Annotated in this window: 59 protein-coding genes, 3 tRNA genes and 2 riboswitches (2 of these 64 only partly in view); of the genes, 35 read left to right on the top strand and 27 right to left on the bottom strand. The window is 65.1% G+C overall.

Features of this window, described 5'->3' with window-relative positions:
• On the top strand, positions 1 to 456 hold the 3' portion of the coding sequence (locus J1M87_RS04185; RefSeq protein ID WP_206488077.1) for a carbon-nitrogen hydrolase family protein. Its footprint begins 348 nt before the window's first position; the window shows 456 of its 804 coding nt (coding positions 349-804); its start codon lies off the left edge, out of view; it ends in the stop codon at positions 454 to 456.
• A 260-nt stretch (positions 457 to 716) separates the two neighbouring features.
• Here the strand turns inward: J1M87_RS04185 and J1M87_RS04180 are convergent, their stop codons facing one another.
• From J1M87_RS04180 to pdxH, 5 genes are all read right to left on the bottom strand, one after another.
• Positions 717 to 2,015 carry a citrate synthase gene (locus tag J1M87_RS04180; RefSeq protein WP_206488075.1) on the bottom strand — a complete coding sequence of 433 codons (1,299 nt, stop codon included), beginning with the start codon at positions 2,013 to 2,015 and terminating at the stop codon, positions 717 to 719.
• Positions 2,016 to 2,085: 70 nt separating this feature from the next.
• Complete coding sequence (locus J1M87_RS04175) at positions 2,086 to 3,024, bottom strand: carbohydrate kinase (protein WP_206488073.1); 939 nt, start codon at positions 3,022 to 3,024, stop codon at positions 2,086 to 2,088.
• The gene (locus tag J1M87_RS04170; protein WP_206488071.1) at positions 3,021 to 3,950 is read right to left on the bottom strand and encodes an aldose 1-epimerase family protein; all 930 of its coding nucleotides are present in this window, start codon (positions 3,948 to 3,950) and stop codon (positions 3,021 to 3,023) included. Before J1M87_RS04170 ends, J1M87_RS04175 begins: the two co-directional genes overlap by 4 nt.
• Positions 3,934 to 5,226, bottom strand: coding sequence for an MFS transporter (locus J1M87_RS04165; RefSeq protein ID WP_206488069.1), 1,293 nt, complete (start codon positions 5,224 to 5,226; stop codon positions 3,934 to 3,936). Before J1M87_RS04165 ends, J1M87_RS04170 begins: the two co-directional genes overlap by 17 nt.
• Complete coding sequence (gene pdxH / locus J1M87_RS04160) at positions 5,223 to 5,840, bottom strand: pyridoxamine 5'-phosphate oxidase (RefSeq protein ID WP_206488763.1); 618 nt, start codon at positions 5,838 to 5,840, stop codon at positions 5,223 to 5,225. The genes J1M87_RS04165 and pdxH overlap by 4 nt, the downstream gene beginning before the upstream one ends.
• A gap of 135 nt (positions 5,841 to 5,975) precedes the next feature.
• Here pdxH and J1M87_RS04155 point away from each other — a divergent pair, with 135 nt between their 5' ends.
• The 5 genes from J1M87_RS04155 to J1M87_RS04135 all read left to right on the top strand — a co-directional run bounded on the left by J1M87_RS04155 (position 5,976) and on the right by J1M87_RS04135 (position 10,912).
• On the top strand, positions 5,976 to 7,094 hold the full coding sequence (locus tag J1M87_RS04155) for a citrate synthase 2 (protein WP_206488067.1): 1,119 nt from the start codon (positions 5,976 to 5,978) through the stop codon (positions 7,092 to 7,094).
• Between the two features lie 86 nt (positions 7,095 to 7,180).
• Positions 7,181 to 8,302 carry a phosphoserine transaminase gene (gene serC / locus J1M87_RS04150; RefSeq protein ID WP_206488064.1) on the top strand — a complete coding sequence of 374 codons (1,122 nt, stop codon included), beginning with the start codon at positions 7,181 to 7,183 and terminating at the stop codon, positions 8,300 to 8,302.
• Positions 8,303 to 8,393: 91 nt separating this feature from the next.
• A complete protein-coding gene (locus tag J1M87_RS04145) occupies positions 8,394 to 9,068 on the top strand; it encodes a rhomboid-like protein (RefSeq protein WP_206488062.1) in 675 nt (224 codons plus the stop codon).
• Positions 9,069 to 9,177: 109 nt separating this feature from the next.
• On the top strand, positions 9,178 to 10,074 hold the full coding sequence (gene sepH / locus J1M87_RS04140; RefSeq protein ID WP_206488060.1) for a septation protein SepH: 897 nt from the start codon (positions 9,178 to 9,180) through the stop codon (positions 10,072 to 10,074).
• 94 nt (positions 10,075 to 10,168) lie between these two features.
• Positions 10,169 to 10,912, top strand: coding sequence for a hypothetical protein (locus J1M87_RS04135; RefSeq protein WP_307830726.1), 744 nt, complete (start codon positions 10,169 to 10,171; stop codon positions 10,910 to 10,912).
• A 56-nt stretch (positions 10,913 to 10,968) separates the two neighbouring features.
• On the opposite strand, the gene J1M87_RS04130 is transcribed toward J1M87_RS04135, so the two are convergent.
• Complete coding sequence (locus J1M87_RS04130; RefSeq protein ID WP_206488056.1) at positions 10,969 to 11,238, bottom strand: DUF2537 domain-containing protein; 270 nt, start codon at positions 11,236 to 11,238, stop codon at positions 10,969 to 10,971.
• Positions 11,235 to 12,038, bottom strand: a complete 804-nt coding sequence (locus tag J1M87_RS04125; protein WP_206488054.1) for an RNA methyltransferase — start codon at positions 12,036 to 12,038, stop codon at positions 11,235 to 11,237. The genes J1M87_RS04130 and J1M87_RS04125 overlap by 4 nt, the downstream gene beginning before the upstream one ends.
• A 76-nt stretch (positions 12,039 to 12,114) precedes the next feature.
• Here J1M87_RS04125 and J1M87_RS04120 point away from each other — a divergent pair, with 76 nt between their 5' ends.
• Positions 12,115 to 13,314 carry a GNAT family N-acetyltransferase gene (locus tag J1M87_RS04120; RefSeq protein WP_206488052.1) on the top strand — a complete coding sequence of 400 codons (1,200 nt, stop codon included), beginning with the start codon at positions 12,115 to 12,117 and terminating at the stop codon, positions 13,312 to 13,314.
• Here J1M87_RS04120 and J1M87_RS04115 read toward each other — a convergent pair.
• Genes J1M87_RS04115 through J1M87_RS04105 form a run of 3 tightly spaced genes read right to left on the bottom strand, consistent with a single transcriptional unit; the run spans position 13,311 to position 15,654 of the window.
• Positions 13,311 to 13,967 carry a response regulator gene (locus J1M87_RS04115; protein WP_206488050.1) on the bottom strand — a complete coding sequence of 219 codons (657 nt, stop codon included), beginning with the start codon at positions 13,965 to 13,967 and terminating at the stop codon, positions 13,311 to 13,313. The genes J1M87_RS04120 and J1M87_RS04115 overlap by 4 nt on opposite strands.
• The gene (locus J1M87_RS04110; protein ID WP_206488049.1) at positions 13,964 to 15,103 is read right to left on the bottom strand and encodes a sensor histidine kinase; all 1,140 of its coding nucleotides are present in this window, start codon (positions 15,101 to 15,103) and stop codon (positions 13,964 to 13,966) included. Before J1M87_RS04110 ends, J1M87_RS04115 begins: the two co-directional genes overlap by 4 nt.
• Positions 15,100 to 15,654, bottom strand: coding sequence for a DUF1453 family protein (locus J1M87_RS04105; protein ID WP_206488047.1), 555 nt, complete (start codon positions 15,652 to 15,654; stop codon positions 15,100 to 15,102). Before J1M87_RS04105 ends, J1M87_RS04110 begins: the two co-directional genes overlap by 4 nt.
• Before the next feature lie 167 nt (positions 15,655 to 15,821).
• On the opposite strand from J1M87_RS04105, the gene J1M87_RS04100 reads away from it, so the two are divergent.
• The 5 genes from J1M87_RS04100 to J1M87_RS04080 are packed head-to-tail and all read left to right on the top strand — an operon-like array spanning position 15,822 to position 19,572.
• On the top strand, positions 15,822 to 16,046 hold the full coding sequence (locus J1M87_RS04100) for a hypothetical protein (protein WP_206488045.1): 225 nt from the start codon (positions 15,822 to 15,824) through the stop codon (positions 16,044 to 16,046).
• Positions 16,046 to 16,996, top strand: coding sequence for an ABC transporter ATP-binding protein (locus J1M87_RS04095; RefSeq protein WP_206488043.1), 951 nt, complete (start codon positions 16,046 to 16,048; stop codon positions 16,994 to 16,996). The genes J1M87_RS04100 and J1M87_RS04095 overlap by 1 nt, the downstream gene beginning before the upstream one ends.
• Positions 16,993 to 17,766 (top strand): ABC transporter permease, encoded by a 774-nt coding sequence (locus J1M87_RS04090; protein ID WP_206488041.1) that lies wholly within the window; start codon positions 16,993 to 16,995, stop codon positions 17,764 to 17,766. Before J1M87_RS04095 ends, J1M87_RS04090 begins: the two co-directional genes overlap by 4 nt.
• Positions 17,767 to 17,806: 40 nt before the next feature.
• Entirely contained in the window at positions 17,807 to 18,934 is a 1,128-nt protein-coding gene (locus J1M87_RS04085) for a sensor histidine kinase (protein WP_206488038.1), read from the top strand.
• Positions 18,934 to 19,572 carry a response regulator transcription factor gene (locus J1M87_RS04080; RefSeq protein ID WP_241256314.1) on the top strand — a complete coding sequence of 213 codons (639 nt, stop codon included), beginning with the start codon at positions 18,934 to 18,936 and terminating at the stop codon, positions 19,570 to 19,572. Before J1M87_RS04085 ends, J1M87_RS04080 begins: the two co-directional genes overlap by 1 nt.
• Before the next feature lie 5 nt (positions 19,573 to 19,577).
• Here the strand turns inward: J1M87_RS04080 and J1M87_RS04075 are convergent, their stop codons facing one another.
• Genes J1M87_RS04075 through J1M87_RS04065 form a run of 3 tightly spaced genes read right to left on the bottom strand, consistent with a single transcriptional unit; the run spans position 19,578 to position 22,839 of the window.
• A complete protein-coding gene (locus J1M87_RS04075; RefSeq protein WP_206488036.1) occupies positions 19,578 to 20,849 on the bottom strand; it encodes an MFS transporter in 1,272 nt (423 codons plus the stop codon).
• A gap of 57 nt (positions 20,850 to 20,906) precedes the next feature.
• Positions 20,907 to 21,335, bottom strand: coding sequence for a MarR family winged helix-turn-helix transcriptional regulator (locus J1M87_RS04070; RefSeq protein ID WP_206488761.1), 429 nt, complete (start codon positions 21,333 to 21,335; stop codon positions 20,907 to 20,909).
• Positions 21,336 to 21,387: 52 nt separating this feature from the next.
• Positions 21,388 to 22,839 carry an NCS2 family permease gene (locus tag J1M87_RS04065; protein ID WP_206488034.1) on the bottom strand — a complete coding sequence of 484 codons (1,452 nt, stop codon included), beginning with the start codon at positions 22,837 to 22,839 and terminating at the stop codon, positions 21,388 to 21,390.
• 81 nt (positions 22,840 to 22,920) lie between these two features.
• Between J1M87_RS04065 and J1M87_RS04060 the strand changes: the two genes are divergently transcribed.
• Both J1M87_RS04060 and J1M87_RS04055 read left to right on the top strand, forming a co-directional pair.
• Positions 22,921 to 23,160 carry a DUF2530 domain-containing protein gene (locus tag J1M87_RS04060; RefSeq protein WP_206488032.1) on the top strand — a complete coding sequence of 80 codons (240 nt, stop codon included), beginning with the start codon at positions 22,921 to 22,923 and terminating at the stop codon, positions 23,158 to 23,160.
• 141 nt (positions 23,161 to 23,301) lie between these two features.
• Positions 23,302 to 23,445 (top strand): hypothetical protein, encoded by a 144-nt coding sequence (locus J1M87_RS04055; protein WP_198289516.1) that lies wholly within the window; start codon positions 23,302 to 23,304, stop codon positions 23,443 to 23,445.
• Here the strand turns inward: J1M87_RS04055 and J1M87_RS04050 are convergent.
• The 3 genes from J1M87_RS04050 to J1M87_RS04040 all read right to left on the bottom strand — a co-directional run bounded on the left by J1M87_RS04050 (position 23,414) and on the right by J1M87_RS04040 (position 27,748).
• The gene (locus J1M87_RS04050) at positions 23,414 to 23,965 is read right to left on the bottom strand and encodes a phosphatase PAP2 family protein (RefSeq protein WP_307830725.1); all 552 of its coding nucleotides are present in this window, start codon (positions 23,963 to 23,965) and stop codon (positions 23,414 to 23,416) included. The two genes, J1M87_RS04055 and J1M87_RS04050, sit on opposite strands and share 32 nt — an antisense overlap.
• Positions 23,955 to 26,612, bottom strand: a complete 2,658-nt coding sequence (locus J1M87_RS04045) for a sacsin N-terminal ATP-binding-like domain-containing protein (RefSeq protein WP_374222348.1) — start codon at positions 26,610 to 26,612, stop codon at positions 23,955 to 23,957. Before J1M87_RS04045 ends, J1M87_RS04050 begins: the two co-directional genes overlap by 11 nt.
• Positions 26,613 to 26,680: 68 nt before the next feature.
• Positions 26,681 to 27,748 carry a DUF3027 domain-containing protein gene (locus tag J1M87_RS04040; RefSeq protein WP_206488031.1) on the bottom strand — a complete coding sequence of 356 codons (1,068 nt, stop codon included), beginning with the start codon at positions 27,746 to 27,748 and terminating at the stop codon, positions 26,681 to 26,683.
• A 41-nt stretch (positions 27,749 to 27,789) separates the two neighbouring features.
• Here J1M87_RS04040 and J1M87_RS04035 point away from each other — a divergent pair, with 41 nt between their 5' ends.
• From J1M87_RS04035 to J1M87_RS04025, 3 genes are read left to right on the top strand one after another with little or no spacing between them, the layout of a single operon-like run.
• Positions 27,790 to 28,656, top strand: a complete 867-nt coding sequence (locus tag J1M87_RS04035; protein ID WP_374222347.1) for a glutaminyl-peptide cyclotransferase — start codon at positions 27,790 to 27,792, stop codon at positions 28,654 to 28,656.
• A 4-nt stretch (positions 28,657 to 28,660) separates the two neighbouring features.
• On the top strand, positions 28,661 to 30,334 hold the full coding sequence (locus tag J1M87_RS04030) for an MFS transporter (RefSeq protein ID WP_206488028.1): 1,674 nt from the start codon (positions 28,661 to 28,663) through the stop codon (positions 30,332 to 30,334).
• The gene (locus J1M87_RS04025) at positions 30,331 to 30,843 is read left to right on the top strand and encodes a DUF2771 domain-containing protein (protein WP_206488026.1); all 513 of its coding nucleotides are present in this window, start codon (positions 30,331 to 30,333) and stop codon (positions 30,841 to 30,843) included. The genes J1M87_RS04030 and J1M87_RS04025 overlap by 4 nt, the downstream gene beginning before the upstream one ends.
• 18 nt (positions 30,844 to 30,861) lie before the next feature.
• Here J1M87_RS04025 and J1M87_RS04020 read toward each other — a convergent pair whose 3' ends face one another.
• Positions 30,862 to 31,278, bottom strand: coding sequence for a cold-shock protein (locus J1M87_RS04020; protein WP_206488758.1), 417 nt, complete (start codon positions 31,276 to 31,278; stop codon positions 30,862 to 30,864).
• Between the two features lie 238 nt (positions 31,279 to 31,516).
• On the opposite strand from J1M87_RS04020, the gene J1M87_RS04015 reads away from it, so the two are divergent.
• The 3 genes from J1M87_RS04015 to J1M87_RS04005 all read left to right on the top strand — a co-directional run bounded on the left by J1M87_RS04015 (position 31,517) and on the right by J1M87_RS04005 (position 33,211).
• Positions 31,517 to 31,735 (top strand): hypothetical protein, encoded by a 219-nt coding sequence (locus J1M87_RS04015; RefSeq protein WP_206488024.1) that lies wholly within the window; start codon positions 31,517 to 31,519, stop codon positions 31,733 to 31,735.
• A gap of 2 nt (positions 31,736 to 31,737) precedes the next feature.
• Complete coding sequence (locus tag J1M87_RS04010; protein ID WP_206488022.1) at positions 31,738 to 32,112, top strand: YccF domain-containing protein; 375 nt, start codon at positions 31,738 to 31,740, stop codon at positions 32,110 to 32,112.
• A 276-nt stretch (positions 32,113 to 32,388) separates the two neighbouring features.
• Positions 32,389 to 32,591, top strand: a riboswitch (cyclic di-AMP (ydaO/yuaA leader).
• Positions 32,592 to 32,599: 8 nt separating this feature from the next.
• Positions 32,600 to 33,211: a resuscitation-promoting factor Rpf1 domain-containing protein gene (locus J1M87_RS04005; protein ID WP_206488020.1), complete on the top strand. Its 612-nt coding sequence runs from the start codon at positions 32,600 to 32,602 to the stop codon at positions 33,209 to 33,211.
• An 87-nt stretch (positions 33,212 to 33,298) separates the two neighbouring features.
• Here the strand turns inward: J1M87_RS04005 and J1M87_RS04000 are convergent, their stop codons facing one another.
• Positions 33,299 to 33,487 carry a hypothetical protein gene (locus tag J1M87_RS04000; RefSeq protein WP_008719333.1) on the bottom strand — a complete coding sequence of 63 codons (189 nt, stop codon included), beginning with the start codon at positions 33,485 to 33,487 and terminating at the stop codon, positions 33,299 to 33,301.
• A 61-nt stretch (positions 33,488 to 33,548) separates the two neighbouring features.
• On the opposite strand from J1M87_RS04000, the gene J1M87_RS03995 reads away from it, so the two are divergent.
• The 3 genes from J1M87_RS03995 to J1M87_RS03985 all read left to right on the top strand — a co-directional run bounded on the left by J1M87_RS03995 (position 33,549) and on the right by J1M87_RS03985 (position 38,318).
• Positions 33,549 to 35,840, top strand: coding sequence for a helicase-associated domain-containing protein (locus J1M87_RS03995; RefSeq protein ID WP_206488019.1), 2,292 nt, complete (start codon positions 33,549 to 33,551; stop codon positions 35,838 to 35,840).
• An 88-nt stretch (positions 35,841 to 35,928) separates the two neighbouring features.
• Entirely contained in the window at positions 35,929 to 37,584 is a 1,656-nt protein-coding gene (locus tag J1M87_RS03990; protein ID WP_206488017.1) for a DNA repair helicase XPB, read from the top strand.
• A gap of 65 nt (positions 37,585 to 37,649) precedes the next feature.
• Positions 37,650 to 38,318, top strand: a complete 669-nt coding sequence (locus J1M87_RS03985; protein ID WP_206488015.1) for a DUF3239 domain-containing protein — start codon at positions 37,650 to 37,652, stop codon at positions 38,316 to 38,318.
• A gap of 1 nt (position 38,319) precedes the next feature.
• Here J1M87_RS03985 and J1M87_RS03980 read toward each other — a convergent pair whose 3' ends face one another.
• Positions 38,320 to 39,306 carry an LLM class F420-dependent oxidoreductase gene (locus J1M87_RS03980; RefSeq protein WP_206488013.1) on the bottom strand — a complete coding sequence of 329 codons (987 nt, stop codon included), beginning with the start codon at positions 39,304 to 39,306 and terminating at the stop codon, positions 38,320 to 38,322.
• A gap of 61 nt (positions 39,307 to 39,367) precedes the next feature.
• Between J1M87_RS03980 and J1M87_RS03975 the strand changes: the two genes are divergently transcribed.
• Both J1M87_RS03975 and J1M87_RS03970 read left to right on the top strand, forming a co-directional pair.
• Positions 39,368 to 40,540 (top strand): pyridoxal phosphate-dependent aminotransferase, encoded by a 1,173-nt coding sequence (locus J1M87_RS03975; RefSeq protein ID WP_206488012.1) that lies wholly within the window; start codon positions 39,368 to 39,370, stop codon positions 40,538 to 40,540.
• Entirely contained in the window at positions 40,537 to 41,556 is a 1,020-nt protein-coding gene (locus J1M87_RS03970) for an AraC family transcriptional regulator (protein ID WP_206488010.1), read from the top strand. The genes J1M87_RS03975 and J1M87_RS03970 overlap by 4 nt, the downstream gene beginning before the upstream one ends.
• A gap of 17 nt (positions 41,557 to 41,573) precedes the next feature.
• Here the strand turns inward: J1M87_RS03970 and J1M87_RS03965 are convergent, their stop codons facing one another.
• A complete protein-coding gene (locus tag J1M87_RS03965) occupies positions 41,574 to 41,999 on the bottom strand; it encodes a VOC family protein (protein WP_206488008.1) in 426 nt (141 codons plus the stop codon).
• 60 nt (positions 42,000 to 42,059) lie between these two features.
• On the opposite strand from J1M87_RS03965, the gene J1M87_RS03960 reads away from it, so the two are divergent.
• On the top strand, positions 42,060 to 42,680 hold the full coding sequence (locus J1M87_RS03960) for an alpha-ketoglutarate-dependent dioxygenase AlkB (protein WP_206488006.1): 621 nt from the start codon (positions 42,060 to 42,062) through the stop codon (positions 42,678 to 42,680).
• A 46-nt stretch (positions 42,681 to 42,726) separates the two neighbouring features.
• Here J1M87_RS03960 and J1M87_RS03955 read toward each other — a convergent pair whose 3' ends face one another.
• Positions 42,727 to 43,815, bottom strand: a complete 1,089-nt coding sequence (locus J1M87_RS03955) for a 3-deoxy-7-phosphoheptulonate synthase (RefSeq protein WP_206488005.1) — start codon at positions 43,813 to 43,815, stop codon at positions 42,727 to 42,729.
• Positions 43,816 to 44,051: 236 nt separating this feature from the next.
• Positions 44,052 to 44,262: riboswitch (cobalamin riboswitch) on the top strand.
• A gap of 137 nt (positions 44,263 to 44,399) precedes the next feature.
• Between J1M87_RS03955 and metE the strand changes: the two genes are divergently transcribed.
• The 8 genes from metE (at position 44,400) to J1M87_RS03915 (ending at position 51,786) form a co-directional block, all read left to right on the top strand.
• Positions 44,400 to 46,655 (top strand): 5-methyltetrahydropteroyltriglutamate--homocysteine S-methyltransferase, encoded by a 2,256-nt coding sequence (metE, locus tag J1M87_RS03950; RefSeq protein WP_307830723.1) that lies wholly within the window; start codon positions 44,400 to 44,402, stop codon positions 46,653 to 46,655.
• Positions 46,656 to 46,764: 109 nt separating this feature from the next.
• A complete protein-coding gene (locus tag J1M87_RS03945; protein WP_206488001.1) occupies positions 46,765 to 47,805 on the top strand; it encodes an iron-siderophore ABC transporter substrate-binding protein in 1,041 nt (346 codons plus the stop codon).
• 53 nt (positions 47,806 to 47,858) lie between these two features.
• The gene (locus J1M87_RS03940) at positions 47,859 to 48,317 is read left to right on the top strand and encodes a MarR family winged helix-turn-helix transcriptional regulator (protein WP_206487999.1); all 459 of its coding nucleotides are present in this window, start codon (positions 47,859 to 47,861) and stop codon (positions 48,315 to 48,317) included.
• Positions 48,314 to 48,739 (top strand): organic hydroperoxide resistance protein, encoded by a 426-nt coding sequence (locus J1M87_RS03935; protein ID WP_206487997.1) that lies wholly within the window; start codon positions 48,314 to 48,316, stop codon positions 48,737 to 48,739. The genes J1M87_RS03940 and J1M87_RS03935 overlap by 4 nt, the downstream gene beginning before the upstream one ends.
• Before the next feature lie 11 nt (positions 48,740 to 48,750).
• A complete protein-coding gene (locus J1M87_RS03930) occupies positions 48,751 to 49,746 on the top strand; it encodes an NADP-dependent oxidoreductase (RefSeq protein WP_206487995.1) in 996 nt (331 codons plus the stop codon).
• Between the two features lie 90 nt (positions 49,747 to 49,836).
• Positions 49,837 to 50,757 (top strand): pseudouridine synthase, encoded by a 921-nt coding sequence (locus tag J1M87_RS03925; protein ID WP_206487994.1) that lies wholly within the window; start codon positions 49,837 to 49,839, stop codon positions 50,755 to 50,757.
• 54 nt (positions 50,758 to 50,811) lie between these two features.
• Positions 50,812 to 51,396 (top strand): helix-turn-helix domain-containing protein, encoded by a 585-nt coding sequence (locus J1M87_RS03920; protein ID WP_206487992.1) that lies wholly within the window; start codon positions 50,812 to 50,814, stop codon positions 51,394 to 51,396.
• Between the two features lie 90 nt (positions 51,397 to 51,486).
• Entirely contained in the window at positions 51,487 to 51,786 is a 300-nt protein-coding gene (locus J1M87_RS03915; protein ID WP_206487990.1) for an ANTAR domain-containing protein, read from the top strand.
• 13 nt (positions 51,787 to 51,799) lie between these two features.
• Here the strand turns inward: J1M87_RS03915 and J1M87_RS03910 are convergent, their stop codons facing one another.
• From J1M87_RS03910 to J1M87_RS03885, 6 genes are all read right to left on the bottom strand, one after another.
• Positions 51,800 to 52,102: a hypothetical protein gene (locus tag J1M87_RS03910; protein WP_206487988.1), complete on the bottom strand. Its 303-nt coding sequence runs from the start codon at positions 52,100 to 52,102 to the stop codon at positions 51,800 to 51,802.
• Between the two features lie 81 nt (positions 52,103 to 52,183).
• A complete protein-coding gene (locus tag J1M87_RS03905; RefSeq protein WP_206487986.1) occupies positions 52,184 to 52,750 on the bottom strand; it encodes a DUF6584 family protein in 567 nt (188 codons plus the stop codon).
• A gap of 138 nt (positions 52,751 to 52,888) precedes the next feature.
• Positions 52,889 to 52,965: transfer RNA gene (locus J1M87_RS03900), tRNA-Phe, on the bottom strand.
• Positions 52,966 to 53,021: 56 nt separating this feature from the next.
• A tRNA-Asp gene (locus tag J1M87_RS03895) sits at positions 53,022 to 53,095 on the bottom strand.
• A 124-nt stretch (positions 53,096 to 53,219) separates the two neighbouring features.
• Positions 53,220 to 53,292 (bottom strand) — tRNA-Glu (locus tag J1M87_RS03890).
• Positions 53,293 to 53,371: 79 nt separating this feature from the next.
• Positions 53,372 to 54,040: a TetR/AcrR family transcriptional regulator gene (locus J1M87_RS03885; protein WP_206487984.1), complete on the bottom strand. Its 669-nt coding sequence runs from the start codon at positions 54,038 to 54,040 to the stop codon at positions 53,372 to 53,374.
• A 654-nt stretch (positions 54,041 to 54,694) separates the two neighbouring features.
• Between J1M87_RS03885 and J1M87_RS03880 the strand changes: the two genes are divergently transcribed.
• On the top strand, positions 54,695 to 55,916 hold the 5' portion of the coding sequence (locus J1M87_RS03880; protein ID WP_206488757.1) for a lipase family protein. Its footprint extends 32 nt past the window's final position; the window shows 1,222 of its 1,254 coding nt (coding positions 1-1,222); its start codon is at positions 54,695 to 54,697; its stop codon lies off the right edge, out of view.

Raw genomic sequence — 55,916 nt, 5'->3', positions numbered from 1 at the left:
TTCGGTTTCGCCGAATCCGATACTGTCGCACCAGGTTCGGACCCCACCCTGGTGGAGATCGCAGGGGTGAAGGTGGGCTTTGCCACGTGCTACGACATCCGCTTTCCCGCGCTGTTCCAGAAGCTCGGCGATCTCGGTGCCGAGGTGATCGTCGTGCCTGCTTCCTGGGGTGCGGGCGAGGGCAAGGTGGAGCAGTGGACCCTGCTTGCCCGTGCCAGAGCACTGGATTCGACGACCTTCGTCGCGGCGTGCGATCAGGCCGAACCCGTTGCCGCCGAAGGCAATGCCCCTTTGGGCGTGGGGCACAGCATCGTCAGTTCCCCCACCGGCGAGATTCTCGGTCAACTCGACGCGACGCCCGGCATGTTGACCATCGACATCGATACCGCAATGGTCGACGCCGTACGTAAAACGCTGCCGGTACTGAAGAACCGCAAGCACTTCGACAAGAACTGATGCCGCGAACGACCATGCGGTTGCCCAGATCCCTGTCGAGAACGAGTACGTAGGTGCCCAGGCGCGCGTCGACGTCGCGTACAGATCCAGCCCGACCGTCGCTCTGACCCACACCATGATGGAATGGCAACGAACGCCGAAATCGCAGTTGTGCCTGATAACGCTGCACTATCGCCTGCACAACTGCGAACTCGAGGCCGCAAGAAACAACGATGCCGCCGAACCCTGATGGATTCGGCGGCATCGTTGTGCAGTATCAGCTAGCGGGAGCTGACGTCCTGGTAATCGCGCTCGGTGTAGCCGGTGTAGATCTGGCGCGGACGGCCGATCTTGCCGGTCGTGTCCTCGTTCTGCTCGCGCCAGTGCGCGATCCAACCGGGCAGACGACCCATCGCGAACAGCACCGTGAACATGCGCGGCGGGAAGCCCATCGCGCGGTAGATCAGCCCCGTGTAGAAATCGACGTTGGGGTAGAGCTTGCGCTCGACGAAGTAGTCGTCCGTGAGCGCGGTTTCCTCGAGCTTGAGGGCGATGTCGAGCAGTTCGTCGCCGTTGCCCAGCTTGCCGAGGATCGTGTGCGCAGTCTCCTTCACCAGCGTCGCGCGCGGATCGAAGTTCTTGTACACCCGGTGCCCGAAGCCCATGAGCTTGACGCCGGCCTCCTTGTTCTTCACTCGATTCAGGAAGTCCGTGGCGTCACCGCCCTCGGCCTTGATCTTGTCGAGCATCTCGAGCACCGCCTGGTTGGCACCACCGTGGAGCGGGCCCCACAGTGCATTGATGCCACCGGAGATCGAGGTGAACAGGTTGGCCTGCGAGGATCCGACCAGCCGGACCGTCGAGGTGGAGCAGTTCTGCTCGTGATCGGCGTGCAGGATGAGCAGCATGTCGAGTGCTTTGACGATCTCGGGATCGACCTCGTACGGCTCGGCCGGAAAGCCGAACGTCAGGCGCAGGAAGTTCTCTACCAGGCTCTTCGAGTTGTCCGGGTACAGGAACGGCTGCCCGACGGACTTCTTGTAGGCGTACGCGGCGATGGTCGGCAGCTTGGCCAACAAGCGGATGGTCGACAGTTCGACCTGCTGCGGATCGTTCGGTTCCAGCGAATCCTGGTAGTACGCCGACAGCGCGTTGACCGCACTCGACAGCACCGGCATCGGGTGCGCGTTACGCGGGAATCCGTCGAAGAATCGCTTGAGATCCTCGTGCAGCAGCGTGTGCCTGCGGATCTTGTCGGTGAACTTCTCGAGCTGATCTGCGGACGGCAGCTCCCCGTAGATCAGCAGGTAGCTGACCTCGATGAACGACGACTTGCCCGCGAGCTGTTCGATCGGGTAACCGCGGTAGCGCAGGATGCCTGCATCGCCGTCGATGTAGGTGATGGCCGACTTGGTCGATGCGGTGTTGACGAACCCGCCATCGAGTGTCGTGTAACCGGTGGTGGCCAGCAACTTACCCAGCTCGATGCCGTTGTTGCCCTCGGAGGACTCGGCAATCGACATGGAGTACTCGCCACCGGGGTAGGTGAGGGTGGCTTTGGCATCATTATCAGCGGGCACGAATGGTCCCTCTCGAACTCGTGTAACGGACACGTACTTAAAACGGACAGTTCTTACGTCGATAGTGAAACTAGCCTCTCGACGCCTCGGACGCCCAGGGAGGGTCGGCACCGGGTCGGGAAACTGTGATCGACGCTGCCTTCGCGGCGAACGCAAGGGCTCGTTGCCAGTCTTGCTTGCTCATCGCCCTCACCGCGTTCGATGTGATAATGGTCTCCTTCTGCAGAAAACTGAGCAGGGCACCGTGCACGGTGTCACCAGCGCCGATCGTGTCGACCACGTCGACGGCGACACCCGGGACAGAGGTCTCGCCCTCCGCGGTGAAGACCGACAGACCGTCCCCGCCGCGCGTCATGACCACTGCGGTGACCCCTGCCGCGAGCCAATCGTCGACGGTGGTCCCCTGCGTTCCCAGTCCCAGCCAGTACGAGTCGTCCTCGGAGACCTTGAGAATGTCGATGCTGGGCAACCATGAGCGGAAGCGGTCACGGAAGCCGTCGGCGGTGATGTCGCCGCTGGTGCTGTCGATGGCGGCCGGTCGGATATTGGGGTCGACCATCGTGAGCTTGCCCGCGGCCCGAGCCCGATGCAGCAGACCCGCATACATCGACGCACCGGGCTCGTAGAGCAGCGACAACGTGCCGAAGGAGAGCACGCTGATCGAATCGGGCAGGTCGCCGGGATCGGCTACGAGGCGGTCTGCGGTGCCGTCCGCGTAGAACGAATACTCGGCGCTCCCGTCCTCGGCCAGTGTGGTCATCGCCAACGTCGTCGGCTCGTCGCCGCGCTGCACCCACGAGATGTCGACGCCTGCATCACGCAGGCGCGCCAGGATCTGCTCACCGAACGGGTCACGAGAGATCCGCGACAGATACGCCACCGGCGAGCCCAGTCGACCGATCGAGACGGCGACGTTGAACGGTCCCCCGCCGAGTTTCGGCGAGAGCAACGGCCCGTCGTGCACGGGAACCAGGTCGACCAATGCCTCACCACACACCAGAATCGTCATTTCTCGTACCTCATTCCCCAGGTACCCGACCAGGTTTGCCCCGGCTCGAGCACGATCAGATCGATCTCGGAGTTCAACGCGTTCGGCGGGCACGTCATCGGCTCGATCGCCAGGGCTCGCCCCCGATCGGGATACGCCTGATCGTTGGCGGGATCGGCGGTGAACACCTGAACCCAACCGAAGTTGCTGTCGGTCCACAACACGGTCGCCGTGCCATCGGGACCGCGCAGAACATGATTTGCTCGGCCGTCGAGATCGGGTAGCGAGGCACTGAACGGCGTATCGAGCTGCACGCCCTGCAGGGATCGGGGCCGACCGAAGTCGTATTCGGTATCGGCGGTCGGCACCGAGTTGCCCACGGGCAGATTGCGTACCGGGTCGAGCGGCAACCGAGTCCCGGCCGAGAACTCGAGCGTGCACTCGTCGAGTGGCACGTCCCCCACCCGGACATAGGTGTGAAAGCCCATCCCGTACGGCGCATCCGCATCGCCGGTGTTCTTCGCCGTCGAGGTCACGGTGAGACCGTCCGAGGACAGCTCGTGCACCACGGTGACCGTCAACGAGAACGGCCAACCCGGATGCGTCCCGACATCGACGCTCTGCTCGACGCGTGCGTCGGTGTGCTCGACGAGCGTCCACGCAGTGCGACGGACGAATCCGTGACTGGCGTTGTTCCGAGACGGCTCGGTGATCTCCATCGAATGTTCGACGCCATCGAAGACGAACGTTCCGTCGGCCGTTCGGTTGGGCCACGGGGCCAACACCAGCCCCGCCGACAGCGGCGGCTTGGTGCCCGCCTCCCATGTTTCGGTGAGCGGTGCGCCGTCGTACTCGAGGACCCGCAGGCCCGCTCCGACGGCCGCGATGTCGGCCCGATACTTGCCGCTGATCAACGAATAGGTCTGTGCGTCAGCCATGGGAGCCATTGTCCACGACCGCGCCCACTCGGTAGCGAATGAACGCAGGAAGGGCCAGCGCGGCGATCGAGACACCGATGACCACCAGCACTCCGCCGCCTGCCGCTGCGGCCGCGGTCCCCACGGACGCGGCCGCGGCCCCGTGCAGCACGTCGCCGACTCGCGGTCCACCGGCGACCACGACGATGAAGACGCCCTGCAAACGGCCACGCATCTCGTCGGTCGCCACCTGCTGCAACATCGTGCTGCGGAACGCCGCCGAGACCATGTCGGCTCCGCCGCCGAGCGCCAGGAAGGCCAGCGCGAACCACAGCGCGACGGCGGTGGCCCCGTCGGTGGCGGCCCCGACTGCGAGCCCGAAACCGATCATCGCCACTCCCCACACCCCGATGCACACCAGTACCGCCAGCCCTTGCCTGCGCACTCGTGGCAACCATCCGGAGAACACGCCGCCCAGCACCGCGCCCGCAGACATCGCCGCGAACAGCATGCCCAGTACCGGCCCGCCCGACGCGGGATCGCCGAAGCTCTCGGTGGCGATCTGCGGAAACAGTGCTCGGGGCATACCGAACACCATCGCGATGATGTCGACGACGAACGATGCCAGCAACACCTTCTGCGTCGCGAGGTAGGCGAAACCGTCTATCACCGAGCGCAATCCAGCTCGCTGGCCGGACGTCGACGGCGGGATCGCGGGCAGCCGGATCACCGCCCACAACGTCACGAACAGCGCGAGGGTGTCGATCAGATAGAGGGTCTCGAGCCCGATGTAGTAGATCAGGATGCCTGCACTGAGCGGGCCCGCGATGGCGCCGAAATTGAACACCGTCATGTTCAGGGAGTTCGCGGCCGGAAGTTGCTCGGCCGGCAGGATTCTGGGGAGGATGGCACTGCGGGTCGGTTGATTCACCGCGAAGAAAGCCTGCTGAACTGCCAACAGCACCAAGATTATCCACACGTTGTCCAGGCCGAGGAACGCCTGTAGCCAGAACAGTGCGGAGGTTCCGATCAGGCCGCAGGTGGTGATCGTCAACAGTGTGCGCCGGTCCATCACATCGGCCAGCGCGCCGCCCCACAACCCGAACACGATGAGCGGGACCAGCGCGAAGACACCGGTCAGCCCCACGTAGGCGGAGCTGGACGTGATCTGGAAAACCTGTTGCGGCACAGCGACGATGGACAGCTGTGCGCCGATGACGGTGACGATATTGGCCAACCACAGCCGCCGATAGGTCCGAGTCCTCAACGGTGTCGTGTCGGCGAAGATGCCGCGCAACCCGCTCACGGTTGCAGTCGCTCGATCACACCATTTGCCACGGTCAGGCGAATTCGGTTGTGCATCCGGTTGGTTCGGCCCTGCCAGAACTCGACCGTCTCCGGTACCACGCGCAAGCCTCCCCAGTTCGGCGGAACCGGCACCGCGGCCGCGTCGAACCTCGCGGTGACCTCGGCCAGTCGAGCGGCCAGATCCTCCCGCGAGCCGATGGGTCGTGACTGCTCGGATGCCCATGCACCCAACTGAGAACCCCGCGGCCTGGTGTGCCAGTAGCGTTCGGTGGTCTCGTCGTCGACTTCGACGACCGGGCCCCGAACGGTCAGCTGCCGGGCCAGTCCGATCCAGGGGAAAGTCATCGACGCGTACGGGTGAGCGGCCAGTGCACGACCTTTGTCCGAGTCGTAGTTGGTGTAGAACACCAGACCGTCCTCGTCCAGGCCCTTGCACAGCACGGTGCGCGTTGCCGGCCTTCCGGCGTCGTCGACGGTTCCCAGCACGACGGCATTGGGCTCGGGCAGGTTCGCCGCTATCGCGTCGGACAACCACTGCTGCGCCAGCGCGAGCCAGCCGGCATCGAGAGAACCGACCTCGAGGTCCTCTGGCTCGCCGTAGTCCACGCGCATATTCGCCAGGCGCTGTTCGTCTGCAGACACAAGCCCGAACGCTACTCCCGCCCATATCCCGGCTATGGTTCTGGCACAGTACGCCCGGATCCGGCGCAGAACCGGGTGCCAACGCGACGAGGGAGTCCACAGGCCATGGCTGTCCAACACGTTCCCGAGGATTTCGTCCCCGGTCTCGAAGGTGTCCTAGCATTCACCACCGATATCGCCGAACCCGACAAGGACGGCGGTGCGCTGCGCTACCGCGGAGTCGACATCGAGGAACTCGTCGCGAGGAACGTCACCTTCGGCGATGTCTGGGCGCTGCTCGTCGACGGCGAGTTCGGGCGTGGGCTGCCCCCGGCCGAGCCCTTTCCGCTGCCGATCCACACCGGTGATGTCCGTGTCGACGTCCAGGCCGGTCTGGCGATGCTCGCTCCCATCTGGGGCTATCTACCCGTGCTCGACATCGACGACACCACCGCCCGCGACAATCTCGCCCGGGCCTCGGTGATGGCACTGTCGTACGTCGCGCAATCCGCCCGAGGCATCTATCAGCCCGCGGTACCGCAGAGTCGCATCGATCAGGCTGCCACGGTCACCGAGCGGTTCATGGTGCGTTGGAAGGGCGAACCCGATCCCGCGCACGTCGAAGCCATCGACGCCTACTGGGTCTCGGCCGCCGAGCACGGTATGAATGCGTCGACGTTCACCGCACGCGTGATCGCCTCCACCGGTGCCGATGTCGCGGCGTGCCTCTCCGGAGCCATCGGAGCGATGTCCGGACCTCTGCACGGCGGCGCACCCGCCCGCGTACTGCCGATGATCGAAGAGGTCGAGAGGACCGGCGACGCCCGTGCCCTGATCACCGGCATCCTGGACCGCAAGGAAAAGTTGATGGGATTCGGGCACCGCGTCTACCGCGCCGAGGACCCTCGCGCCCGAGTCCTGCGCGCCACGGCGAAGAGGTTGAACGCACCGCGCTACGAGGTCGCCGCAGCTCTCGAGCAGGCGGCGCTGACCGAACTGCGCGAACGCAGGCCCGATCGCGCCATCGAAACCAACGTCGAGTTCTGGGCCGCGGTGATTCTCGACTTCGCCGAGGTACCGGCGCACATGATGCCCGCGATGTTCACCTGTGGCCGGACAGCAGGCTGGTGTGCGCACATCCTGGAGCAGAAGCGTCTGGGCAAGCTCGTTCGGCCCGCCGCGATCTACACCGGTCCCGAACCCCGCACCCCCGAGTCCGTCGACGGCTGGGACCTGATCCGGTAGTCGAAGGTGGCCGGGCACCCGACTAGGCTGTGTGTTCGACTAACCTCCGAGTGCCATATTCCATCGACGCTAGGACGCGCTACTCCATGGCCGATTTGCCGATCATTCCCGCCGATCTCCTGCCCGCCGACGGACGCTTCGGTTGCGGCCCGTCCAAGGTTCGCCCCGAGCAGCTGCAATCCCTCGTCGACGTCGGCGCGTCCGTGTTCGGCACCAGCCATCGCCAGAAGCCCGTCAAAGATGTCGTCGGGCGTGTACGCAGTGGGCTGAAGGATCTGTTCTCGCTCCCCGAGGGCTACGAGGTCGTACTCGGCAACGGCGGCACCACCGCGTTCTGGGATGCGGCCGCATTCGGCCTCATCCGGGAGAAGTCCCTGCACCTGACCAATGGTGAATTCAGCTCGAAGTTCGCCTCGGTGGCCAAGAACAATCCCTTCATCGGCGATCCGATCGTCGTCAAGGCAGAGCCGGGCAGTGCACCCGAGCCCACCTCCGACCCGTCGGTCGACCTCATCGGTTGGGCGCACAACGAGACCTCGACGGGCGTGGCGATTCCGGTCAGCAGGCCGGCCGGCTCCGAGAACGCCCTCATCGCGATCGACGCCACGTCCGGTGCCGGCGGTCTGCCGGTGAACGTCGCCGACTCGGACGTCTACTACTTCGCGCCGCAGAAGTGCTTCGCAGCCGACGGTGGACTGTGGGTCGCGCTGATGAGCCCCGCTGCACTCGCTCGGGTCGAGGAGATCGCGTCGGGCGGCCGCTGGGTTCCGGACTTCCTGTCGCTGCCGATCGCCATCGACAACAGCAGCAAGGACCAGACGTACAACACCCCGGCGGTGGCGACACTGCTGCTGTTCGCAGATCAGATCGAGTGGCTGAACTCCCAGGGTGGCCTGGACTGGGCCACTGCGCGCACCGCCGACTCGTCCTCGCGCCTGTACGACTGGGCAGGCAAGAGCGAGTTCGCGACGCCGTTCGTGACCAACCCCGATCACCGCAGCCAGGTCGTCGGCACGATCGACTTCGACGAGAGCGTCGACGCAGCCCAGGTCGCCAAGATCCTGCGCGCCAACGGCATCGTCGATACCGAGCCGTACCGCAAGCTCGGGCGTAACCAGTTGCGTGTCGGTATGTTCCCCGCCATCGAGCCGGACGACATCACCGCGCTGACCAAGAGCATCGACTGGGTCGTCTCCACGCTGAGCTAGTTCGCAGCCAGCTCACAGCCACAGCGCTCCCTTCGCGGCCTACACTTGCATTGAAGTAAGCAAGCGTAACGATCTCGGAGGGAGCGCTCGCATGTTCAAGCTCCTGCAACTGGCGCTACGAATTCGCGTGACGATCACGTACTGCGTCCTGGCCACGGCAGGCACCATCGCGCTCGGACAGGTCGACAGGCACGACCGCTGGCACGTACTGCACGAGGCGAGCACCAATCTGCACAATCTGAGCGACGGCCACCTCGCCACACTCGTCACCAGCGTGTTCCTCACCGAGGGCCGGGTGAACTGGCTGTGGCTGGCCTCGGTCGCTCTCCTGTTCGCCGTTGCCGAATGGCTTTCCGGTTGGCGACGCTTCCTGCTCACCTTCAGCGCAGGCCACCTCGGTGCGACCGCTCTGGTTGCCGCCGGACTGTTGGTCGGCATTCACGCAGACTGGCTCGCCGATTCGCTGGAAATGGCCGTGGACGTCGGCGTCAGCTATGCAGCCGCTGCCGTGGCCGGGTCGATGATCCGATATCTGCCCAAGCCTGCCCGGTCGCTCTGGGCGGCGCTGTGGATCGGCGTTGTCTTCGTCGGTGCGGTATCGGACCCCTCGTTCACCGCCGCCGGGCACGCGATCGCCCTGACCATCGGCTTCGGACTCGGCGCGATGTATCTCCGCAAGGATGCATCGGCGTTGTCTCACAAGAGAATCGGTGCAACCTCCACCGATCGGGTGCAGCCGAGCCCGCAGCTGTCTACTCTCGTCTGAGAGAAACGATCACCGGCGACGAGATGCGTGTCGAACACCCACCGAGTACAGCGGGTGAACTAGGGTCGAAGTCGACGGTATCGCGAGCCGGCGCGATGAGGAGGTCACAGTGCGAGACTTACGAGTGGTGGGTCTCGAGGCCGACGGAAAGTTCGTCGTCTGCGCAGATCCCAAGACCGGCGACAGATTCCGGCTTCCGGCCGACGACAAACTCCGCGCGGCCTCACGCGGCGACATCGCTCGACTAGGACAGATTGAGATCGAAATGGACAGCTTGCTCCGGCCGAAAGAAATCCAGGCTCGCATTCGTGGTGGCGCGACCATCGAACAGGTCGCTGCAGATTCCGGAATGGCCGTCAGTCGTGTCGAGGTGTTCGCCCACCCCGTTCTGCTCGAACGCTCACAGGCAGCGTCGATGGCTCAGGCCGGCCATCCACTCCGGCACGACGGACCCGCCGTGCAGACCCTGCTCGAGATCGTCACCCTCGCATTCCGCGCTCGCGGTCAGCACCTCGACGACGCATCATGGGATGCCTGGCGCGACGAGGACAACAAGTGGGTCGCCCAGTTGAAGTGGCAGGCCGGGCGCACCACCAACAAGGCGCACTGGCAGTTCTTGCCCGACGGTCACGGTGGCACCATCTCGCCGCTCGACGACACGGCCCACGAACTGATCGATCCCGATTTCGGGCGTCAACTCCGCGGCCTGGCCCCTGTACGCGCTCTCGCGTCCGCGCAGGACTCCACCGACGAGGACGTCTCGCAGCAGAGCTTCGACGAGTACTACGGAACCACCGCCGACAGCGAGATCGTTGCCGAGACCGTCGAGGTCGACGAGGCACCCGACGCCGAATCCGAGCACCCACGCGAGCCGGTTGCACGGGATCCCAAGCCCATGCCCAAGCCTGCCCCCGGCCACACCGGAGGCAAGGACAAGCGCGGCAAGCCCGCGATGCCGTCGTGGGAAGACGTGCTGCTCGGCGTTCGCAGCAGCGGTCACAACTGAACTCACCGGTAACCTTTTTTGCCGCTCGGTGGTCGATGACCGACGCTCACACCGTAGGCTTCGGACGGAGGTTACGGAGAAAGAGGTGCGGTCAGTGGGGGCCAAGGTATCGACGATCTGGTACGTAGACGCACCGGATCCCATTTCTGTACTCCGAGCTACTCCCGACTCGGACTGGAATGCCGCGACGGCCTTGGTCGGCCGTCTGTACCCCCACCTGACAGCGGTGCCCCTCGGCCAGGGTCCGATATCGGCATCGGCTGGCGTGGACGACGACCACGTCTTCATCGGGTGCTATCCCGGAGTCACCGTGGTCTGCGGATCCAATCTTTCGGTACCCACGCCCTCGACGCTGCCCGAGTCCTTCACTCGCCCTCTGGCATCCGAGCGCACGTACCTCGTCGCCTCCGACCCACAACATGCCTGGGGTGCGTTCGCGTACTGGGAGCGCGGCGAATTTCGCCGATCCTTCAGCGCCACACCGGTGTACATCTACGAGGACGCGGGCCTTCCGCTGATCTGGGAGCGATCGTTCTGGGCCGGTGAGCACCCGTTGATCTATCCCCCTGGTGTGATGCCGGATCCACAATCGCTGCCGTTCCACCCACAGGAATTCGCCGAGACGGCCAACGCCGAATGGCTCGGCTTCCGGTACACGGGCGCTCCCCACGCAGAGGAGTTCGATCCGAGCACGCTGTCGGTGTGTGGCTTCACGATGTACGTTCCGGGGCAGGAGCCACCGCCGCCGAACCAGTCCACGAACGGTCGGAACGGCCAGGAACCGAAGCCCGAAGCCGATTCACCGCGACCGAAGAAGCGTTGGTTCTCGCGCAAGTAGGACGCTCCACTTCGGTCAGGGGCGGTTGGCCTCCTTCGTCACCCATCGGGTCACCGTCAGAAGGCCAACGCCGCCAGTGCCACGAAACTCAGGATCGCTCCGGTGCCGACTCCGTACACGACCCAGCGCCACACCGGGGCAGCGAGCCAGCGCATGACCGTCGGTGCGGCACCTGCGACGATCACGATGTTCAGCCCGAGTGCGAGCAGCGGATGAACCCTGGCCAACTCCATTCCGAATGCCGTCAGCGCCACTGCCGCCAGTGTCGCCGAGATCAGGGCGATCGGGATCCCGGTCCAGCTGACAGTCGCGTCGTGATCGGTCACGTCAGGCGCACGCGTTCGTAGAACCCCATGGCCGCTGCCGTCGCCACATTGAGCGAGTCGGTGCCCGGAGCCATCGGAATGCGGGCCCGAACGTCTGTGGCGCGCATGGCATGTTCGGTCAAGCCAGGGCCCTCTGCACCGAGCAACAACGCGACCTTCTCCCCCGTCATCGCCGATGCGAGCGACACCGCCGCTGGGTTGGGGGTCAGTGAGATCAGCTGAAAGCCATGCGCGCGAACATGATCGAGACCACGTGGCCACTCGGGCACCTTCGCGAACGGCACCCGAAGCACATGGCCCATCGACACTCGCACCGAACGTCGGTAGAGCGGATCGGCGCAGGCGGCCCCGAACAGCACTGCATCGACCCCGAGGCCCGCCGCATTGCGGAACATCGATCCGAGGTTCTCGTGATCGTTGACGCCTTCGAGGATCGCTACCGTGCGCGCCCCGGCCACGACCTCGTCCAGATCGAGGGCCGGTGGCCTGTTCGCCGCCGCCAGCACTCCGCGGTTGAGGTGGAAGCCGACCACCTCGGCCATCACCTCCGCCGACGTCCGATAGAACGGAACATCTGATTCTGCGAGATCCTCGCGTAACGCATCGAGCCGTCGATCCACGCCGAGCAGGCTGATCATCGGGAAACGAGAGGTCAACAGCCGCTGCGCAACCAGCACGCCCTCAGCGATCACCAACCCCTTGCCCTCGGGAAGATCGGGGCGTCGATCCGAGGAATTCAGATCGCGAAAGTCGTCCAGTCGGGGGTCGAGCGGGTCGTCGACGTCGATTACATGCACCACCGGACCATCTTGTCACCCGAGCTGTTTCGGCACTCCGTCGGCGAACCGATGCACAGGTATGTAAAAGTTGACAGTGATGACTACCGACGAATCGATCACCATCCGCACCGCCACCGACGACGACTGGGATTCGGTCGCGCTGCTCGACGCGCATGCGTTCGGTGAGCACCAGAACGCCGAGGACCTGGCGGAGACGCAGATCCTGACCAAGTCCGAGCACGTCTACTTGGCATGGGACGGGCAGACCCCGGTCGGGGTCGCCATGCATTTCCCGATGTCGGTGACCGTTCCCGGCGGCGCCCAACTGGAGGCGTCCGGTGTTTCCTGGGTCTCTGTGGCCCCGACGCATCGCCGACGCGGCATCCTGCGATCGATATTCACCCAGCAGCACCGCGCCCTGAACGACGCCGGGGCCCCGTTGTCGCTGCTGACGGCCAGCGAGGCGACCATCTACGGACGCTTCGGGTACGGGCCGGTGACCGAGGAGATCAGCGTCTCCATCGATCGCCGGTTCGCTCAGTTCCGCAAGGACGCTCCCCCGGCGACGGGCGTGCGGCTGATCGAATCGGCCGAGGCCGCCGAACTGCTCCCCGACATCTACCACCGGTGGCAGCAGCAGACCGCAGGCGCTCAGCCCAAGCCGCCGATCCGCTGGGAGCGATTCTTCGCCGATCGCGAGAATCGACGCGGTGGCCTGACGGCATTGTTCTTCATCGTTCATCCCGACGGTTACGTCGCCTACCGCCGCGGCACGAATCCGAGCCGAGTGGTGGTGCAGGAATTCATCGCTGTGACCGACGAGGCCTACGCCGCGATGTGGCAGATTCTCATCGGAGTGGACCTGGTGGACACCATCGAGGTCCGGCAGTCACGCGACGAAGCTCTGCCGTTCCTGTTGACGAACAATCGACTTCCGAAGGTGACCGCCCACCACGACGCGTTGTGGGCCCGCATCATGGATGTCCGGGCGGCGCTCGAAGCGCGCACCTATGCCCTCGACACCTCGCTGATCATCGCCGTGCGCGATCCTTTCCTCGACGCAGGCGGTACCTACTCCTTCGACGTGACCGACGGCAGGGCCACCTGCACGCGCGTCGAATCCGAACCGGACATCGAACTGGACATCGACGTGCTGGCCAGCATCTACTTCGGGACCCACCGAGCCCGGTTGTTCGCTGCGGCCAACCGTCTCACCGCTCGTGACGAAGCATCACTGCATGCACTGGATCTGACGTTCGGAACGCCTCGCCCGGCCGTCATGGGGTGGGCTTTCTAGCGCACGGGTGCAGCCAACCCGTGAGTGAAGGCGAAATGCACCGCCTGAGCCCGGTCACGTAGTTCTGCCTTGGCGAACAGATGATTGATGTGCGTCTTGACTGTCGCCTCGCTGACGAACATCTGCTGCGCGATCTCACGGTTGGACAGACCGGCGGCGATGGCCCGCAGCACGTCCACCTCGCGTGGCGTCAATCCCGCTGGGATCGGTGTCGTTCGGGGCGGGTCGACGGCCTCGAGCAACCGCGCTTGCACGTGCGGGTTGAGCACCGCCTGCCCAGCTGCCGCCGCCCGCAACGCTGCCCCGATCTCGACCCGTCCGGCATCCTTGGTGAGGTAGCCACGCGCACCGGCACCGAGAGCGTCGAGGATCGAGCGCTCGTCGGAGAATGTCGTCAACACGACGACAGGCAGATCGGGGAACATGCTTTTCAGGATTCGCGTCGCCTCGATACCGTCGGTGCCCGGCATTCTGAGATCCATCAGCACCACGTCCACGCCGCCGCCATCCATCGCCGCTTGCACCTCGGCCACGGCGGCAGCTCCGTCCGATGCGGTGGCGACGACGCAGATGTCCGGGATCAGGTCCAACATCACCGCCAACGCCTCGCGTACCGACGTCTGATCGTCGGCGATCACTATCCGAATGCTCATCTTTCGGCCTCCGTGTCGGTCTCGGTGCTGTGGTGCAGGGGAACCGAAGCACGCACGATCCATCCTCGCCCATCCGGACCGGCGGTGACGGTACCGCCGACGAGGGCGGCCCGTTCTCGCATACCGATCAGGCCCATCCCGGTGCTCTCGATCGGGTCGGTGGGCGATGGTGCCAGGCCGTTCGCCACCGAGAGCTCGACGTCCTCCGACCCGAACCGAAGCACCACCGTCACCGGCGCTCCTGGTGCATGGTTACGGGCATTGGTGAGCGCTTCCTGCGCGCACCGAATGAGGAACTGGGACTCCGGCGTATCGATGTCCCTGGCGGTGCCTCGAACTTCGAGACTCGCGTCATCGCCCACGAGAGCAGCCAATGTGGGTACGAGGGGCAGCGCATCCTGACGCAAAGTCTGTACGGCCCTGCGGGTTTCGGTGAGTCCCTCTCGAACGAGGCTCTGCGCCTTGCCCATCGCCGCTCTGGCCTCTGCCGTCCGGCCTGCGTCGAGCAACGCGTCGGCCACCTCGAGTTGCATGTTCACCCCCGACAGCGAGTGGGCGAGGACGTCGTGGATGTCGCGGGCGATGCGGGCTCGCTCGGCCAGTGCATGCTCGCGGAGTTCGGCATCGGTGGCCCGGCGCGCATTGCGTAACGCCTCGTATCGACTGCGTCGGGAGTATCCGATCAACACCGGCCAACCCGCGAACAGCCCTGCAGCCCAAGGCCATCCGTCGATACCGTTGCGTGCGGCAAGCCAGAGCGCAGCCGAGCATGCCACACTGATCGCGATCGCGAACGGAAACGACACCGAGGGCTTGAATCGCCACCCTGCATGTCCGGCGATCAGAAACGGAAACAGAGTGGCTGTAGCGGTACCGTCCACGGCCAGAATCGTCGCCGATGCGATGAGCGCGACACCCGCGCCCGCCAGTGACAGCCGAGGACCGACGAACCGCTGTGGGATCGCCGAGGCCAACAGCAGGGCACTGTTGACGACGAGCAGCGCGAGGATGTACGGATTGCCCAGATCCGACGTGGCGAACGCAGCGACGATGGCAATGACCGCAACATACGGCCGGCTCGACAGCCTGAGGCTGTCGAGCGCGGGTAACCGTACGCCGGGTGTGGACGAGGTCACCGAATCTTCGACCCTCCACCGCGAACCCGATTGTGCATATCGGCCAGCGTAGGCGAGACGGTGTGACCACCGGACTTGTCGGCGCGCCAGACGATGGTCGCGTCCGAGTGCATCGCGCGGTAGAGCACGACGACCGACTCGGCGAGAAATCCGATGCCCACGGCCATCATGGTGGCCTGGCCTGCCGCGGACGCGGCCGTGGGATCGATCGCGCTCTCCACCGAAATCAGCAGCACCCGGGCGGCGATCGCGGCGATCCACAATCCGACCGATGCGATGGAATAGCGCATCCACGCCGTCCCGTCACGCTCGGTGATTCTGACGGTGTAGCCGCGCACCAGGCCGAAGCCGATGCCGACGATGCAGCCGAGCAGCAGGAAGCCGATGGCGGTGGCCGACAGGGTCGCGGAGTTCAGTGAAGCCAGACCGATGACGGTGAGAATCGCCGGCAGCACCAGCATGCGCCGGGCTTCCATGAGCTGGCCGGTCATACGCCGCACCAGCAGATATCCGACCAGGAGGACTACGAGAGCAATCATTGCGAGGTTCATGGCAGCAACGCTACGAAGATCGCAGTGGTGGCGAATCGACCCACGGGTGGAGATCGGGTGGAGAAGGCAGATCATGACGTTTGTCATGGGTCGCCCATGACGGTGTCACTTCAGGTGATGATGCGGCGCACTGTTTTCGGTGGTTCGACGGCAGCAGACTTGCAGTCATGAAACAACCAGACGAAGGAAACCTGTTCACCGATCTGATGGAGTTCGGACCGGCTCCCACGATGGCGCGTGAAATCGTCGTCATCGTCATCAGTATTGCCATTCTCGCCGTGTTGTTCGCGATCGTCGGTACAGGACTTCCGGCGTTCATCGCTCTCGGCGTCATCGTTGTCTTCATGGGCGTGCGGTTCGTCATCGGCCTGCGCCAGTGGGGACGGCAGTGATGACCGTCATCGACGTCGACGCGATGACTCGGCGCTACGGTTCGGGCAAGAACGCCTACGAGGCCGTCAAGGCCTTGGACCTGCAGGTCGCCGAGGGTGAGTTGTTCGGACTTCTCGGCACCAACGGTGCGGGAAAGACGTCCACTCTCGAAGTGATTCAGGGTCTCTCGCGGCCGAGTTCGGGCACGGTGCGGATCATGGGTATGGATCCGGTGTCCGATCGCCGCACGATTCGACCGTCCCTCGGCATCATGTTGCAGAAGGGCGGCCTGCCTCAGGACCTGACCACCACCGAAAGTTTGCGGATGTGGGCAGGCACGTGCAGTGATCCGTTGCCGGTCGCCGACGTACTCGGCCGCGTCGATCTCGCGGGCCGCGCCGATACCCGAGTGAAGTTCCTCTCCGGCGGCGAGCAGCGCAGGCTGGATCTGGCCTGCGCGATCATCAGCCGTCCGCGCATCCTGTTCCTGGACGAGCCGACCACCGGCCTCGATCCCGAAAGTCGCCGCAACACCTGGCATTTGATTCAGGAACTCAAGGACTCCGGCGTGACGATCATGTTGACGACGCACTACCTGGACGAGGCCGAGTCCCTGTGCGATCGACTGGCGATCATGCACCGCGGCAGTGTCGTTCGCAGTGGCACGGTGGACGAGGTGGTCGCAGACCATCCGGCGAAGATCGAGTTGAAGGTGCCGGCCAGGGCACTACCGTCGCTGCCGGGTACGTCGATCGACGTTGCGGGAGAGACCGTTTCCATTCAGACCGCCTCGGTGCAGGAGACCCTCACCGATCTGCTGATGTGGGCCCGCGAACACGAGGTGACACTGCACGGTCTCGACGCCCGAGCCGCGTCACTGGAGACCGTGTTCCTTTCCATCGCAGACGATATCGACAACCCGGATGTCGATCGTCCCGCTATCGAGAACAACGAGGTGATGAGCGCATGAGCACGATGACGGCCCTGTCGCGAGCAGAGTTCACGCTACTAGGACGCAACAGAGTACTGCTGTTCAACGCGATCGTCATGCCGCTGGTGCTGCCGATCGTCCTGCTGATCATCGGCAGTCGAGGCGACGGCGGATTGACCGATGTAGGAGTCGCAGCTGCGTTGGAGATCTTCGTCCTGTTCCTGTTGGTGTTCATGGTGTACTACAACATGCTCTCGGTGTACGCCACGCGGCGAGACGAGTTGGTACTCAAAAGACTTCGTACGGGCGAAAGCTCGGACCTACAGATCCTCATGGGCCCGGCGGTACCCTCGTTCGTTCTCACCGTCGCCCTCGGCCTGATCGTCGGTGCGGTCGTGCTTGCCTTCGGTGGCCCGGTTCCCACCAACGTGTTGCTCGTCGCGGTTGCCCTACTGGGCGGTGCGGCACTGTTCGCCGCACTGGCCCTGATCACCTCGGCCTTCACCCGCAACGCCGAGGCGGCGCAGATCACCAGCCTGCCGGTGATCCTGCTCGCCATGGCCGGCTCGTCACTGCTACGCGACGTGCTGCCGGACTCGTTCAGCAGGGCCATCGATCTCACCCCGATGGCCGCGGTCTCGGATCTGTTGAATCTGGGCTGGTTCGGCACCACCACGCCCGGCGACCCGTCGATCGGATTCGCTGCCACCTTCACCGAAGCGGGAATGCCGGTGGTGGTCATGCTCGCCTGGATCATCGGGAGCATCCTGATCGCTCGTACGCACTTCCGTTGGGAACCACGGTCCTGAAAATCGCCCGTTTTCTCGTCCGTCTGCAAGGCTGGAGATCATGAAGCTGTACGAGTACCTCAACCCACTGCACGGCTGGAAGGACAGCAGTGACGTGGAGAAGGTGCGCCTCTACACGCGCCAGTCGTTCCTGGTGATCATCGTCGCCGTCGCAGGCGGAGCAATCGGGATATCGGTGCAGGAAGCGCGCCACCTGTCCTCGGTAGCGATGGCCGTGGCTGCCGCAGCCGCTTTCGTCGTCGTACAGCGCACTCCCGCACTCGGCGGTATGCCCAACGCGAGCGTTCGGAGCCCGCTGATCATTCTCGGCGTCGCCGCAGTGGTGTTGATTGCCGCGGGGCCTACGAGCAATACACCGTGGGCCGCCGTACTGGTCACCACCGCGGTGGCGGCGTTCATCGCACTTCGATGGTCGGTGGCGGCCGCCGTGGTCTCCGCAGTACTTGCAGCGGCTCTGGGAACCCCACCACTCCAAGCTGCGGTACTCGGACTCTTCATCGCGTTCATGGCCGTCACCGTACGACTGTCGGTATGGCTGTTGCGTATCGTCACCGAGCTCGACGCCACCCGCGATGCCGCCGCCGCACTGTCGGTAGCCGAGGAGCGTCTGCGGTTCTCGCGAGATCTGCACGATGTCGTCGGACGAGCGCTCTCTGCTATCGCGGTCAAGAGCGAACTCGCTGCGACGCTCGCTCGCCGGGGTGACGATCGAGCGGCGTCCCAGATGGACGAGGTTCGCCTGCTGGCCCAGGAATCGATGACCGACACCAGGAATCTGGTACGGGGGTACCGATCGGTCGACGTGGCCGCCGAGTTGGACGGGGCTCGATCGTTGCTGTCCGCGGCGGGCATCTCCACCGAATTGGTCGGCGGGACAGCGAATCTCACCGATCGAGCTGCTGAGGCCGCGGCCTGGGTGGTGCGGGAGGGCGTGACGAATATTCTTCGCCACTCCGCCGCCACCTATGCGCGGATCGAGTTGACCGACAGCAGCGTCCGATTGAGCAACGACCACCCCCGGGCATCTCCTGGCCGCAACGACGGCACCGGGTTGAGCGGTCTGCGCGAGCGATTGGCCACGGTCGGCGGCATCCTGAACACCGAGACGACCGACGAGCAGTTCACCCTCACTGCGACACTGCCCACTGCGAGCTCCAGGCAGGAGTGATGCCTGCGCAACGACCCGACAAGGACGGCATCGTGATTCGAGTGCTACTGGCCGACGACGAAAATCTGATTCGATCGGCGCTGGCGACGATGCTGGATCTGGAGGACGACATCGAGATAGTCGGTGAAGCCGAATCCGGAGAACAGGCGCTGAGCGACGCTGCCGCGCTCTCACCCGATGTCGCCGTCCTGGACCTGCAGATGGGCGGGATCGACGGCATCGAGACGGCCCAGAAGATCGCCGAGACACTGCCGACCTGTGCGTCGATCATCGTCACCAGTCACGGCCGGCCGGGCTATCTGAAGAAGGCGCTCGAGGCGGGGGTGCGGGGCTTCCTGCCGAAGACCACCTCGGCTGCGACCCTGGCCGAGGTGGTGCGCACGGTGCACGGCGGTGGTCGGTACGTCGACCCCACTCTGGCCGCCGAGGCGATCGGTGCAGGCGACTCACCTCTGACACCTCGCGAGGCCGATGTGCTCGAGTTCGCCGCCGACGGCGCGTCGATCGCCGAGATCGCGCAGCGTGCACATCTGTCGCCGGGCACCACCCGCAACTATCTGTCGTCGGCGGCCGCGAAGCTGGGAGCCGCCAACCGGCACGAGGCCTGCGCACTCGCCCGCCGCCACGGGTGGATCTGACCGTCTCACACCTTGGCCGTGGCCGTCACCGTGTCGAGGGTCGGCAGCCGTCGACCAGCAGCGCGTGGCACGAGGGTGATCCGTAAGTTGTTGTGCCGCAGTAGATATACCGAAGCAAATAGCCCCGTGGCCAGTGAGATGATACCGCCGAACAACAGCGGTGCACGCGGATCGAGCACGTCCGCGAGCCAGCCGAGAACTGGGCTGCCCAGCGGAGTTCCGCCGAGAAAACACAGCATGTAGATGCCCATCACCCGCCCCCGCATGTCCGAGGGCACCGACATCTGCAGAATGTTCATCGCCGACGTCGTGAACGTCAGAGTCAACGCTCCGGTGGGGATCAGCAGGACTGCCACCAGGATGTAATTGGGCATCATCCCCACGATCAGCTCGAACAGCCCGAAGGCGATGACGGCCCCGATGAACAGCCGCAATCGCGGAGCCGTTGCCCGCCGGGCAGCCAGCGTCGCCCCCGCCAGCGTGCCGACGGCAAGGGTGGTGGAGAGCAGACCGTATGCATCTGCTCCGCTGCCGAAGGTGTTGCGGGCCAGCACCGACAAGCTCAGGGGGAAATTGAGGCCGAATGTCGAGACCATGAACACCGTAGCGAGCAGGACCCGCAGATCACCCCTCCCCCAGACGTACCGAAAGCCCTCTCGCACCTGCCCTTTCGCTCGAGGTGCCGGTTCGACGCGGAACAGTTGAGCTACGTTCATCGCCACGAGCGCACCGAACACCGCTGCGAAAGAGACCGCATTGATCAGAAACACCCAGCCGGTGCCGACGAGGGTGATCAGCACCCCGGACACCGCCGGCCCGACGATGCGCGCCATGTTGAACGTCATGGAATTGAGGGCGATGGCATTTGCGAGGGTCTCTTTGCCGACCATCTCGATGGTGAACGATTGCCGCACCGGGGCGTCGATGGCGGACGAGCAACCGAGAACGAAGGCGATCACGTAGACGTGCCACAGCTCGACCAGGCCGCCGACGTCGAGGACTCCGAGCACCAGGCCGCAGACGCCGGCGAAGGCCTGGGTGATCATGAGGAGCTTGCGCTTGTCGTAGCGGTCCGCCAGCACGCCGCCCCAGACCGACAGGAACAGCGTCGGACCGAATTGCAGGGCCATCACCACGCCGACGGCAAAGCCGTTGCCGCCGGACAGCGTCAGGACGAGCCAGTCCTGTGCGACCCGCTGCATCCATGTCCCGATCAGCGAGACGATCTGCCCCGACGCCCACAATCGGTAGTTGCGAGTCTTCAGTGCAGCAAACATCGTCGAACGGGAGGTAGGGGAAGCAGGGGCCACCGTTCAAATAATAAACCTAGGTAACTACTCCGAGTCGCTGACCAAGGCGCTGATGATGTCCACGGCTTCTCTGAGGATGTCGAGTTGCTCGGGACCGAGGCCCGAGAGCTGCGCCGTCATCCATGCCTCGCGCGCACTGGCCTCGTCGGCGATCAGATCATTCCCCGCCTTCGAGAGCGACACGATCACCTGCCGCCCATCGGTGGGGTGTGGCGTACGCGCCACGAGACCGAGCTCGGCCAAGGACGCGATCACCCGCGTCATCGACGGTGGCTGCACTCTTTCGCGCGCAGCCAACGCCCCCGGCGTCATATCGCCCTCGCGACTGAGCGTGGCCAGAGCCGACAGCTGCGTCAGCGAGACTTGCGAGTCCACTCGCCTACCTCGAAGGTGGCGAGTCAGCCTCACCACAGCAAGCGATAGGTCACTTGCCAAAGCACGATGGTCTTTCACACTGTTTCCCGACGTCACAGCGCAGAGGATACGCCTTGGTACCGACCGCGCGTCATGTAACCGCCTCGGTAATGGGTCCGACGGCGAAATATGCCACAAACAGTAGTGCAACGATCCACAACAGGGGATGAACCGATTTCGCTCGACCGGACCCGACCGCGAGTACGACCCAGGTGATGAAACCGACGCCGATTCCGTTGGCGATCGAGTACGTGAACGGCATCACCACGATGGTCAGGAAGGCAGGCAGGGCGTAATCGAAGCGTCGGAAATCGATGTCGAGTACCTGCCCGATCATCAGCGCTCCCACCACCACCAGCGCCGGCGCTGCTGCCTCGATGGGCACGACGGCGGTGAGCGGCGTGAAGAACATCGCCAGCAAGAACAGCACTCCGGTGACGACATTGGCCAGCCCGGTGCGGGCACCCTCGGCGATGCCGGAGGCCGATTCGACGAACACCGTGTTCGACGACGCCGACGCGCCGCCTCCGACGATCGCCCCGGCACCCTCGACCACCAGAGCCTTGCCGATGTTCGGCAGCTTCCCGTCCTTGTCCAGATTCGCTTCCTTACCCAGACCGGTCATCGTGCCCATCGCGTCGAAGAAGTTGGCGAGCACGAGGGTGAACACCAACAGGCTTGCGGCCAGCACACCGATGCGCGTGAACGCTCCGAACAGATCGACATTGCCCACCAGAGCCAGATCAGGAGACTGGATCAGTTGGGTCGGCAGTTGCGGAACCGACAGATTCCACCCCTTGGGGTCGACGCCGTTGGACGGTCCGACGTCGGTGACGGCCTCGATGATCGCTGCGAAGACGGTCGTCACGACGATGCCGATCAGCAGACCGCCCCGCACCTTGCGCACCACCAGCACACCCATCAGCAGCAACCCGAACACGAAGATCACCGTCGGCCACGATGCGATGGACCCGTCGATTCCGAGCCCGACAGGAACCGTCGTGCCTGCGGCGTCGGGAATTCTGCGCACGAAGCCCGAGTCCACCAACCCGATGAACGCGATGAACGCACCGATGCCTGCGGCGATCGCGGCTTTGAGTTCGGCCGGGATCGCGTTGAAGACCGCGGTGCGGAAACCGGTCACCGCCAGCAGCACGATGATGATGCCGTCGATCACCACCAGACCCATTGCCTCGGGCCACGTCACCTGCGGTGCGATGGTCACCGCGAGCAACGTGTTGATGCCCAGGCCCGCCGCGATACCGAAGGGATAGTTGGCGATGACGCCGAAGGCGATGCTCATGAACCCGGCCACCAGCGCCGTCACGGCGGCGACCTGGGCGACCGGCAGGATGTTGCCGAGCACGTCGGTCTTGGCCGCTGCATCGTCGGCGGAGAAGCTGCCCAGAATCAGCGGGTTGAGGACCACGATGTACGCCATCGCAACGAAGGTGACCACGCCACCTCGGACCTCGGAACCGACGGTCGAGCCACGCTCGGTGATCTTGAAGTAGTTGTCGAGTAGCCGCGACGACAATTGCATGAGCGAACGATAAAGCACACTCCGACACTTCGGTAGCCGCAACGGCAGCGGCCGCCACTGGCGATGGCGTAGCGTGATTTCGTGGCCGAACTCCCCCAGATTCCGCGCAGCCTCACCGATCCGGTGCCGGTGCTGGCGATCGGAATCCTCGGCTGGATTGTCGCGCTGGTCGTGTTCACCGCCACTGGAGACCGCGACGACGATGTCCTCGCCACCTGTTGGTCGGGCCTCGCGGTCGGTGCCGTGGGGTTCGCGATCTTCTTGACGCAGAGAGCCGCGTCACGTCGCGGGAGCAGAACCGCCCAACGCGGCCTCGATTGAGATCCCGATCACGTTAGCCCGGTCACGAAACCTGCTCTGACGTGGGCAAACTAACCCGTCAGCCGGTTGAGTAACACAAAGTTAACGTGGACCATGGGTTATGTCAGTTCAGATAACCACTTGATCCACGAAAGCCAGGCCATGAAGCTCGTCGCTCAGTACCGCAACCGTCGCAACCACGTCCGCTCGCTCCGCGCCCTCTACGCACGCGCCAACGCTGTCTCCAGCCCGGCCATGCGCGACGAGTTGCTCGTCATCGCTCAGCGCTCGGATTTCTCGCGCTGATCAGCGTGAGAGCGTAAATCCAGCCCAGCCCCCACAGGGCACCGAACACCCAGCCGGCCAGCACGTCCGTGGTCCAATGCGCACCCAGGTAGATCCGAGAGAATCCGATCAGCAGGGACGCGATCACAGGCAACGCCAGTAGCACCGGCCGATGCAGCCACGCAGTGGCCGATCGCAGCATCACCGCGATCGCCACCGTGGCAAGCACCATCGACATCATCGCGTGGCCCGACGGAAACGAATGGCTCGCAATCTCCACCAACCGTTCCGGAAGCGGTGGACGCTCCCGCCCGAACGCGAATTTGAGCGCATTCATCAGACCCCAGCCGGTGAGCATCGCGGCCGCGACCATCCACGCGTCGACATTTCTCTTCGATGTCAGCAACGCCGCCCATGCCGCCGTCGACAACACGAACATCGCGAACGTGTTCCCTACTGTGGTGATGACCCAGAACACCGTCGTGACCCAGTCGACGCGGTGATCGACCATCCAGTTCAGTACCGCGGTGTCACACCCCACGGGGTCGCTCCCAACGCTCGGTGCAGTGCACGGTTCCGTCTTCGGTCACCCACCACGGAACGCTGTGCTCGCCGCTGACGGCTCCGGTCAGCCGCACCACCAGCTCGCGATGGATCACGAGCCCGCCCCGAGGCAGCGGCACGCCCATGACCGCGCAGGCCAGTACCGCTCCGGGTTCACGGTCCCACGAGCTGACGCGTCCCACGCCGAGCACTTCTGCACCGATCCCCTCCGACGCGGGCCTGATATCGAGGACGTCGGCGAGCGCGAGAGCGGTCACCATGTCCGAGAGCACAGCGACATCCGGTGGAACCACACTCGCCAGCCACGGCTTGTCGATCACCAACGCTCTCGACGCATCCACGACGATGCCGCCGAGGGTGCGGACGCGATCCGGTGGATCGATGTCGGAGACCTCGATCCGGCCTTCGGCAACAGCGGTAGCGACAAGGGTGTGGGTGCGCGCGATCACCGCGGGTGTCGGACTACGCTCCGGATCCGCGAGCGCTCGAAGGAGCACGCGCGCACAATCGACATCCTCACACTCCGAGGCACTGAGCACCGTCGCCAGTTCGTCCGCGCGCGGATGATCCAACGGATCGAGCAGCCCGGCGAACGTATCGTCGGACGGTGCCCTGAATTCGATCGGACGCCGATCGTGCAGCCGCGCATGACGCCTGAGCCACCACGCGGTATATCCGTTCCGATCAGTCAGAGCCGCACGGGTACTCGGGTCGTCCAGCAGCACGGTCAACGCCTCGGACCAGGCGTCCGAGGCCACGAGGTCGAGATCGCGCACCGCAACGAGCGCATCGGGCTCGACGGACAGACTCGACCACCACGCCGGCTCGTCGTCCAGATCGTGGTCGGGCCCGGTCGGTAGTTCGTCGCGCACCACCGACAATCCCCAGCCGACGCCCACTGCCCGCAGCGCCCGTTCACCGAACCGGTCCACCAGTGCAGGCGCGAGAACGCCGAAGGGTGAATCTCGCACCAGCAGATCGGCCAATGGCGCTCCGGGAAGCAACAACTCGTCCGCACTGCGCAGTTCGCCGTGCTCGTCCTGCAGTGGCAGGCCGCCGAGCCAGCCCGGTAATTCCCCGGCCTCCCCCGCCAGGGCGAGCACCGCGTGCACCAGAGTCTCGACGCTGTCGCGGTCGTCCCAGTCCAGATCGTCGAGGGCAGCCTCGAGCGCCGGATCCGTGAGCAACTCGAACGCGGTCGCCTCACGAGCGCCCAGCCGGGTGAGCAGTGGACTGACCGCATCCGGATGCACCAGCCGCACCCAGGTCACCGTAGCCGAGGCATCCGAACCGATCACCGTGGTACGCGGACCGGTGACAGTGCGCCCGTCCGCGAGCGGAACAGGCAGTGCGGCAAGCTCTTCCGCTGCAGTACCGTCCACGACGAGTGGGGCCAACGCGTCGAACAGTCGCTGCCACCAGCGCGGTTCGCGGTGCTGACCGCCGAGCAACTCCGCCAGTCCCGCCAGGCCGATTCGGTGCACCCCCACCGCGGCCAGCGCCGACGCGTGCCGCGCACCCGACAGCGCAGCGGTGACCAGATCGGGCACCACGTCGACCACCACCGAGACGAGTTCCTCGCCCGCATCCGCAACGACGTTCGACCTCTCCGGCACCAGATCGCGTCCCCGTGCACCGGGAAGCCATGGCTCGCAGGACAATCGACCGAAGATCAGGTCTCGCAACATGCCGTCGACCTCGCTGCGCGCAAATCCGACCTCGGGCACGAACGACACCCTCGACGCGGCAGGCAGCGAGGCAACGAAATCGGCATACCCGTGCGCCACCTCGTTCAGCGACACGCCAGGCAGCACGCGTCGACGGTCGGGCTGCATCGGCACATCGGCAATCACCAACGCAGGCAACGACAACAGCTCGTCCGACCGAGTGGGAGCTCGCAACACATCGGCATGCACGGGCACCGGAATTCCGTCGACCACCGGCGCGAGCCACCGCGCAGCGGGGGTGGTGAACTGCCGCCAGGTTCGCGCTCCGATCGCCACCTCGGTGCTTGTGTCGTCGAGTTCTGTTCTGATGCAGGTCATCACGACGCCGTCGATCTCGATCGAGTCCAGCGCCTCGAGTTCGAGCAGCAGATCCACCGCCTCGTCCGCGAAGCCGGAAGCGAAGGACTCGGCATCGACCTCCGGTCGCAGCGTCAACAGGATCTCGGTATCGAATCCCGCGGCAGGCGGTACCTCGACCGGCCAGGCCAGCCTCAGCACCGGCACTCCCGACTCCGGCACACTCATCCCTCGCCGGCCCAGGGCGTCGAGCGTTCTGCGTGCGCTGAACACCACACCACCCTGACGCGAGCGCACCTCGACCTCGTCGGACACCGACCGCACCGCAGTGAATCCAACCCCGAACTGCCCGACGCCCACATCTCCGGCAGTCTTGGCCGAGGCCCTCAGCGCGGTCAGCGCTTGGACACCCGAAACATCGAGCGCAGCACCGGTATTGGCAACGTGAACGGTACCGTCGCCATCGGTCCAGACCGCAAGCCTGCCCGGAACACCGGCACGTGCGGCCGCATCGGCGGCGTTCTGAGCCAGCTCCGTCAGCAGTCGATCCCGATAGCCACCGCGAACCAGATCCGACTCCGATGCCGAATCCTCACGCAACCGGGTAGGCGAGGAACTCCACGCCTGGAGAATCGACTCGCGCAGCGACCCGGTATCGAACGGATCGATCAGCTCGGTGATGCCGAGCCCTCGGCCTGGGCGTCATCTTCGGATCCGGCGCTATCGGACACGGCACTGTTGGACGCAGCGTCATCGGAACCAGCGCCATCGGAGTCGGCCGATTCCGGAGCTGGTGTTACCGGTGCCGTTGCTTCCGGTGCTGCTGATTCCGGTGCCGTTTCTTCGTTCTGCGTCGGCTCGGCCGCTTCAGGCGCGGCGGCCTCTGCTGTGGATGCCGTCTCTTCGGGGGCAGCTGTACCTTCCGGGGCAGCCGTCTCCACCGGGGTAGCAGGCTCTTCCTTCGGCACAGGCGATGCGATGACGTCGAGCGCCGCGTCGTCGTAGGGCTCGAATTGCGGTGACCCCGCGCCGGTGGGGAGTTCGGTGTCCGAATGTGCTCCACATCCGTACTCGGCGTGCACCACACGACCGTCGGCGGCGAACTCGTTGCCGCACACCCCGAATGCTGCGGACAGCGACCCGGCGATGGGCAGGTAGAAACCGCAGCGCCCACACGTCGACGGTGCTGCCTTGGCCATCTCGGTATCGGGGCCGAAATCTCCGTCGTGCCAGCGCTGAGCGGCGTCGAGTCGTCCTTCGAGGCTGGTGACCTGCTTGCGGCCCAGACCTATTTCACCGGCCACCTCATCGATGGCAGGATCACCGGACTCGACGTATCCCGGTACGAGGCGCGGGTCGTCGCGGCGCGGAGACAGTAGATCGCCCGGACCCAGATCGCCGGGACGAATCCGTTCGTCCCAGGGCACCCAGCTCGGCGCAACGAGAGCGTCGGGGCCGGGCAGCAGAACCAACTCACTGACCGTGGCGTGATCCGCGTCCTCGGGGGCGGCGACCACGACGGCCCATTGCCACCCTCGGTACCCCTCGAGATCACTGGCGAATCGGTGGGTGGCTGCGCTGGCATCCTCGACGGTCACCCCGAGGTACTCGCCGATACCTGCCTCTCCCAAGTCGAGCAGAGCCTGCCGCGCGAGGTCCACGGCATCGGCCAAGACGGGGCGGATGGAATCGAGCTCTGGAGAAGATGCGAAACTCACACATTCAGTTTGCCGCATCGACTCGGTGACGCCCAGTTCGGGCTGCCATCATGGATGCAATGACCGCCCGCGCTCGTGCCTTCGCCGCCGCCCTGTCCGCTCTACTGGCGGCCGGTGCCTGCTCGTCGACGCCGGATTCCCCGGCGACGGCGTCGACCATCACCTCGGATTCGGTTCCACGGCTGACGCCAGAGGTGGTACGCGAGTACGACCGGGGCGACGACGCGTTCACCCAGGGCTTCGAGATCGACGGCGGCGTGCTCTACGAGGGCACCGGGCTCGAGGGCTCGTCGTTCGTTCGGCGCACTTCCCTCGACGACATGACCGAACTCGATCGGGTGGATCTGCCGTCCGACCTGTTCGGCGAGGGCATCACCGTCGACGGTGACACGCTGTGGCAGATCACCTGGCGCAACGGCGTCGCGATCGCGCGGGACCGGGACACGCTCGCCGAACAGCGTCGAGTCAGCTACGACGGCGAAGGCTGGGGGCTGTGCACCGAGCGATCGAGCACAGAGCGCCCAGACAGCTCGGCCGAACGCCTGGTGATGAGCGACGGCACCTCCACCCTGACCTTCCGCGACCCCACGTCCTTCGACGCCGAGGCGTCCGTGGACGTCACCCTCGACGGCAATCCGGTCGAACGGCTCAACGAGCTCGAGTGCGCCGATGACGGATCGGTCTACGCCAACGTGTGGCAGAGCTTCGACATCATGCGCATCGACCCCACCAGCGGAAAGGTGACGGCCGTCATCGACGGCACGCCGCTGTGGAACTCGATGTCCGCCGCCGATCGCACGGGAGCCGATGTATTCAACGGCATCGCGCAGATCCCGGGCACCGACCGATTCCTCGTCACCGGCAAGTTCTGGCCCAAGATCTTCGAGGTGCGATTCACCTCTTCCGCGCCGGTAGGACAGAATTGAACCCGTGACCGATCCCCGTCTCCCCCACACCCCGTCGGGTGCGGACGACTCAGGCCAGGACAGCCCTGAGCACCCGGGTTTGGCCAACTACCCACCCGCAGCGCCACTCGCGTCCACCCACGTTCCGAGCCGTCGTGAGCCGTTGCCGCCCCTGCATCCACCGCGGACCGAACGGATCATCCCGCCGCGTGGACGATCCGGTGGCCGCAAGCCACCGCCGATGCCGAAGAAGCTGACCGTCACCCGGGTCGCCGCGATGCGGGGGCGCGAGCTCACCGGCAAGGGCATCGCATCGTTCCAGCGGGCCGCAAAGGCCGACGGTGCCGACAAGTCCGGTCTGACGGCGCTCACCTACGCGACGATGGCGAACTTCGCCTCGGACGCCGCGTTGGCGATCGCCTTGGCCAACACACTGTTCTTCTCCGCCGCCGCCGGTGAGGACAGGACCAAGGTCGCCCTGTATCTGGTCATCACCATCGCACCTTTCGCGTTGATCGCGCCATTGATCGGGCCCTTGCTCGACCGTCTGCAGCACGGCCGACGCATCGCACTGGCCACGTCGTTCGGGTTGCGCACCGTGCTGGCGGTGGTGCTGGTGTTCAACTTCGACAGTTGGGTGTTGTATCCCGCTGCGCTCGGCATGCTCGTTCTCAGCAAGTCTTTCGCGGTGCTCAAGAGCGCGGTTACACCGCGCGTGTTGCCGCCCGAGATCGATCTCGTCCGCGTCAACTCGCGACTGACGGTGTTCGGCCTGCTCGGCGGAACCATCGCGGCAGGTGCCGTGGCCGGCGGCATCGCGTTCGTCGCCGACTCGCCCGGGGCACTGTGGTTCGTCGCCGCGATCACCGTCCTCGGCGGATACCTCAGCATGCGGATTCCGTCCTGGGTGGAGATCACCGAGGGGGAGGTGCCCGCCACCCTCGGCTACCACCCCGACCAGCACGGCGGCAACGCGTTCCCCGGAAGCGATGCACCGACCGAGCATCTCCGCCGCACACCGCCGTCCCCCGACTCCGGTGCCAAGAACCGCAGACAGCCTTTGGGCAGGGCCGTCATCGTCGGACTGTGGGGCAACGGCACCATCCGGATTCTCACCGGGTTCCTCACGCTCTACATTGCGTTCGTCGCCAAATCCCGGACCGAGCACGAGCCGCTCCAGCAGGCCGCGATGCTCGGACTCGTCGGAGCTGCTGCGGCACTCGGCAACTTTTCCGGCAATGCGATCGGTGCCAGGATCAAGCTCGGTCGACCGTCGCTGGTGGTCCTGCGCTGCACCGCCGCGGTCACGGCGGTGGCCGTCGTCGCCGCCGTCACCGACAGCCTGCTCACTGCAGCCGTGGCCGCTCTCGTCGCGTCGACCGCGAGCGCACTGGCCAAGGTCTCCCTCGACGCGTCACTGCAGGCAGATCTGCCGCCGGAATCCATCGCCTCGGGATTCGGCCGATCGGAAACCGTCATGCAGCTGTGTTGGGTCCTCGGCGGAACCCTCGGCGTTCTGCTGCCCACCGAATACTGGCTCGGTTTCACCGTTGTATCGGTGTTGCTTACGATCGGCCTCGTGCAGACATTCCTCACCTACCGCGGCAGATCGCTTCTGCCCGGGTTCGGCGGCAACCGCCCCGACCACGTCGCGCAAGAAATGTCCGACAGCTCCTACGGCGAAAACGTGACCAAGTGAATCTCGCTCCCCGCACCAAGAAGATCGCCGGCATCATCGCCGCAGGTCTACTCGTCATCGTTGTCGCGTTCGTCGCGGTACTCGCCCTGCTGATCGGCAATGCGCCGGACCGGGAACCGACCGTGACCGCGTACTCCGACGGGCACACCGTCGTGGTCGAGCCATACCTCTACTGCGCTGTCAGCGACCCACTGTGCGACAACGTGGGTGAGACCGCCGAGATCGGCATCGGAAAGGCCCGCACGGTTCAGCTCTCGCTTCCCGAGTCCATCTACTCGGCACCATGGGTACTCGCCGTGGTCTACGGCGACGCGAGCGGGATCGTGGTGGAGAACACACAGTTCAACGAGCCGGGAACGAGGCACAGTGTCACCGTCCCCACGTCCGACGATGCCGACCGCACTCTGCTCGGCATCGAAGTTCGTCTGCCCACCGGCATCATCGACACCGACACCAATCAGGAAGGCTTCGTCAGCCACGCCATCTGGTCGATCGGCACGCGCCCCTAGGACGCGTGCCGGCCGGGCTCAGCTGTCGAGCTCTCGGGCGACGGCGCGAACCACCTCGGAGATGCGCTGCGCGATCTTGCGATCCGGGTACTTGCCCTTGCGTAGCTCGGGCTGCACCGTCGCCTCGAGCAGGGTGATCATGTCCTCGACCATCCCGTGCAGCTCGTCGGGGGTGTGCTTGCGCTCGACGGGTTCGCGACGTGAGCTTCCGGTCTGCTGGCGCACCGACGGTGCCGGCTCGAGCACCTTCAAGCTCAGAGCCTGTGGTCCCCGACGGCCCGCGGCCATGCCGAATTCGACGCGCTGACCGGCCTTGAGGCCCTCGACGCCTTCGGGCAACGCCGACGAACGCACATAGACGTCCTCGCCTTCCTCCTGCGAGAGGAATCCGAATCCCTTGTCGACGTCGTACCACTTCACCTTGCCGGTCGGCACTGAGCTCACCCGTTCATCTGTTGCTGTTTCGATGTTGCGTAGCTCGTGGACTCTCGTTGTCGAGTCCACGGCTGTTCGGACCCGCGACTGTTCCGAGGCGCGGTCCGCACAAGATTCGCGCCCCACGAGAACGTAGGACGCGAATGCACCAGTCTAGCGCGGCAGGCCCGGATCGAGCATTCGAGTTCTTCCTCGCACCGCGCGTCACGGCCCCGCACTTCGCACTACCGTGGTAGCGGTGGACACACCGACTCGTAAGAGCAGCACCGTTCTGCTCCGCATCGCGCTGGCATTGTTCGCGATCGGCCTCGTCGCCATCATCGCGATACTGCTGTTTCCGGTCTTCTCCGACGCCAAGCCGCCACTGAGCCTGTATCTCACCGCCATGTTCTCGGCACCGGCAGGATTCGTGCTGGCACTGGTGTACGCGCTGGCATCCGGACGAAGGGCGCGCTGACGATGCGGTTGATTCTGAATGTGATCTGGCTGATCTTCGGCGGGCTGTGGCTGGCGCTGGGGTATTTCCTCGCCGGCATCGTGCTGTGCATTCTCATCGTGACCATTCCGTTCGGCATCGCGTCGTTTCGCATCGGGGTGTACGCCCTGTGGCCGTTCGGGTCCACGATCGTCGACAAACCGGGGTCCGGTGCCGGTGCGCTCGTCGGAAACGTGCTCTGGCTGGTTCTCGCCGGGTGGTGGCTGGCGTTGATGCACGTGATCACCGCGATCGCGATGGCCATCACCATCATCGGCATCCCGTTGGCGATAGCGAACCTGAAGTTGATCCCCGTGTCGCTGATGCCCCTCGGCAAAGACATCGTTGCCATTCCGTGACACGCGAAGACGACTCGAGTCGAATGTGACTTCCATCACATAACGCTGAGGTAACAGACCGGCAACGGACCGGGGTTCATCGGCTGGCACGCCCACTAGCTGGGCAGACTCGGCCGACCCGAAACGACCGCACACGCCCCTCCCGTCCCGACGCGAAATCGACAGTTACCAAATAGTGACGTGGGCCGGGAATTTCAGTACGGTCATCAGCGGCCGGAAAGTTCGGCCGAATTCCGACCCGCAGCGCCAAACCTCGTCCCGCGGGCACCGGAACACCCTCGATGATCACCCAGGGGACGAGGACGGGGGACCCACGTCCTCCAGGGACAACCGGGAAGTTGTCGCGACTCACGAAGCCGCACCGACTTCCCTTGGGGTGAAGCCCAATTGGCCACTGAAACTGCAGTGACCGAGCAGGCCGGGCTACCTCTCAGCCCGAACCCGACAGCTGACCTCGCAGGCGCGTGTGGAGAGGATTTCAACTCGTATGAGCGGACGTCATCGCAAGCCGAGCACCACTGGCAAGACCGTCGCCAAGGTCGCCGTCACCGGAGCCATCATGAGCACCGCAGGCATCGCCTTCGCCGGCACCGCGAACGCGGCACCGGATTCCGACTGGGATCGCCTTGCACAGTGCGAAGCCGGCGGCAACTGGGCCATCAACACCGGCAACGGTTACCAGGGCGGGTTGCAGTTCTCCCCGAGCACCTGGAACGCGCACGGCGGTCAGCAGTACGCGGCCACGGCCAACCAGGCCAGCCGTGAAGAGCAGATCGCAGTCGCCGAGAAGGTCCTCGACTCACAGGGTTGGGGCGCATGGCCGTCCTGCTCCTCGAGCCTCGGCCTGAACAGCGCGCCGACCGAGCGCAGCGTTCCGGTCACCCCCAAGGCACCGGAGGTTCCCGCACTCCCCGATCTGTCCTCCGTACCGGCAGTGGACAGCTCCGCCGAGGTCGTCAACGGCATCGTCACCGCCGTCCAGAACATCACCAACGATCCGCAGATCGCCTCGTTCATCCAGAACGCCGCGCAGGGCATCCAGCTCGATCCGCAGATCGTGGACTTCTACCAGGCCAACAAGGCATTCCTGCCCCAGTAAGTGCCCGAGACGGTTTCCCGCTCGTACGAGAAAAGCCCCCGACATCGATTCGATGTCGGGGGCTTTCTCCGTAGTGGAGCGCAGCAATCAGCGATTGACCACGGTCACCGGATGGGCGTACGGCAGGTCTTCGACGGGCAGCGGGAACTCGGTGTCCTCGCCGAAGGGCGACAAGCCACCCGATCGAGCGGACGAGAGTTCGGTCACCGCGTGGTCACCGCGAGCGGTTTCCGGCCAGCCTGGATCGACATAGGGCTTCTTCGACTTGTTCACCATGCGCCCATTTTGACACCTGCCCTGCGGCGAGCACCAGTCCAGGTCTCTAATCTGATAGACGATGACCGACACGACTGCGCCACGACCCACCGACACGCCCCCTGATCTCCCTCAGTGGATCGCAGCTCGCTCCGACGCCGAGCTGATCAGGGCCATGTCGCTGCGTCCGGATCTGACCGCGCCGCCGCCCGCCTCGCTGTCCGTGCTCGCCGGACGCGCCGAGCAGCGCCGGTCGATCCTGCACACCGCGGACACCCTGGACACACTCGCGCTGACCGTACTCGAGATCCTCGCCATCGAAGAGGCCTACGAGCGACCCGTCACCCGCGCCGCACTGCTCGCCGTCGTCGCCAAACGTGCGCCGGCCAAGAGCGTGGACAAGGCCCTCGCCCGGCTCCGCGAACGATTGTTGGTGTGGGGCGATGCGTCGGGGTTCCGGATCAGCGCCGCCGCGGTGGACGCGGTGCCGTGGCGCATCGGCCGCGCACTCGACCCGGTGGACAACCTCACCGAATCGCACATCACCGCTGCCCTCGCCGAACTCGGTGACGGGGAACGCAGCCTGCTCGACACCCTCGCCAGATCCTCCCCGACCGGGCGCACGCGAGACGCGGCACCGGGCACTGCCCCCGACCGACCGGTCCAGAAACTGCTCGCCGCAGGCCTGCTGCTCTGGTTGGACGAGCAAACCGTCGAACTGCCCGTCCAGGTAGGGCAGATCCTTCGCGGCGAGCCGATGTCGGACCCACGCTCGCTCGCCGAGCCCACCCTCACCACCGACACCCATTCCCTCGCCGACGTCGATGCCGCTGCCGCGGGCGAGGCGCTCGAGCTCGGCAGGCATTGCGTCCTGGTCATCGAGGCCCTGTCGAATTCGCCTGCCCCTGCCCTCAAGGCGGGAGGGCTGGGAGTGCGCGAGCTCCGCAAGATCAGCAAAGCCACCGGGCTCGACGACGACCGAGTCGGCATCCTCGTCGAACTACTGGCCGCAGCCCAGCTCATCTCGAGCGGAACACCGGATCCCGTCCCCGAGTCCGACACCGGCGACGACTACTGGGCACCGACTCCCGCGGTGGAAGCCTGGCTCGGTGCCACTCCGGCGGCCCGATGGCACACGCTCGCCTCCGCCTGGCTCGAGGTGCCGAGGGCTCCGTGGGTGATCGGAATGCGCGACCCCAACGACAAGCCCATCGCTGCCCTGTCCGAGGAGGTTCGCTCGCCGGCCGCACCACGGGACCGACGGATGATCCTCGAATTGCTCGCCGAACTCGGTAGCGGCCACTCGGCGACGCCTGCCGACCTCGCCCGAACCCTGGCGTGGCGTCGCCCCCGATGGTCCGGACGCTTCGGTGTGACACCCGTCCGACACGTCATCGCAGAAGCAACCGCGCTCGGCATCGTCGGCCGCGGCGCGATGTCGACACCGGGCCGATCCTTGCTGCACGACGGCAATGCCGAGGCCGATATGCGCGCGGCACTCCCCGAGCCGATCGACTACGTCCTGGTGCAGGCCGACCTCACGCTGGTCGCACCCGGGCCGCTCGAACCGGAGCTGAACGATCGGATCGAACTCGTCGCCGATGTCGAATCGGCCGGGGCAGCGACCATGTATCGGATCAGCGACACCAGCCTGCGCCGCGCCCTCGATGTGGGTTTGACCGCATCGGAATTGCACGCCTTGTTCACGACCCATTCGAGGACACCGGTTCCGCAGGCCCTGACCTATCTGATCGACGATGTGGCACGTCGGCACGGCCGACTGAGGGCGGGTGTCGCCGCGGCGTTCGTTCGCTGCGAGGACCCGGCATTGCTGGCCGAGGTGATGGCCTCGGCCGCCGCCGAATCCTTGGCTCTGCGCGCCCTTGCCCCGACTGTCGCGATCTCACAGGCACCACTCGCCGAGGTGCTCACGGTGCTGGCCGGGGCCGGATTCGCTCCCGCGGGGGAGGATGCGTCGGGCACCATCGTCGATCTCCGAGCTCGCGGAGCACGGGTATCGGCGCGGCGTCCGCGCCAGAACTACCGCACACCGGCGGTCCCCACCGAGGAACAGTTGGGTTCGTTGGTGCGTGGGATGCGGGCGGCCGACCGAGCGGCAGGCAACGGCGGCCCGGTGGTGCGCGCCGACGGCAGCCGCGCCAGCAACACCGCGACGATCACGTTGTTGCAGACCGCGGCCAAGGTCAAGCGCAGCGTCAGTATCGGCTACGTCGACGCACAGGGTGTCGCGAGCCATCGCATCGTCGATCCGATCAGTATCGGCGGCGGCCAACTCGATGCCTTCGACCCCGCCACCGGAGGCGTTCGGCGCTTCACCCTGCACCGCATCACCTCGGTCGCTCTGGTCGACTAGTCCGGGCTCGCGTGCACGCACGCCCCTACCTGTGGACAATGGAGAAGTTGCGCTCTTTCGGGCGCAGCAGAAGTCTCTAGGAGGAACCGTGACCGACGGCCCGCTGATCGTCCAGTCCGATAAAACGCTGTTGCTCGAGATCGATCACGAACTCGCGGGCGCAGCGCGGGCGGCCATCGCACCGTTCGCGGAGCTCGAACGTGCCCCCGAGCACGTCCATACCTACCGCATCACCCCGCTGGCCCTGTGGAACGCGCGAGCGGCCGGCCACGACGCCGAGCAGGTGGTCGACGCCCTGGTGAATTTCTCCCGGTACGCGGTACCGCAGCCCCTGCTGGTCGACATCGTCGACACCATGGCCCGTTACGGCCGCTTGCAACTGGTCAAGAGCCCCATCCACGGCCTGGCACTGATCAGTCTCGACCGCGCAGTGCTCACCGAAGTGATGCGCCACAAGAAGATCGCCCCGATGCTGGGCGCACAGGTGGACGAGGACACCGTCATCGTCCACCCCAGCGAGCGCGGCCACCTCAAGCAGATGCTGCTCAAGATCGGCTGGCCGGCCGAGGATCTCGCCGGCTACGTCGACGGCGAAGCGCACCCCATCGAGCTCGACACCGAGGGCGGCAACTGGACTCTGCGCGATTACCAGGAGATGGCGGCGGATTCGTTCTGGGCCGGCGGCTCCGGCGTGGTGGTGCTTCCCTGCGGCGCAGGCAAGACGATGGTCGGCGCGGCCGCGATGGCCAGAGCGAAGGCCACCACGCTGATTCTGGTGACCAACACCGTCGCCGGTCGGCAGTGGAAGCGCGAGCTCATTGCGCGCACCTCGCTCACCGAGGAGGAAATCGGCGAGTACTCGGGCGAGCGCAAGGAGATTCGCCCTGTGACAATCGCCACGTACCAGGTGATCACGCGTCGCACCAAGGGTGAATACAAGCATCTCGAGCTGTTCGATTCCCGCGACTGGGGTCTGGTGATCTACGACGAGGTGCACCTGCTCCCAGCTCCGGTGTTTCGCATGACGGCAGACCTGCAATCGCGTCGGCGCCTCGGCCTGACGGCGACGCTCGTGCGAGAGGACGGCCGCGAGGGTGACGTGTTCTCGTTGATCGGACCCAAGCGCTACGACGCGCCGTGGAAGGACATCGAAGCTCAGGGCTGGATCGCCCCGGCGGAGTGCATCGAGGTCCGCGTCACCCTCACCGACGCCGAGCGCATGGCGTACGCCGTCGCCGAACCCGAGGAGCGCTACAAATTGTGCTCGACGGCCCACACGAAGACAGCCGTCGTGAAGTCGATTCTCGACAAGCATCAGGATGCGCCGACCTTGGTGATCGGTGCGTACCTCGATCAGCTCAACGAGCTGGGTGAAGCGCTGAACGCGCCGGTGATCCAGGGCTCGACCAAGAACAAGGAACGCGAGGTGCTCTTCGAGGCCTTCCGGAAGGGCGAGATCCAGACCCTGGTCGTCAGCAAGGTCGCGAACTTCTCGATCGATCTCCCCGAAGCATCGGTGGCAGTTCAGGTTTCGGGAACGTTCGGGTCCCGGCAGGAAGAAGCGCAGCGTCTCGGCCGCCTACTCAGGCCCAAGCACGACGGCGGTCAGGCACACTTCTACTCGGTGGTCTCGCGCGACACCCTCGACGCCGAGTACGCCGCACACCGGCAGCGTTTCCTCGCCGAGCAGGGTTATGCGTACCGCATCACCGACGCAGACGATCTGCTCGGCCCGGCGATCTGAGTCCACGCGTCCGCATTGCCGTCGTGGTAGGACGCACGCATCCTCGGCGTGTTAGGAATAGCCCTGTGCGCAAGTTCCAGTTCCCCGTAGACGTAGCCCATGCGAAGTCGGTCAACGAGACGTTCACCGAGCTTCGCCGGCTACGCACCTCCGCAGCGGTCACGGCAGTCTTCCTGATCGCCCTCGGAGCATGGTTCATCTGGATCGCCACAGCGTGGTCCTACATCCTCGGTGCGGTGTTCTGCATCGGTGCGGCCACCTCGCTGTGGGTGATGGTGTGGGCACCTCGCAAGATGGGCTCCATCGAATCACGATATGCCGCAGGCGATCTGGTCCCTTCGGTGGTGGCCGAGAAGCTACCGGACGGTGCGCTGCTGCTCGCGCTGATCGATATCGGGAAGCCCGGGGTGGACGAACCGTACTACGTGCTGATCACCCGCAGAGTCCGCGCGCTCCCCGGCCACGCCATGGAACGCGGTGCCCAGGTGCCCTCGGTGTCGGTACTCGCCGATCGCGGCAGAAACAAGGGCGGGCGGACGTGGCAGTTGGTCTCGGTGATGCCCATTGCCTGGGGCACCACCGACCAGGCGGTCCTCGCCCGCGCAACCGATGCCATCACCGAGGGCGAATGGGCGTTGCTGCATGCCAACATCGGACTGTCGGAGAAGGTGCGCACGTCCAAGAACCAGCAACTGCTCATCGATCGAGCGGAGCTACCCGAGGACCTGCGCTGATCTACCCCAGCGCCCCGATGACCTCGCGCTCGAACAGTTCGATACCGGAACGGTCGTAGGCAGCCTCGGGAAAGTAGAAGATGCCGTAGGTCATCCCCTGCTGCTGCAGCGCCGTCAGATTCCGGACGATCTGTTCGGCAGTGCCGACGGCAGGCATGCCGCGAAATGCCGTCAGAGCTCCCGCCGCCTTGTCCGCACCCACGTACTCGGTGAGCCGACTCTCGAGCGCGCGGAGCTTGTCCTCCACCTCGGCCTCGGTCGCGCCGATGATCACGTTGTAGTTCGCCGAGCGGACGATGGCATCGAAGTCGGTGCCCACGGCGGAGCAGTGCTCGCGCAGCAGGGCCGATTTGGCCGCGAACCCGGTGGGGGTTCCGTCGAAGTTGGTGTACTTCGCGTATTTCGCCGCGATCCTCAGCGTCACCTTCTCGCCGCCGCCCGCGATCCACAGCGGAATTCCGCCCTCCTGCAGCGGCAGCGGACGCACCACGGCACCGTCGATCCGGTAGTGCTTTCCGTCGAAAAAGACTTCGCCGGTCGTCCAGGCCTGAGTGAATATCTGAACGCCCTCGTCCAGCCGTCCCAATCGTTCTCCAGCAGAGGGGAAACCGTAGCCGTAGGCGCGGAACTCGTGTTCGTACCAGCCCCCGCCGATACCCATCTCCACGCGACCTCCGGAAATGATGTCCACCGTGGCAGCAACTTTGGCGAGATAGGCCGGATTGCGATACGACATCGCGGTGCACATCTGGCCGAGCCTGATCCGGGAAGTACTCGCGGCCAACGCAGACATCAGCGACCAGGCCTCGTGCGTCGCCTCGTCGGTGGCCGTGGGAACGGTGTGGAAGTGGTCGTACACCCACAGGGACTCCCATGGTCCGGCCTCCGCGGCGAGCGCGTGATCGCGCATCACCGTCCAGTGCCGAGCGGGATCGATACCGACCAGATCCAGCCGCCAGCCCTGTGGAACGAACAATCCGAATCGCATGACAGCACAGTACAGACGCAGCCCGAATATTCGGCTCCGCACTGTGAACTACGCTGCAGGAATGTCCGAGATGCCGCCCTCGCGCACCGTCGCGCGCCTGCGCCCGTTCGCATCGACGATCTTCGCCGAGATGACGGCCCTGGCCGTGGCCACCGACGCCGTCAATCTCGGGCAGGGCTTTCCCGATACCGACGGGCCGCCCGCCATGCTCGAGTCGGCACGCGAAGCCATCGCACAGGGGCTCAACCAATACTCCCCCGGCCCCGGCATGCCGGTACTGCGCCGCGCTGTCGCCGCCGACCGCGAGCGGCGATTCGGGCTCGGCTACGACCCCGATTCCGAGGTGCTCGTCACCGTCGGTGCCACCGAGGCGATATCGGCAACCCTGCTCGGATTGATCGAACCGGGTGACGAGGTCCTTCTGATAGAGCCGTTCTACGACTCCTACGCAGCCGCCATCGCCCTCGCCGGTGCCACGCGCACCTCCGTACCATTGGTCGCCGACGGGGCGGGGTGGACCGTCGATACCGATGCCCTCGAACGCGCCGTCGGGCCGCGCACGCGCATGCTGATCGTCAACTCCCCACACAATCCGACGGGTACGGTCTTCGACCGCGCCACCATGGTCCGCATCGCCGAGATCGCAACGGCCCACGATCTGCTCGTGCTCACCGACGAGGTGTACGAACACCTCGTGTTCGACGGCGGGGTACATACGCCGATCGCGACACTGCCGGGAATGTTCGAGCGCACCGTCACCGTGTCGAGTGCAGCGAAGACCTTCAATGCCACCGGGTGGAAGACGGGTTGGGCGCTGGGCCCTGCCGCTCTGATCGACGCTGTCCGCGCCGCCAAGCAGTTCATGAGTTTCGTCGGCGGCACTCCTTTCCAGCCAGCAGTTGCGTACGCACTCGAGCACGAACAGGCGTGGATAGCGGCGATGCGCGACGGGCTCCAACGCAAACGAGACACGCTCTCGGCTGCGCTGTCCGCCGCTGGAGCGGATGTGAAGCACAGCGCGGGAACCTATTTCGTGTGCGCGGATATCGCGTCGTTCGGGCGCGGTGACGCCTACGAATTCTGCCGGTCACTGCCGCAACTGGTGGGTGTCGCGGCAGTTCCGGTCACGGCGTTCGTCGACGAGCCAGCCCAATGGACATCACTGGTGCGCTTCGCATTCTGCAAGCAGGACGAGGTGCTTGCCGAGGCCGCCGAGAGGCTACGGAAATTGTGACTCCCCAGCCCACCATTCCGGCGTATTTCATCCGAAAGGCCGTCGACCTCGCAGCGAGCGGTGGGGCGGACTTGACCTACCCGTTGTCGATGGCCGACATCGCAACCTCCATCCTCGACGACCCGACGAAACGCCTGACCACCGAACAGGTCACCTCGTTCACCAAGGCGGTCTGGGCGATGACCGGTGACGAGCTGTTCGGCCTCGCCGCAGTACCGGTGCGGCGCGGCACCTTTCGGGTGGTGTGCCAGACCCTCATTCACACCGAGAATCTATCGGCCGCGCTGACCCGGATGTCCGAGACGATGCGCGTGCTGATTCCGGTCCAGCCGATGATGCTGAACAGAACCGAGGACTCGACGGTGTTGACGGTGCACGTCCACGCCACCAACGATCTGAGCGCCGAGGCCAACGAACTCGCCGAGCGACTGCTGACCGACTTCCTGTTGATTCTGCTGCACCGATTCGCTGCCTGGCTCATCGGCAACCGGGTCAAGCTGCTGTCGGTGCAACTGCCGTACGAGTTTCCGGGGTCGGAGGCCGCCAAAATGTACGACGCGATCTTCGGCACCCGGGTGGAATTCGGAACCGACCGTGCCACATTGGAATTCGACAATGCGGTCATGCGCGCACCGATCGTGCAGACCGAGGACACTCTCGCCGAGTATCTCGCGGAGTCACCTAATCTGCTCTTCTCGTCCCGAGACTACGACAGCACCGCATCGAGCCAGGTTCGCCGCGCTCTCGAAACCGGATTCAAAGGCGGCGCACCGGGAACCGAGGCCATCGCGGAAATGCTCAACATCAGCCCGCCGCACCTGCGGCGCGTCCTCCGCCAGGAGGGCACCTCCATCAACCAGATACGAGAAGAAGTGCTGCGCGATGCAGCGATATCCGGACTCAGCCGCGGCGACAGCGTCGACGACATCTCGACCCGTCTCGGTTTCTCCGAGCCGAGTGCGTTCCGCCGAGCCTTCAAACGCTGGACCGGCCAGACTCCCAGCGCCTATCGGTGACAGCGCATATCTGTAGCTCAGCCGACGCAGAACTCGTTGCCCTCGGGATCGATCATCGTGATCCAGATGCTGGCGCCCTGGTTCCCCCGATGCAGTACCGACGCACCGCGCTCTTCCAGCGAGGCGACCACGCTCTCGCGCTCCTCGCCGACACGGATGTCCAGATGCAGGCGGTTCTTCACCGACTTGGGTTCGGGCACCGACTGGAACAGCACCCGCGGGGTGCCGGGTGACTCGGGATCGACGATGGCCGCACCGGCCCGCCACACCAGAACTCCTTCGAAAGTGGTCGTATCCTCCTCGCGGGCACGGCCTACGGCGACCATCTCGCGAATGAAGTCCTCGTTGCTGGGTTCGAGCTGCCAGCCCAGAGTCTGCGCCCACCACGCCGCGAGTGCATGCGGCTCCGCGCTGTCCACCACGACCTGAAATCGGTACCCCATACGCGAGACCATACCGCCGCTCACTGGAAATGGGAACACCTGTTCGATACGGTGGAGGTCATGTCGATCGCGATGCAGGGCTCGTTGTTCGGTGAGGACGACGGTGGCGTCGGAACGCTGGATTCGGTCACCCGCCGTGAGCTGACCCGCGGAGCCTGGGTGGACGTGCGCCCGGGCTGGTTGTCCGATACCAACCTGTTCGAGTCACTCGTACACGCCGTCGACTGGCGCGCCGAGCGCAGGCAGATGTACGACCGGGTGGTCGACGTGCCGCGTCTGGTTCGGTTCTACGCCGAGCGGGAGCGGTGGCCGGATACCGCGCTGTACACCGCACGCGATGTTCTCGACGATCACTACCGCAGCGAGCTCGGCGAATCCTTCGCCACCGCCGGACTGTGCTACTACCGCAACGGATCCGACAGCGTCGCCTGGCACGGCGACAACATCGGACGCAGCGCCACCGAGGACACGATGGTGGCGATCGTATCGCTCGGTGCCACGAGGCAACTCCTGCTCCGACCTCGCGGCGGCGGCTCGTCGCTGAAGTTCACACTCGGGCACGGCGACCTGGTGGTGATGGGCGGCTCGTGTCAACGAACATGGGAACACGCCATCCCCAAGTCGACCCGCGCGGTCGGCCCACGCATCAGCGTGCAGTTCCGACCACGCGGAGTTCGCTGAAACCCGGTTCGCTCGAAAACTGTTCGCCGACGCGCGGGGTCCTCGGTCACTCGGCGCGAGCGCTTCGACGCTCCTCGACGGCCGTGGCCAATACCCTCAATTGTGTTGCCGTCGTGTCCCAGTCGAGGCAGGCATCGGTGATGGACTGTCCGTACACCAAATCCTCGCGACGGCCGAGTTCGAGATCCTGACGCCCGGCGATCAGGAAGCTCTCGAGCATCAGGCCGACGATCCCGTGTTCACCTGCTGCAACCCTGGCGGCCACGTCGGTGACCACGTCGACCTGCTTGTTGTGGTCCTTGCGGCTGTTGCCGTGGCTGGCGTCGATGACCACACGTTCGGGCAAACCCGACTTACGTAGTCGTGCGACGGTATCGGCAACCGACTCGGCATCGTAGTTCGGCCCGTCGACGCCGCCGCGCAGAATGACATGGCAGTCGGGGTTTCCGACGGTGCGGATCAAAGCGCCCTGGCCGTCCAGGTCGGTTCCGGGGAACACGTGGCTCGCCGCAGCGGCTCGCGTTCCATCGACCGCCACCTGAATGTCGCCCTCGGTCGAGTTCTTGATTCCCACCGGCATCGACAGTGCACTGCACAGTTGACGGTGCACCTGGCTCGCCGCGGTCCGTGCACCGATCGCACCGTAACTGACCAGGTCGGCGATGTACTGCGGGGTGATCGGGTCGAGGAACTCGCACCCGACCGGCAGACCGAGGGCGGAGATATCGAGCAGCAGTTGACGCCCCACCCGCAGGCCCGAGTTGATATCGAAGCTGCCGTCGAGGTGCGGATCGTTGATCAGACCTTTCCAACCGAGCGTCGTCCGCGGCTTCTCGAAGTAGACGCGCATGACGATGTGCAGTCGATCGCCCAGTTCGGACGCGATGGTCGCCAGACGCCGGGCGTAGTCCAGAGCAGCGTCGGTGTCGTGCACCGAGCACGGTCCGACGACGACGATCAGTCGATCGTCACGGCCGTCGAGAACGTCGACGACTCCGGCGCGGCCGGTACGGACCGTGGCCGAGATCGCGTCGTCGACGGCATGTTCGCGGCGCAGCACCGACGGCGCTGCCAGCGGGCTGATGCTGATCGTTCGCTGATCGTCGAGCGATGGGGTTTCGAGAGAGAGTGTCATGAGAGGGCGTTCCTGTTCTCGGGCCGGCCCTCATGCTCCACGCGCACTTCGAGCCGGTCTGCATCCGGCTCGTGGGGTGGAGGTCAGCGCATGGCGTCGCTGGCTGACCCACCCGGGGCCGGCCTGCTAAACCAGAAATACGTGCGCTGCATGGGATGTACCGTAACAGACCGTCGGCGACGGCATCTATGCTCGTCCCTGCAGTCGGTTCGCCGGGTGGTCACGAGGAGCCCCGAAGTTCACCACGGCGTCGAAGCGATGCGTTGATGTCTTGCGCGTCGTGAGAGGGAACCCGGTGAGAATCCGGGACTGTCCCGCAGCGGTATGCAGGAACGACCGCCGTCAACGAGCACTGGAGAAGCCTCTCTGGGAAGCGACGGCCAGTAGGTGTGATCTCCGATCACGTGCCTGTGAGTCCGAATACCTGCCTCCTGTGCTGCGCGCGCCGCGCGTAGCGGTTCACCGCCCCGTGGAATGGGCGAGTAGACCTGCAGCTTGTTCGGCGTATGCCGACGCATGGGGCTCAGGTTCTCGCACGCTCGGTGGTGTGCCACCCACCTGTGACGTACCTGGAGAAACACGACGTGACATTCGAATTCACCACCACGATCCTCGGGTCCCCCCGAATCGGACCGAAGCGCGAGTTGAAGAAAGCCGTGGAGTCCTACTGGGCAGGCGCACTCGATGCGTCCGCTCTCGAATCGGTGGCCGAAAGGCTCCGCGAGGACAATCTGAGGGGCTTGCTCGCGGCCGGCCTCGACTCCGTTCCGGTGGGCACCTTTTCGTACTACGACCACATTCTCGACACCGCGGTCATGCTCGGCGCGCTACCGAAACGGGTGCAGGACATCGAGAACGAACTGGACCGGTACTTCGCCGCGGCCCGCGGCAACGACACGGTTGCACCACTCGAGATGACGAAGTGGTTCGACACCAACTACCACTATCTGGTCCCGGAGATCGCACCGGACACGGTGTTCTCCCTGCATCCGGAGAAGATCCTCGACGAGCTGAAACAGGCCCGCGCGCTGGGCGTTCCGGCTCGTCCCGTGCTGGTGGGACCGGTGACGTTCCTGCTGCTGTCGAAGGCTGTCGGCGGCGGAGCCCCGCTGTTGGACCGACTCGACGAGATCCTGCCGCTGTATGCAGAGCTGTTGACGCACTTGGTCGCTGCCGGTGCCGAATGGGTTCAGCTGGACGAACCTGCGCTCGTTGCCGATCGCACCTCGGACGAGATCGACTGCGCCACGCAGGCTTACCACTACCTCAGCGCCCTCGAGGCCAGGCCGGCCATTCTGGTGGCGTCGTACTTCGGCGATCTCGGCGCCGCGCTACCCGCGCTCGCATCGACCGGGGTCGAAGGGCTCTCGATCGACGTGACGGTACCGGGCACCGTCGAGCAGATTGCCGGCGTGCCTGCGCTCGCGCACAAGCGCATCGTGGCGGGCATCGTCGATGGGCGCAACATCTGGCGAACGGATCTGGACCGAGCGCTCGCGACTCTGGGCAGCCTGCTCGGCAGCGTCGGAGCGCTCGCGGTATCGAGTTCCTGCTCGCTGCTTCATGTTCCGTACAGCCTCGCGGCCGAGACCGATATCGTCGATCCGCTCCGGTCGTGGTTGGCGTTCGGTGCCGAGAAGGTCACCGAGGTGACGGTGCTGGCACGCGCGCTGCGCGAGGGCATCGACTCGGTGTCCGCTGAGCTCGACGAGGCGCGTGCTGCACGCGAGAGCCGTCGCCGTGACCCACGCGTCCACGACGCAGCCGTGCGGACCCGACTGGAGTCGGGCATCCGCGTCGACCGCGCCCCGGCCGAGCAACGCCGCAGGGCACAGGCCGAGGGCCTGGAGTTGCCGGCGCTGCCGACCACCACGATCGGATCGTATCCCCAGACCACCCAGATTCGACTCGCGCGGGCCGCGCACCGCTCGGGTGAGATCGATGACGCCGAGTACGTGCGCCGGATGCAGTCCGAGATCGCCAATACCATTGCACTGCAGGAGAACATCGGTCTCGATGTGTTGGTGCACGGTGAGCCCGAGCGCAACGACATGGTGCAGTACTTCGCCGAGCAGCTGAACGGTTTCGCGGCAACGACCAACGGTTGGGTCCAATCGTATGGTTCTCGGTGTGTACGTCCGCCGATTCTCTTCGGTGACGTCAGCCGTGACAAGGCGATGACCGTCGACTGGATCACCTACGCTCAGTCCCTCACCGACAAGCCGGTCAAGGGCATGCTGACGGGGCCGGTCACGATTCTCGCGTGGTCGTTCGTGCGCGACGACCAGCCGCTCGCCGAGTCCGCGGCCCAGATCGCCCTGGCTGTTCGAGACGAGAGCGTCGACCTGGAGGCAGCGGGCATCCGCATCGTCCAGGTGGACGAACCGGCCCTTCGCGAACTACTCCCGTTGCGCGCGATCGATACGGCTGCGTACCTGGAGTGGGCAGTGCACTCGTTCAAGATCGCGACATCCGGCGTGTCCGACGAAACGCAGATCCACACCCATCTGTGCTACTCGGAGTTCGGTGAGATCATCGACGCGATCGTGGCCCTGGACGCGGACGTGACATCCATCGAGGCGGCTCGCTCGCACATGGAGGTACTCGACGACCTCAACTCCGTCGGATTCGATCTCGGCGTCGGCCCCGGCGTGTACGACATCCATTCACCACGGGTGCCGAGCGTCGACGAGATCACCGAGTCGCTGCGTGCGGCATTGAGAGCTGTTCCTGCCGAGCGTCTCTGGGTCAATCCCGATTGCGGACTCAAGACCCGCGGGGTGGCCGAGATCGAACGGTCACTGACACATGTGGTGCAGGCGGCTGCGGCGCTTCGCTGACCGCGGGTGAGCGGAACTTCGTGCTCTGCGGCGAAGTTCCGCTCACCAGCTCGGCCGGGTACAGGCTAGGCTTGCCTTCCTGATCCCCGTCCGGTGAAAGAGAACAACAGTGAAGCGCCTACTCCTGTCCGCAACCATTGCCGCGGTCACTGCCGTGACCACAGTCGCGTGCGGCAGCACGGCCGAGCAGACGGCCACCCCTCCCGGCAGCACTGCGTCATCCGACGACGCCGCCGATCTCGCACCAGGGCCGACCGACATCCCCGACGGCATGGGCTCGGGAGCCGCCGACGGCGTATTTCCGCGCACCGTAGGCCATTTCGGCGGTTCCACCGAAATCCCTGCCGAACCGAAGAAGATCGTCGTCATCGCCACCGGTCAGCTCGACGCGGCCCTGACACTGGGCGTCGTCCCCACCGGGGTGGCCTACGGCAGCGGTGCAGAACTGGTCCCGGACTACATCAGCTTCTCGTTCCCTCAGTACGCGGATCAGATGACGCAGTTCGTCGACGTGGGCAACCGGCAGGAGGTCGACATCGAGGCGATCGCCGCGATCGAACCCGACCTGATCCTGGCGAACGAGACCGGATCGGGGGATATCTACTCGACGCTGGCGACCATTGCGCCGACCGTGCTCACCGAAGGCACCGGAGTGAACTGGAAGCAGGACTTCGTGCTGCTCGCCGACGCGCTCGGCCGGACCGAGCAGGCCAGGGGTGTGATCGACACCTTCACCTCGGACGCGGCGGCGCTGGGTGAGTCCTTTGCCGGCAGTGGCGCACCCACGGTCTCCTTCGTTCGCTTCACCGCAGACCGCGCGCGGGTGTTCGGCATTGCGTCGTTCGCCGGCTTCATCGCCTGGGATGCGGGCCTGGCCCGACCGGAAAGTCAGCAGTTCGCCACGACCTCGCAGGACTTCAGCGAGGAGGAGATCCAACTGGCCAACGCCGATTGGGTGTTCGTGTCGAGCCAGGACGCCGGAGCCGATTCGAGCGCCGCGTCGTACACGACGAACCCGCTGTGGACTGGAATGAGCGCGGCCACCGAGAACCACATCGTTCGCGTCGACGACGATCCGTGGTACCTCAATGCAGGTCCGACGGCGGCAACGATCGTGCTCGATGGCCTGAAGAACGCCCTGCAGAGCTGACCCGAGAAACAGGTAGGTTGCGCACAACTAAAACGTGTACTACTGTTCTTCGCATGGGCAACGAACTCGCACTCGACCGTCAGGTGTGCTTCGCGCTGTACTCCGCATCGCGGGCTACCACCGCGGTGTATCGCCCGATGCTCGACGAGCTCGGCGTCACATACCCGCAGTACCTGGTGTTGCTGGTGCTGTGGGAACAGGACGGGCGCGGCGTCAAGGACATCTGCGCCGAACTCGATCTCGACACCGGCACTTTGTCGCCGATGCTCAAGCGACTCGAAGGTCTCGGATTCATCGAGCGCCGACGCCTGAGCACCGACGAACGCCGCGTCGAGATCCACCTCACCGAGACCGGAAGCGCTATGCGCGCGAAAGCGTTGGACATCCCGCGCAAGCTGGCCGAGAAGACCGGCATGGGCGTCGAGGAGTTGGTCGCGCTCAAGAACGCGCTCGACGCATTGACCAACGCTCTGCATCACACCGATTCGAGCACCTCAGAAGGAGCATCATGAAGACCCTCTACACCGCCGAAGCCCTCGCCACCGGGGAGGGACGCAACGGCAACGCCCGCACCTCCGACGGACGTCTCGACCTCGACCTCGCCATCCCGGAAGCCATGGGCGGCAGTGGAAACGGCACCAATCCCGAGCAGCTGTTCGCCGCCGGATACGCCGCCTGCTTCCACTCCGCATTGCAGCTGGTGGCGCGTCAGGACAAGGCCGACATCACCGATTCGGCCGTCGGCGCTCGCGTCGACATCGGCCCCAACGATGCAGGCGGATTCCAGCTGGCCGTCACCCTGGAGGTGACGCTGCCGAACCTCGACCGCGAGCAAGCCCAGGCCCTGGCCGACAAGGCCCACCAGGTCTGCCCGTACTCCAACGCCACCCGCGGCAACATCGACGTCACCGTCACAGTCACCGAAGACGAGTAAGAGGAAACACCATGAAGGCACACGAAATTCACCTCGCGTCCCGCCCAGAAGGCTGGCCGACCGAAGACAACTTTCGCGCGGAGGTCGTCGACCTCCCCGAACTCGCTGACGGGCAGATCCTCGTCCGCAACCTCGTGATGTCGGTCGATCCGTACATGCGTGGGCGAATGAACGACGTGAAATCCTACGTCCCACCGTTCCAGCTCGACGCACCGCTCGACGGTGGCGCAGTCGGCGAGATCATCGAGTCGAAGGCCGAAGGATTCACGGTCGGCGACGCCGTCGTACACGGCAAGGGTTGGCGCGATCTCGCGATCGTCCCGGCCGCGGGCGCGAGCAAGGTCGACCTCGGCGCAGCCAAGGCCTCGGCCTACCTGAGCGCACTGGGAATGACGGGCACGACCGCATATGCCGGATTGACCGAGGTGGCCTCGTTCGAGAAGGGCGACGTCGTGTTCGTCTCCGGCGCAGCCGGTGCGGTGGGATCGCTCGTCGGCCAGATCGCCAAGGCGCTCGGCGCATCTCGCGTCATCGGTAGTGCCGGCTCTCCCGCCAAAGTGGCGCGGTTGCTCGAGCTCGGATTCGACGCGGCGTTCGACTACCACGACGGCCCGGTGGCCGAGCAGCTGCGGCAGGCCGCACCGGACGGAATCGACGTGTACTTCGACAACGTCGGCGGCGAGCATCTGGAGGCGGCCATCGGATCGATGAACAAGCACGGCCGAATTGCCATGTGCGGAGCCATCGCTCAGTACAACTCGACCGAACCGACCCCGGCACCTCGCAACCTCGCTCTGGCGATCGGCAAAGAGCTGACACTCAAGGGTTTCATCGTCGGCTCGTACGCGCACCTCACCGGTGAGTTCCGTACCAGGATGACCGAGTGGCTGGGCAGTGGCGCAATCGAATTCGACGAGACAGTCGTCGACGGTCTCGACAACGCGCCTGCGGCGTTCATCGGCCTGATGAAGGGCGAGAACACCGGCAAGATGGTCGTCACCATCTGATTCGGACCCCACGGTTCCACCACTGTGAAGCACCCCGGTCGGCACTTGCCGACCGGGGTGTTTCCCTGCGCCACCGATTACAGTCGATGCATGCCCACCGCTCCCCTGCCGTTACGCGACGGCCTCGACCCCACCCGGGTACGGATGCCCGACACGGTGGGTCAGACCGCCACAGGGACCGGGATCACGGTGCTCGAGTATCTGCGCGCCCGGTTCCCTCGGGACGCCGCCAGATTGACCGAGAAGGTCGCAGGTGGGGAGATCGTCGACGCCGCAGGGGTTCCCATCGATTCGGCGACCATCGCGCGGCCTCGGGCGGATATCTACCTCTATCGGGACCCACCGGTGGAGCCGACGGTCCCGTTCTCCCTCGACGTACTTCACCGCGACGAGAACATCCTCGTCGTCGACAAGCCGCATTTTCTGGCCACTACGCCACGCGGTGCGTATATCGCACGGTCCGCTCTGGTGTTGTTGCGTCGACGGTTCGACCTACCCGAGTTGAGCCCGGCGCATCGGCTGGACCGGCTCACCGCCGGCGTCCTCGTGTTCACCGTCAGAGCGCAGGCACGCCGGCCCTACCAGGAGCTGTTCGCTCAACGCACGATCGTCAAGAGATACGACGCGATCGCGCCCCTGGCACCCGACGTGGACTTTCCGCTGACGGTACGCAGTCGAATCATCAAGGAACGCGGCGTTCTTCAGGCCCGTGAGGTGCCGGGCGAGCCCAACGCCGAGACTCGCATCGAACTCGTCGACACGGTGGGCCCGTACGGTCGATATCGACTTCATCCCCATACCGGAAAGACACATCAGCTGCGGATACATCTGTGCTCGTTGGGGATTCCCATCGTCGGCGACAATTTCTACCCGTCGTTCCGCGAGGTCGCCGATGACGACTACTCCGACCCCCTTCGGTTGCTGGCGAGCTCGATCGAGTTCCGCGATCCGCTCAGTGGCGTGATGCGGACGTTCCAGAGCAACCGGACTCTGCATCCGCCGTCCGAATGACGGATCGAAATTCTTCCTCTTGACAAACCTGATTGCTGAAACTGCAATAAAGAGATGACGGAAGCAGCAATCAGCCTCGACGATGTGCTCGCCGGCCTCGGCCCTCGCCTCAAACGCATCAGGATGCAGAAGAACACCACCCTCACTGCACTGTCGGAGACGACAGGGATCTCGATCAGCACCCTGTCGCGACTCGAATCGGGCGACCGCAGACCGAGCCTCGAACTCCTGTGGCCGATCGCGCGTGCCCACCAGATGGCGCTCGACGACCTGGTGACAGCGCCGCCCGTCGCCGACCCCCGAGTGCGCACGACGGCCACCGTTCGCGAGAACGTGACCATTCTTCCCCTGACCTTGCGCCCCGGCGGCCTGCAGGCGTTCAAGCTCCTGGTCCGGCCAACGGACGCAGAGCCGAGCCCCAAGGTGCACGAGGGCTACGAGTGGCTCTATGTCCTCGACGGCACCCTGCGACTGATCCTCGGCGAGCACGATCTGACGATGAAGCCCGGCGAAGCGGCCGAGTTCGATACCCGAGTGCCGCACTGGTTCGGTGCCGTCGGACCTCGCCCGGTCGAGCTACTGAGCCTGTTCGGCCCCCAGGGCGAGCGGATGCATGTGCGGGCAAAACCGATGGTATGAAATGTCACTTCCGTGTGAGACAGTGAAGCCCGCTCGACGCCAGAATTCGCTTCGGTCATCCGCACCGACCACACCATCTCGAGGAAAAAGATGACCGACAGACTGCCCGATTCACCTGCGTCTCGCACCGACGTGGATATCGCGACCGGAGTGCTCGTCGGCATTCACGGCGGGTCCGTCGCCGACGCCATCGACGAGCTGTTCCGGACCGCCAAACAACACCGGGTCAGTTTGTTCGAGCTCTCGCGCACTCTCATCACCGTCGCGGAGGGCCGCGATGTCGAGCGATCCTCCACCGTGGACGCGGTGTACGCGGTGTGGGGCTCTGCTCTCGGCCGTCGCGGCGCGGATGCCACGTTCGGCGTGGTCACCGATACCGCTGCGGTGTGATCGACGGACGGATCTAGCCGCGCACGGCCGGGTCGTGGCGTAGTTCTGGAAACCGCGCTGTCATCGCATCGATGTGCCGGTACATCTCGTACAGCTCGGTCCGGAGCGTCGACGCCTCCGCCTCGAAGGCGCGGGCTCGGGATTCGGCGCGATCCGCACGCGCTCGAAATGCCTTGGACTGCGCACTTTCGATGGCCGTCGAGCAGGTTTCTATGTGCTCGGCCAGCCCCCTGGCGAACACTCTCGCCTGTTCGAGGTTGACGGCATAGTTGTCGTCCCTCGGTGCCGGTGACGGTATGCCGTTCGCTGTGCCCATCAAAGAACTCGTTCTCGGTCGTCGGCATGAATTTCTGTGGCGACTCTACGCTCCGCGCCCGGCATTCGTACTCGGATGGTGTCAGCCGAAGACGAGGGCCAGAACGACCGATGCCGAGGTCGCAACGATGGCGATGACGATGGTCGCTGCGATCGCGCGCTGTCGCACCGAGCGGTAGCTCGAACCACCGCGAGCCCGGTCGTCGTCCTGGTCCACCTCGGCGTCGTAGAAGTCGTCGGAGTTCAGTCCGTCCTCGTCGAAGTAGACGACGTCACGCGGCGGGAACCAGTGTTGGCCGTTGGCTTCGATCGCGGCTTCGAGCCGCTCCAGCCGGTTTCTGGCCCGGGTGGGATACCAGTCGGAGGGAGCGTGGATGGGGAGGGCTCGGGCCACAGCGAGCGGCGACCGGCACTGCGCTTCCAGAGCGGCGAACGCAGCCGAGGCCGTCGGATCGTCGTCGGACTTGTCGGTGAGGAACCATGCAGCACCGGCGGCCGCACGATCACCGAGCACAAGATGCGTGTACGCGAGCAACTCGAGGACGCCGGGCGAGGCCGGGTTGCGCACCAGAGCCGACATCAGCCGATCTCGGGCAGCGATGCTGTCTCCACGCGCCAGATCCTCTTGCGCTCGATCGATCACATCCACGGTGTCGACCATAGCGCTCGACGCGCACGGTCGTCACCGGACGCAGGTGTGGTGACCACGAGTAAAGGCCCCTCCCGGGTGGGAGGGGCCTTTACTCGTACATTTCGATCGGCACCGATGCGCTGACGACAAAAACTATGGTGGCCAGGGCCGGGATCGAACCGGCGACCTTCCGCTTTTCAGGCGGACGCTCGTACCAACTGAGCTACCTGGCCGGGCGGCACCGGTACTTCAATGCCATCGCAATGTCGGTGATTTCTCACCGATGTTGCGACCCTGACGGGACTCGAACCCGCGACCTCCGCCGTGACAGGGCGGCGCGCTAACCAACTGCGCCACAGGGCCTTGCTGTTGTTTCCGCGCTATTTCTAGCGCAGTAACTCTCCGAACTGCAAATCCGCGTCTCGCGAAGTGCGAGATGAAGAATGCTGTACCGCAGACCGGATTGTCAATCCGATCTTTTCCTACGTACCCCCTACGGGATTCGAACCCGCGCTACCGCCTTGAAAGGGCGGCGTCCTAGGCCGCTAGACGAAGGGGGCCCGCCGAACTGCTCCGACGTTACCCTCAACGGCGTTCCGTTGGGAGCTGGGATAGCTTAGGACACTTCCGCAGCAAATCTCAAACCGGCAGGTCAGAGGCATTCGCGGCATAGTTTTCGCCGAACTGTTCCCACCCGTGCAGCTCGAGTTCAGCGAGCCAACGGTCCGACGCCATCGCCAACAGAACGACCTCTACGGATTCCTCGAACCGTTCACGCAGATCCGCGTTGTCCGCAACCAGATCCGACATGTAGCGCTGACCGGCCATCGACGCAGCGAGCACTCGAACGAACTTGTCGGCATCGAACTGCGGCTTGAGATCTCCCATTGCACGGGCGCGCTCTGCCTGCTTGTGCCCCTGAGCGCCCCACACGCGGCCGCCGCCCGAGTGCACCTCCGCATAGAACTCGGGTTCGACGATCAGCCGGAACTCGGCGCGCACGATCACGTCGTTCTGAAAGTTCAGCGCTATGTCGTCCACGATGCCGCGGATGACATAGAACGGATGCGCGGTGGTGTCGGCCCACTTCTCGCTGATGGCGACGTATCGATCCAACCCGGCAGCCAGAACCGCTCGGGCCAGATCCTCCTTCGATTGGAAATGAAAATACATCGCACCCTTGGTGGCGTTCGAGCCTTCCAAGATGGTGTTGACCGATGCTGCCGCATATCCACGCTTGGCGAACTCCGCCGCCGCCGCCTCTACTATGGCCGCCCGGGTCCGCCGTGCGCGCTCCTGTTGTGCCATTTAGTCAGTGCCTCCGAGCCCAAGCCCCCCTGCGTATCCACAGGTATTACAGATAGAGAGTACGTCACCCGAACGACACGCGTAGCGACTCACCTGCGGTTCGCTTCGACGCGCTGAGCCGACCGAAAATTTGCTTAGACAATAGAAACAAGCCTGGTGGTATGATATCCGCGGCTCGAGTGCGCTGCAGGGGGTGCGCACTCGAGCCTCTTTTCGTTCCTTCGACCTACTCCGCCCGGCCGAGCCGCGCACCCTGGCGTACTCCACCGAACCCGTCGCCGAGTTCCGAGCCGAAACCACACACAAAGCCCGATCCGCGCATCGACAATCGATCGATCGACGCTTCGCTCGTACACTCCCGGGCATATCACTCGATTTCGCTTGAAAGCCGAATTACATTTGCCCATAACGGATCTCGTCTCAAGATCCTTCGCCATCCTTCTTAGCATGTCAAATATGTTGCACGACAACACGTTGCCAATGCGATTTTGAGCTTCATTTCGAAATGCTTTGCCGGATAATGCATATCGAAGGCGCGCCTATCGGTAACGGTTTCAACACGTTCTCCACGAGAAGACACTCCTGCCACCCGCGTCCGTCTAGTGTGATCTGAATCACACATCCTGCTTTGCCTATCGGAGACGAGTGAGCGCAATGACAGTGGCGGTTCGCGTATTCCGTTCCATGACAGCATTGTTCACAGCGTCGATCCTCACGCTGTCGGCCGCAGGCACCGCATCAGCGGACCCCATCGGCAACTTCCTTGCACCCGTTGCCGATCCAGCCCTGTACCTACCGACCCCGCTGGGTGAACCGTGGTTCGATCCACCCGCAGGGTTCGAACAACGCCCGCCGGGGTCGGTGTTGGCAACCCGAACCGTGCAGGTCGGACCACTGCTCACACCGGTGACGTCGACGCAGATCCTGTTCCGCACCAACGATTCCAAGGATCGGCCCGTCGCGGGAGTGACCACCGTCATCGTGCCGACAGCCCCGTGGACGGGCCCGGGAAGCCGACCGGTAGTGGCGTACAACATGGCCATCGACTCACTAGGAAACACGTGCGCTCCGTCGTGGACCCTCCCCCGTGGCATCGCCCCCGAGATCGTTCCGGTGCAGTCGTTCCTGAGGAAGAACTACGCCGTCGTGGTCACCGACCATCAGGGCCCGCGCCAGGGATACGCGGCCGGGCCGATGGCGGGGCACGCCATTCTGGACGCGCTTCGCGCGATGGTTGCGCTGCCCCAACTGGGCCTACCGGCGCAGTCGCCCATCGCCGCCACCGGATATTCCGGAGGTGCCATCGCATCAGGATGGGCCGCGCAGCTCGCTCCCACCTACGCACCGGACGTCAATCTCGTCGGCGTGGCCTTCGGCGGGGCCCCCACCGACTACCGCATTCTCCTCCGTTCGCTCAACGGAACGGTGGGCTCGACCCTGTTCCTGTCCGCCACGCTCGGAGTCGCCAGGGAGTATCCCGAGATGTTCACGCTGATGAACGCCAACGGGCTGCGCCTGGCCACCATCGCCAAAGACATGTGCATCTACCTCACCGCTCCCGGCGGGATCGTCGCACCCATCCCGGCACAGGCCCTGTCGGACATACCGGACGTCGACCGCACCCCGATCGCAGAAGAGATCATCGCAGCGACCCGCATGGGCGGAAACAGAACACCCTCCGCGCCCATATTCATCTACCACGGGCAACAAGAATTCTGGATCCCCAAGCAAGGACCGGAGACCCTCTACGACGAATGGTGCGCCAACGGTGCACGCGTCCGATTGGAGGAGTACGTCGGCGAGCATCTCGTCGTCGCACTCACCGGAATCCCCGGTGCCTACTCCTGGATCGACGATCGACTGGCAGGCATTCCCG

The sequence above is a fragment of the Rhodococcus sp. KRD162 genome (genome assembly GCF_017168335.1).
GTDB lineage: Bacteria > Actinomycetota > Actinomycetes > Mycobacteriales > Mycobacteriaceae > Rhodococcoides.
Note: the sequence above shows the minus strand (reverse complement) of the source record. Positions and strands in the feature narration are given on the sequence as shown.

Coding starts and splice junctions, on each gene's coding strand:
- serC (WP_206488064.1), top strand. CDS start 7,181: ATGGCCGATTTGCCGATCATTCCCGCCGATCTCCTGCCCGCCGACGGA.
- J1M87_RS04095 (WP_206488043.1), top strand. CDS start 16,046: ATGACCGTCATCGACGTCGACGCGATGACTCGGCGCTACGGTTCGGGC.
- pdxH (WP_206488763.1), bottom strand. CDS start 5,840: ATGCGCGTGGACTACGGCGAGCCAGAGGACCTCGAGGTCGGTTCTCTC.
- J1M87_RS04075 (WP_206488036.1), bottom strand. CDS start 20,849: ATGTTTGCTGCACTGAAGACTCGCAACTACCGATTGTGGGCGTCGGGG.
- J1M87_RS03930 (WP_206487995.1), top strand. CDS start 48,751: ATGAAGGCACACGAAATTCACCTCGCGTCCCGCCCAGAAGGCTGGCCG.
- J1M87_RS03955 (WP_206488005.1), bottom strand. CDS start 43,815: ATGACACTCTCTCTCGAAACCCCATCGCTCGACGATCAGCGAACGATC.
- J1M87_RS04155 (WP_206488067.1), top strand. CDS start 5,976: ATGGCTGTCCAACACGTTCCCGAGGATTTCGTCCCCGGTCTCGAAGGT.
- J1M87_RS04035 (WP_374222347.1), top strand. CDS start 27,790: ATGACCGCCCGCGCTCGTGCCTTCGCCGCCGCCCTGTCCGCTCTACTG.
- J1M87_RS04010 (WP_206488022.1), top strand. CDS start 31,738: ATGCGGTTGATTCTGAATGTGATCTGGCTGATCTTCGGCGGGCTGTGG.
- J1M87_RS04065 (WP_206488034.1), bottom strand. CDS start 22,839: ATGCAATTGTCGTCGCGGCTACTCGACAACTACTTCAAGATCACCGAG.
- J1M87_RS03915 (WP_206487990.1), top strand. CDS start 51,487: ATGACCGACAGACTGCCCGATTCACCTGCGTCTCGCACCGACGTGGAT.
- J1M87_RS04085 (WP_206488038.1), top strand. CDS start 17,807: ATGAAGCTGTACGAGTACCTCAACCCACTGCACGGCTGGAAGGACAGC.
- J1M87_RS04175 (WP_206488073.1), bottom strand. CDS start 3,024: ATGACGATTCTGGTGTGTGGTGAGGCATTGGTCGACCTGGTTCCCGTG.
- J1M87_RS04145 (WP_206488062.1), top strand. CDS start 8,394: ATGTTCAAGCTCCTGCAACTGGCGCTACGAATTCGCGTGACGATCACG.
- J1M87_RS04000 (WP_008719333.1), bottom strand. CDS start 33,487: ATGGTGAACAAGTCGAAGAAGCCCTATGTCGATCCAGGCTGGCCGGAA.
- J1M87_RS04170 (WP_206488071.1), bottom strand. CDS start 3,950: ATGGCTCCCATGGCTGACGCACAGACCTATTCGTTGATCAGCGGCAAG.
- J1M87_RS03920 (WP_206487992.1), top strand. CDS start 50,812: ATGACGGAAGCAGCAATCAGCCTCGACGATGTGCTCGCCGGCCTCGGC.
- J1M87_RS04040 (WP_206488031.1), bottom strand. CDS start 27,748: ATGCGGCAAACTGAATGTGTGAGTTTCGCATCTTCTCCAGAGCTCGAT.
- J1M87_RS04105 (WP_206488047.1), bottom strand. CDS start 15,654: ATGAACCTCGCAATGATTGCTCTCGTAGTCCTCCTGGTCGGATATCTG.
- J1M87_RS03960 (WP_206488006.1), top strand. CDS start 42,060: ATGTCGATCGCGATGCAGGGCTCGTTGTTCGGTGAGGACGACGGTGGC.
- J1M87_RS04120 (WP_206488052.1), top strand. CDS start 12,115: ATGACTACCGACGAATCGATCACCATCCGCACCGCCACCGACGACGAC.
- J1M87_RS03975 (WP_206488012.1), top strand. CDS start 39,368: ATGTCCGAGATGCCGCCCTCGCGCACCGTCGCGCGCCTGCGCCCGTTC.
- J1M87_RS04090 (WP_206488041.1), top strand. CDS start 16,993: ATGAGCACGATGACGGCCCTGTCGCGAGCAGAGTTCACGCTACTAGGA.
- J1M87_RS04080 (WP_241256314.1), top strand. CDS start 18,934: ATGCCTGCGCAACGACCCGACAAGGACGGCATCGTGATTCGAGTGCTA.
- J1M87_RS04005 (WP_206488020.1), top strand. CDS start 32,600: ATGAGCGGACGTCATCGCAAGCCGAGCACCACTGGCAAGACCGTCGCC.
- J1M87_RS04115 (WP_206488050.1), bottom strand. CDS start 13,967: ATGAGCATTCGGATAGTGATCGCCGACGATCAGACGTCGGTACGCGAG.
- J1M87_RS03885 (WP_206487984.1), bottom strand. CDS start 54,040: ATGGCACAACAGGAGCGCGCACGGCGGACCCGGGCGGCCATAGTAGAG.
- J1M87_RS03980 (WP_206488013.1), bottom strand. CDS start 39,306: ATGCGATTCGGATTGTTCGTTCCACAGGGCTGGCGGCTGGATCTGGTC.
- J1M87_RS03910 (WP_206487988.1), bottom strand. CDS start 52,102: ATGGGCACAGCGAACGGCATACCGTCACCGGCACCGAGGGACGACAAC.
- J1M87_RS03935 (WP_206487997.1), top strand. CDS start 48,314: ATGAAGACCCTCTACACCGCCGAAGCCCTCGCCACCGGGGAGGGACGC.
- J1M87_RS03925 (WP_206487994.1), top strand. CDS start 49,837: ATGCCCACCGCTCCCCTGCCGTTACGCGACGGCCTCGACCCCACCCGG.
- J1M87_RS03940 (WP_206487999.1), top strand. CDS start 47,859: ATGGGCAACGAACTCGCACTCGACCGTCAGGTGTGCTTCGCGCTGTAC.
- J1M87_RS04100 (WP_206488045.1), top strand. CDS start 15,822: ATGAAACAACCAGACGAAGGAAACCTGTTCACCGATCTGATGGAGTTC.
- J1M87_RS04055 (WP_198289516.1), top strand. CDS start 23,302: ATGAAGCTCGTCGCTCAGTACCGCAACCGTCGCAACCACGTCCGCTCG.
- J1M87_RS03995 (WP_206488019.1), top strand. CDS start 33,549: ATGACCGACACGACTGCGCCACGACCCACCGACACGCCCCCTGATCTC.
- J1M87_RS03965 (WP_206488008.1), bottom strand. CDS start 41,999: ATGGGGTACCGATTTCAGGTCGTGGTGGACAGCGCGGAGCCGCATGCA.